This window comes from Olivibacter sp. 47 (assembly GCF_030372825.1).
In the GTDB taxonomy this organism is placed as follows: domain Bacteria; phylum Bacteroidota; class Bacteroidia; order Sphingobacteriales; family Sphingobacteriaceae; genus Olivibacter; species Olivibacter oleidegradans.
Window position 1 is genome coordinate 6,245,016 of sequence record NZ_JAUCNR010000001.1, and the last position, 57,671, is coordinate 6,302,686.

Here is a 57,671-nt window from a genome sequence, read left to right on the forward strand (position 1 = left end):
CAGGTATCAAGACGTAGGTATCAGGATAAGTAGAAAAGAGATTCATCACTCATAATTCCTGCCTACCGGCAGGCAGGCAACACTCATCACCACATAACTATTTCCCTACTCAACTAATCAACAACTTAACTAATCAACAACTTAACTGCTCAACAAATAAATCGCTAAGCTTCGCGGGCCATGGGCTCCCAGTACTAAAGACTGTTCAATATCCGCCGTTTTTGAGGGTCCCGCGATAAAAGCTCCGAAGGGATCGACGCCTAGCCCCATCTTCTCATAAGCCTGGTGCATATTATTTACGATCTGGTTTTTCGCGACAAGCAGCACCAAATGTTGACAAATAAAAGGCAGTACACGTATAAGTGTTTCCGGAACCCATAGTGCGCTATTTTCGGCGACACCCAACTGCGCAGCCATAATAGCTATATCAACATCTTCCAAGCTATGCGGATTGAGATCGGCGTCAACAATCTGTTCGGCCAGGTTTTCCATTTCAGGCAAGGTTGACACAATCCGTAAAGATTTCTCAATAGACCACCTTGCCTGCACTTCGGGAATATAGGTCTGCAAAAGATGATCTTTTACCGCTTCCAGGTTCGTCGCCTCCAGGACACTGGTTCCGACAGCTTTTGCAACATCCGAAAATTTCTGTACCGGATCGTCGTATACCGTTGGGTTTTCAACCGGAGCGGGTAATGCTACTTCATCCAACTGCGCTGCCTTAATGGCTTGTAATATTTTGTCTTTACTTGTCATTTCGTAAGGTTGTAAGTTTTAAGTAATAGGTTTTAAGTTCACCGTTTTTTCTCAATCGTGTTTAAAAAAACGTATTACCTATAACTTATAACATAAAACTCATCTATTTCGCTCTTTATACCATTCACTAAAAGATTGCTTAGGAGGCACCGGCATCTCACGTCCTTTATACCATGGGTTAAGACTGTTATTTACCGTAAATGGCGCGTACTTAAGCGTAAAACGCCCCATTTTTCCTGCTAACCTAAATTTAGTGGGCGACGCCAAAGTGGTTGCCATCAGTTTCATGGCCATTGTTTTTTTCTTATCGGTATATCCCGCTTTTACCAATTCTTGTCGCCACTTGTACAACTGGTTATGGATATCTATTTTTACAGGACAAACATTGCTGCATGAACCGCAAAGCGTTGACGCAAAGGGAAGGTCAGCAAATTTTTCCATATCCAAGTTAGGCGCCAAGATGGAGCCTATAGGGCCTGATATAGCGTGATGGTAGCTATGGCCCCCGCTGCGTCTATATACCGGACAAGTATTCATACAGGCGCCGCATCGAATGCATTTCAGCGAGTTTTTAAAGTCAGGTCTGCCGAGTTGCCGGCTTCTCCCATTGTCCACTAAAATAACATGCATTTCCTGTCCCTTCCTTGGCTTTCTGAAATGGCTTGAATAGGTGGTAATAGGTTGCCCTGTCGCACTTCTTGTCAACAAACGGAGGAACACGCCCAAATGAGCCCGCTTTGGAATCAACTTTTCTATGCCCATACTGGCAATGTGTATATCAGCAAGATGAGCGCCCATATCTGCATTACCTTCATTGGTACATACCACCATTTCTCCTGTCTCTGCAATCGCAAAATTCACTCCCGTCAATGCCGCCTTGCGTGTAACAAAAACGTCCCTTAAATGCTGTCGAGCCGTCTCCGTCAAAATCTGCGGATCTGATACACCTGCTGCCGTTCCAAGATGCTCGTGGAAAATATCGCCGATTTCTTCTTTTTTCTTATGAATGCAAGGTAGTACGATATGGCTGGGCATTTCTTTAGCAAGCTGAACAATCCGCTCACCTAAGTCTGAATCAATTACTTCAATCCCATTGTCTGCCAAGTAATCGTTCAAATGGCATTCTTCCGTCAGCATAGACTTACTTTTTACCATCCGATCGATGCCATGCTTCTTCAACAACTCGCAAACAATTTGATTATGTTCACGCGCATCTGCCGCCCAATGAACCTGCACGCCATTTGCCTGCGCGTTTTTTTCAAACGCTAGCAAATAATCCTGCAAACGGGATAGCACATGGTTTTTAATTTGAGAAGCGGTGTTCCGTAACTCCTCCCATTCCGGGATATCGTGCGTTAATCGATCACGTTTTGACCGAACGAACCAAAGCGTTTGATCGTGCCAATCGACTCGAGCTTCATCTTTATTAAAGATATCCGCTAATGCGGCGTGTTTCTTTTGTTGTGTTTCCATATGATTGCGCTACGCTATAAGCTTTATGTTATTTACAACGTATAACTTATTACTCCTGCCTACCGCAGGCAGGTAAAACTCCTTCGGTTTTAAACTCGCTATCATTACCTACTGACTATTCAATATCTCGGCAATATGTATCACTTTGGTAGCACTTTTATGTCTACGAAGAATACCTTCCATATGCATAAGGCAGGACATATCCGCTCCTGTTATAAACTCAGCTCCGTGCCGCAAATGATCGGCCACGCGATCTTTACCCATTTTTACCGATACGGCTTCTTCTGCTACACAGAAAGTTCCACCGAAACCGCAACACTCGTCCTTCCGATCCAGTTCAATTAGCTCGATATCTTTTACCATACTAAGCAGTTTACCGGGTTTTGAAAAGGGCTCGGCAGTTAGTTCGCTCATCTGCGAAAGCATCAAGCCCCGTTGCCCGTGACAACTTTGATGCACGCCTACACGGTGCGGAAAACGGGCGTCCAGCGCTGTTACTTTTAAAATATCAGTAAGGAACTCGGTTAATTCATAGACACGTTCGCGAACCTCGTTGCTTATTGTAGGAGACTGATCCGAGTGCAGGTGATCTTTTATGTGCAAGACACAGCTTCCTGAAGGTGAAACTATATAATCATATCCCTGAAAACGTTTGATAAAATTCTCATTACATCCTCCGGTAAGGTGCTCATAGCCTGAATTGGCCATTGGCTGTCCACAACAGGTTTGTCCCTCAGGATAAGAAACCTTCACCCCTAGCTTTTCTAAGAGTTCAAGTGTCGCTCGTGCTGCTCCCGGATAAAATTGGTCTACATAACATGGTACAAATAAGGCAACCTCCATGTGTTATTTTGTTTAGTTAAAAAGGATAGAAATACAAAGTAAAGAACTTTCAATATAGCTTCATTTTGCGATCTTTACTATTTATTAAGCTATCTTTACTAGGTTTTATCACCCCTCCATAAAATCAAAACAAAATAACGCATTCTTTTCCAAACAACTGTCATGGTCAGTCCGCTTTGCTTAGGTATTAAGACACCTGCCTGCCGGTAGGCAGGTAAGTATCAGGTAGCAAGACGCCCTATTCATCACTCATTTCAGCTATTAGCTATCAACATTAGGTGTTCGATATTTGACTTAAGTCTGGCAACGTAATTCATCACTCATAGTTCATAACTCAACACTCATCACTACTTAACTACTTTCCTACTCAACAACTTAACTACTCAACTATTCCACCATTCTTCCCATAAATGGATCGCTTTTTGAGTCGGCGCCCGTTTCCACCCTGCCCGCATAGCGTCGCTCAAATGTTGGCCGACCCTTAATAAACAAAGAAAAGTCGTACCAACCGTAGCTTTTTGATGTATCCATAACGATCTTGACAATTTCGTTATTTTTTATTTTTTTTCGAATTAGGCCTTTACCGTACGACCAATCCTTCAGTTCCACTTCCAACCCTCCTTGGGTCCCCATTAATTGCAGTTCGATATTGCCAGTCAGCTGTTTCGCATCTTTTTGTCTTTCATATAGGCATTGTACCGAAATCACATCATCCATTTCGGTGCCTTTCAGCTCGCGAAAAAAGCCGTTAGGCCCATAAATCTGTAAATGATACTGCTTATTTTCAAAACGGTCGAACGGCCATTGGTAGCTTAGTCTACCCCCCGCTTTCACAGCGAAGGCCCATGTTTTTACTGCTTCCCATATTGGTTGGCTCCTAGCGCTCTCTTTCAGGTATTTGTCGGGAGCATAAACATTAAAAGCTACACCAGCGGCCCCTTCACCGAAAATCTCATCCGCTGCAAGAAAAGTAAGTTCAACAGCCTTTGAATCTACCAGCCTCTCTTCAACATAAAGCTCATAGGGTAAAGCATTCGAGTTTTTTATACCTTTCTCTTGTTGGGGTAATAAAGGCGAATTAAAAGGATGTTTATTAATGAACGCAATCTCATCTTGCTTCAGTTCCTTAAAGCCCTTTGGCAAGTCCTTCACTTTTGCTTTATAGATCGATTGTACAAATTCATTGCGTTTCACAGCACCAGGTAAGGATAGCGTCTCCCCGTTGTAAGGGCGGAATGCGGAGGTCAGATCGCCTGTAATAGCGCGCCGCCAACTGCTAATATTCGTCTCCCTAATTGGCTTTCCTATTTTCTTCTCCAAGAACTTTTCCATGAAACGAATCGTAGAGGTAATATCACAAAGTTCGGAGTTAACCCAGCCCCCACGTGTCCACGGAGATGCAATGATCAATGGTACGCGATATCCCAAACCAACGGGACTTTCCCGAAGGTCATCTTTATCCATTCCATCTCGTTTGCGTTCCTCTTCCATACTCACATATTCATCACGCGTATCCAAGCCTTCTGAAACCGCACCACTGTCGATATCATTAGGGTTAGGAGCGACAAACGGCGGCACATGATCAAAATATCCATCGTTTTCGTCATAGGTAAGCATAAAGATCGTTTTCTTCCAGACTTCGGGATTTCTGGTGAGGATATCCAACACTTCGGACACATACCATGCACCAAACCAAGGTGAACTGGGGTGGTCCGAAAATGCCTGGGGTGCCACCAACCACGATACGGTTGGGAGCTTCCCGGAATTTACATCCGCTCTAAATTGATGTAGGATATCCCCTTTCTGCACTTGCATTTTCTTTTCCTCACCCCCATCAATATAGGAAACTTCCTCAATATTGTAATAGTTTGGATCGTTGATATTGGTGGTAAAGGCCCTTTGGTGTAACTGTTGTTCAAAGCTGCTGAGCTTTGCAAAATTCTCGGGATTATACTTGGCCAACTCCTCTTTATATTTGGACAGCTGTTCTCTTTTTTGGTTCAATTTCTTTTTGAGGCTTTGTACTTGATTCGGTTTCGTTTTCTTGATCTGTACCTCCAACTCCGTAATCTCTGCCGGCAATTGCTCCGACCGTTTTGTCAGGAATCGATGATGACCGGTGCTGAAACGTACGTGATATTGTTTAAACCACTCCAAATTGTTATCGGTAAAATTGGACAACCAATATTCCCTGTCGCCTTCCAACTCAGTCTGTATACTCAATTCATTCTGATATACCCGCCAGCTTACGCCATGTTCCTCCAATCGTTCAGGAAAAGTCTTCCAACTCACTTCCTTATTATAATAGACGTCTGAGTTTCTCACATTCGCCTGCTCGCCTGCCGCCCCTTTCAGCGTTCCACTCCAGAAGAAAAGGCGATTCGTTGTTGTACCCGTCAGGGACGAACAAAAATGTTGATCACAAACAGTGAAGGCATCTGCAAAGGCATAATAGAACGGGATATCTTCGCGGTTAAAATAACCCAGGGTAAGAGGCATATTCTTGTATGCTTTATTTCCCGATTGCTTTGCCTTCAACCATCCATCATACTTACCATTGTTCCGAGCATCCACTTGATTTTCCCATGAATGCGGAAGGCCTCCCATCCAGGTGGATTTTGTTTCCTTCATATTGAGCCGAAATGGCGCATAGGTATGCCCTGCCGGGTCCGACTGCAACCAAACTAGGTTTTTATTCGGCAATCTGATCGCTCGGGGATCGTTAAACCCACGTACGCCTTTTAATGTTCCGAAACAATGGTCAAATGATCGGTTTTCCTGCATGAGCAAGACGATGTGCTCAGCATCATAAAAAGTACTACCTGGTGCAGGATTAATATCCAAAGCTCTTTGTAATGACTTTGGCAATGCATTCCACAGACCTGTACTTCCCGCTAAAAATGCGGCTTTCTTTATAAAGTCTCTTCTATTTTCCATTTTATTAGCTATAAGTATCAAGTATTAAGACAGCCTTTTGAGTTATGAGTTGCCAGTTGTGAGTTGCGAGCACAGAATTTGGTATCAAGATGTAAGTAGCAAGACATAGGTATCAGGATAAGTAAAAAGTAAAAAATAAAAAGCGATTTATCACTCATTTTAGCTATTAGCTATCAACATTAGGTGTTCGATATTTGACTTAAGTCTGGCAACGTAATTCATCACTCATAGTTCATAACTCAACACTCATCACTACTTAACTATTTCCCAACTCCCTATTTACTACCTACCAAATGCCAGGCTTTGGGCTTGGTAAAGGCCCGTAGCCCCTGATGCGAAAGTGTCGAACCAATACCAGAATGCTTTCTACCACTCCAAGGAACTGCTGCACTTACGCGATCGCAACAATTCCAATAGGCAGAGCCGGCATCAATTTTTTTCAGTAAAGAAACGGCGCGCGCTTCTGAATCGGTATATATACCTGCTGTTAATCCATAATCAGTATCCTGCATCAGCGATAAGGCTTCCTCATCCGATCTTACGCTCATGATTCCTATGATAGGACCAAAACTCTCTTCTTTCATGATAAGCATGTCATGTGTCACATCAACCAATATTGTTGGCTCAAAGTAAAACCCTTTCCCATCAATGGCTTTACCCCCACAAAGCAATTTCGCGCCTTTTGCTAATGCATCGTTAACTTGCGCTTCCAATATGTTAATTTGTAGCTTTCTCGTTAACGGGCCGAAGTAAACATCATCATCTAATGGATTACCCACTGTCCATGCCTTTACCTGCTGTACGAAATAATCGAGGTATTCATCATAAATGTCTTGATGGACATAAATTCGTTCGACCGAACAACAACTCTGTCCATTATTATAAAAGGCACCGTCCGCTGTTGCTTCTGCTACTGCTTTTATGTTGCTGATATCATTGGCGATGTAAAGCGGATCTTTTCCGCCCAATTCGAGCTGACAAGGCACCATCTTTTGAGACACCTGTTCGTAGATATACTTACCGGTATGATATGAGCCCGTAAAGAAATAACCGGCGAACTCCATATCCAGCATCATTTTTCCCACTGGTCCATCGCCAATCGCCAATTGAAAGACGTGATCCGGTACGCCTGCTTTTTTTAACAGTCTATCGATTTCTAGTCCCGTCAGCGTCGCATATTCAGACGGTTTGTATAATACCCCATTACCGGCTATCAGGGCGGGCACAAACACATTTACCCCTACCAAATACGGATAGTTCCAAGCGGAAATATTTCCGATAACACCTAGAGGCTCATAGGATATGCATTCGCGCACCGTCCCATTTTCCTGCATGAGCTCATCGCTCAGATAGCGTTCTGCATTTGCAGTTAACCAATTAATTCGGCTTATCGCACCTTTAATCTCATTTTTTGCTTGTTGCAACGGTTTACCGGTTTCAGCTGTTAATATTTCAGCAAGAGAGGCCGACTCAGCCTCCAAAAGTGCCGCGAACCGGATAAGCGTATTTATCCGCTCTCCTAATGGCAGCTGGGCCCAAATCTGTTGAGCTGCAAGTAGCCGCCTATATTTCTCTTCTAACGTAGTAGGAGAATCTACCTGTACAGTAGCAATTACCTCCTCAGTTGCTGGATTAATGATATTCATTTTGTTAAGTAAAAAATTCAAAAGTAAAAAGTAAAAAAGCGATTCATCACACACTTTAGCTATCTACAATCAGCGGTCAGTTTTCAGTCGCACAAGCCTTTCTCACAACTTATCCAGCTTTCAGATATCAGCAGTCGGCTTTCGTTAGTGTAACCGTAACTGCTACTACACTAACCCCTCACAAAAAAAATTTCATACTGATGTCTCGACTCGCCTCCTATTATCCCAATCACACCACTCGACATGACGAAAAAAAACTCGCAACGGGTAATTCACAACCAGCAACCAGCAACTCACAACTCTAAATTCATCACCTGCAACTCACTTCAGTGAGCATCTCTTACGTCCTATGAAACCCCTAGACACTACTCACTATTAACTACTAACTATTAACTACTTAACTTTTACCAAAAAAGATTCCCTGATATTTTCCACAAAGGGATTTGAAGCATCTTCCATTCGTTCGGGATGCCATTGTACCAGCAGTAAGAAGGGCTTCCCTTTAGCATCTGTTCGTTCCAGCGCCTCTACCACACCGTCTCGGGTAACAGCGGAAGCTACCAGGCCTTTACCTATCCGATCTGCACTTTGATGATGCAAGCTGTTAACTACACCCTCGCGAGCCCCTGTTATTTTAAATAGCAAGGTGTAGGGATCCACATTGATCGAATGGTTGGGAAGTGAGCCGTTGGGTAATTTAGCATGACCAAATTTTCCCCAAGAAGCTAGATCCGGAATCAGCGTCCCTCCATAATACACATTAATTAGTTGCAAGCCACGGCATATCCCTAAAATTGGAAGTTCACGTTTCTCAGCCAATCGCAGCAATTGCCATTCAAAAGCATCACGCTTTTCATCGAAATCAACGGGCACACAATAGGAAAGATATTCTAATTTGTTGTAGTATTTAGGATGTACATCCTCTCCTCCCGTGAAAACTATCGCCTGACAGACTTCAACCTCCTTTAGATTATCCAAACTATATCCCAGACGAATAATCTCTATACTAGCATCGGCCCTCTTTATCCAATTGGCATAGAGATCGTACATTCTGCCATCCGTCATTCCTATGATTTTTTTGTTTTGCATCGCTTTGCTGTTCGTTGTTAGCTTTGGGTTAAGTAGTGCTTTCCAATAGTAGTTAAATAGTTTAGTCGTTGAATGGTTAAGTAGTTATGACGAATTATCGACCAATTGACTAATTATTAAGCTATAAGCTTTAGGCTAGCACCCATTTTGGTATCAAGACACTAACTTACCGGCAGGCCAACAAATGCCGAGACAGCTTTATTGTCTTATGTCTTGATGCCTACCTGCCTGCCGGCAGGCAGGTGTCTTTTGTCTAGCGCTATTTCCCTACTCAACATCTTAACTACTTAACAATAACTACTCAACCAAATTAAAATGCTTGCTGATATAATCGTTTAAAATCTTCTCTACTTACGGGCTTTGGGTTATTCGGGTGTGCAAAATCCGCTATTGCCAAATCAGCCAGTATTTCTATATGTTCGTCTTTTACACCTATATCCCGTAATTTTTTCGGAATCCCGATGTGCTCATTTAATTCAAAGAGGTACTTTATTACCCCTTCTCCTGTTTCTTCGCGAAGCTGTAAAGCTTGGGCAATACGTTTAAACTTATCCTCATTGCCGGCTACGTTGAAAGCCATTCCGTAAGGAATATTGACCGCATTAGCCAATCCATGGTGCGTATCCAATAACGAAGATAAGGGATGTGCTAATGAATGCACCACGCCTAAACCCTTTTGAAAAGCAATTGCCCCCATCATGGACGCTACTAACATATTACTCCGCACCTGTTCATTTGGCCTCAACACAGCCTGTTCAAGTGATTTAGCAATTAAATGCATCCCTTCAAGTGCAATACCATCACAGATTGGATTCGGATTTTTGGCCAAGAAAGCTTCCATGTTATGAGTAAGGGCATCCATACCCGTTGCAGCCGTAATATGAGGTGGCAAACCCATGGTTAACAAGGGATCTGCAAAAACGATTTTGGCCATCAATTTAGGCGAGAACAGGATCTTTTTTTGATGCGTCTCGTCATCAGCAATAATGGCGCTCCTTCCCACCTCACTACCGGTACCTGCGGTGGTCGGAACCGTAATAAAGTGAGGAACGCTGTTGGTCACATACACGTCGCCTCCAACCAAGTCATCGTATTTAAACAAATCGTCTCGGTGATTGACACGCAGTACGATTGAGCGAGCGATGTCCAAAGCAGCGCCACCACCAATACCAACAATACTGTCACGATCGGTTTGATCCCAAATATCAGTCCCTTTATATACATCCGATTTCACCGGGTTTTTATGAATATCGGAGAATACTTCCAGGTGAATTCCTTTTAAGTTAAGGTCCCTCACGATCTCAGCAAAAAAATCCAGCTGGGCAATGGTCGGGTCGGTCACGAGTAAAGGCCTTTTCAAGCCCTGCTCGATTAAGTAAGCCGGTAATTCCTTTATAGCCCCACAGCCAAAACGGATCGTTGTGGGAATGTTGAATTGGTAAATCATTTTCGTTGTTTGTTGCTGGTTATTAGTTGTTAGTTATTCATATGAGTTGTGAGGATCTCTCTTCCTTTACCTTATACCTATTAGCTTTCATCGTTTAACTTTACCGCTTTTTAATTTTTAATTTTCTTAAATAATCTCAAAATATCTTTTTAATTCCCAATCGGTTACTGCTTTGGCAAACTGTTGCCATTCCCATTCACGTGTACAGCAAAAATGCTCCACGAAATCCGATCCAAAAAGCTCGTGTGCAATCGGCGATTGTTTCATCTGAGCGGTTGCTTCCCATAGATTCGTTGGCAAATTTCCATTTGAATGATCTTGATAACCGTTTCCAAGCGTAGCAGCCTGGTTAAGCTGCAGTTGATGTTTTATTCCATATAAGCCTGCCGCCAGGCAAGCTGCAATAGCCAAATAAGGATTGGTATCAGAACCGACAACCCGCGTTTCAATTCGCGTTGCTTTCTTCCCTGACGCTAGGATTCGGAGTGCTACTGTCCTATTATCCAACCCCCAAGTTAGCGTTGTAGGCGCCCAAGCACCTTCTACCAAGCGTTTATAACTATTAATGGTCGGCGCTAACAATGGCAGCATATGGGGCAGACAGAACAATTGTCCCGCAACATATTGCTTCATCAATTCGCTCATTTTGTTTACTTCTGTTTTGTCGTAAAACAAATTTTCCTGTCCATCTTCATCCCACAGACTTTGATGTACATGGCCACTACAGCCAGGCAAATCCGCTTTCCATTTAGCCATAAAAGAAGCAATGATACCATGTCGATAAGCAATTTCTTTTACTGCCGTTTTGAACAATATAGCTCGATCAGCCGCTTCCAACGCATTTGCATAGGTGATTGCTGCCTCATAAACTCCTGGACCTGTCTCCGTATGCAAGCCTTCCAAGGGTACACCAAACTTAGTTAGCGATTCAAAAAGATCATGAAAAAAATCATTTTTTAACGAGCTTCTTAAAATAGAATAGCCGAACATTCCCGGTGTTAGCGGTATTGGGTTTTGAAAGGCTTTCTGCTCTAAACTTCGCGGTGTCTCTTCAAAATTAAACCATTCGAACTCCTGCGAAAAAAAAGGCTTGTATCCCAATTGCATGCATTCATTAATAATCCGCTTCAGCAATTGCCGCGGGCAAACGACCGCCCCCGTTCCCCGCTCGTCAAAAAAGTCGCCCAGGAAAAAGGGCACATTCGCTTCCCATGGCACCTTTCTAAAAGTATTCAAATCGATCTTTAACGGCATATCAGGATACCCCGAATGCCAACCGGTAAATTTACTGTTATCATAAGCGACATCATGCGCATCCCAACCAAATACTACATCACAAAAACCAAGCTCACCCTTTAAGACCGCAAGAAATTTATCTACTGAAATGTACTTCCCTCGGAGAATACCATCGATATCCGATGCGGCAATTTTGACCCGACCGCCGGGATGCTGTTTAACATATTCTTCTATTTCTTGTGTCGTCATTTTTTGAATACTTTAAATAGTGCATAAGATAATAACATAATGAGCAAGTACACCAATCCTATTTTCACATTGTACACAAACATGGCAAGCAAGGAAATACCACCAATGACTAAAACCATGAGGGGAAAAATCGGATACAAGGGGACTCTAAAGGGGCGGTACAATTCGGGTTGAACACGCCTTAACTTGATAAGCGCTATCATTGACACAACATATAGGGTTAATGCCCCAAAAACGGAGAGGGTAATGATTTCTGCTGTTTTTCCGGAAAGGAGCGCCAATATTCCCAGTATCATGTTTAAGATCAATGCATAGCTTGGTGTTCGGTATTTGCTTGAAATTTTACCAAGAAAAGGAGGAAAATTGTTTGCTTTTCCCATTTCATAGGTCGATCGCCCTGCGGCCAAGATTAATCCGTGAAAAGAGGCTACCAATCCGAATAGGCCTACCGTTATCAGTAAATGATATAAAATATGGTTATCTCCTGTAATGTGCGATAGCGCAAGAGGCAATGGCGAATCAGAAGTTTCCCCATTTACACCATTCCTAAAAACAATAGCTTCCCAACCTGCCACGCCTACAGAGGAAACGAATACGAGCACACAAAGCATCACAAGCGTCAAGATTGCCCAACCGAAACCCTTTTTAATATCCCGTTGCGGATTTTTAGTTTCTTCGGCTACATTTGCAATTCCCTCGATACCGAGAAAAAACCAGATAGCAAAAGGGATGGCAGCAAAGGCGCCCGACCAGTTATGCGGTAAGGGATTTTGTACAAAACCGGCTGCATTGAAATGAGGTGCAGCAATTCCAACGAAGATCAATAACTCACTGACAGCAAGAATAGTAATGACTAATTCAAAAGTGGCAGCGGCTTTAATCCCTATGATATTTAGTGTAGTAAAAAGTACGTAGGCAATAATAGCTGTTTGTAGAATAGGAGCTTCCGGAAAGAAGGCATTAAAATAGGCACCGATAGCAAAGGCAATGGCTGGCGGTGCAAACACAAATTCAACCGTTTGTGCGATACCGGCAAGAAAAGCAATATCCTTTCCCAACGCAGCTCCTGCATAATCAAAAACGCCACCGGCTTTTGGAATGGCACAGGCAAGTTCGCTATAACTAAAAGTAAAAGCGATATACATCAACATCACGATCAGCGTGGCCAGGGCCATTCCTAGGGTGCCGCCTTTTTCCAAACCTAAATTCCAGCCGAAATACATACCTGAAATAACATAGCCAACTCCCAAAGCCCATAGAGAGAAAGGTGTAAGTGTTTTTTTTAATGTATTAGTCATCCAATTTTGGCTTCAATGTAAAAAATGCGACCCCACGGCTTATTCCTTCAGTTATTATTGGTTTAGGACCGTCTAAAAAGTATTCCTTAATAATTGCATCACCATTTGCGCTAAAAAACTATTTAGACGGCCTTCTTTATTACAATTTCATTCCATCCACGAGCCTGATTTTGGTGGCCCTATACGAAACCCGTCTAAATACCGGATGGTTAAATATAGGATAAAAACATCAAAATCAGCACGTAACAATATAATAATGCGCTCTATAAGATATGTATTGGAGCTGGTCCTTTTTACACCGTTCCATATTTATTTCAGCACCCACATTTCTTGATTGACGTTATCATTGCCTCCAAATTGCCTTTGAATGGCGGCAGCAACATTTTCTCCGTTGTAATTTAGTTCGTCAGCAGGATATAGCCATCTTTTAGGAAAGGAAGTAGTCGGATCATTTAGATTAGTTGCGGGGTTCAAAATAAAAGTAGGGTACCCTGTTCTACGATTTTCGAACCAGGCAAAATAATCACAATCTTGAAGAAAGCCTGCTACATATTTTTGGGTGATGATTTGTTCCAGCTGCTGCTCCATTGCTCCCTTTAACGGGTTAGCATTTAGGTAGGTCTGAATATAGCCGTCTGTAATCTGCATATTATGGTGGTACTTCTCATTGTCGGGCGTGTGACTAGCCAAGAATTGCATGGAGGCTGTAATACCCTCATTGTAATAATTCACGGCCGAGTTACTAACCCAACCCCGTAAACTTGCTTCAGCGAGAATAAATTGTAAATCCCAATAAGTAAACTGTCCTACGGGTTCCGCATTAAATAGATCGGCGTATCGATCATTCAAATCGGTAAAATCCTTGGAAGCCCGTATTCCTTGTAAGCTATTGAAAGAAGCAGATGCTTCAACAGAGGGGTATGCACCCCAATCCGAAACCTCAAGTCCTGCAGCAAGCTTAACCGATGATGGCTTTGCATAGTAAAACAAGCGCCTATCCTGCATCGCCTTCAATGGTTCCAATAAATTAGCCGTAAGCATGGGGTATATTGTAAACGGATTGGAGCTATTGATATTTACCCAAGGATATTTTTGACCATCCTTATCCAAATAAGTTAAAGCGAAGTTATCATTATAATTGCGCATCAGTGGCCTGGAATTGACAATATCCTGAAAACGTGAAATTACCGACAAGTCGGGGTCATCCGTTTTCTTATATAAGTTTAGCAGTACGTATAATTCAAAGCTATTAACCAGACGCTGCCATTGGTCCTTACTCCCTTGGTAGATCGGATCTCCTTCAAAGTCGACCCCCTGTCCAAAAAGCTTATGTGCTTCATCCAACTCATTAAGAATACCTAGAAACACTTCTTTTTGCGTATCATATTTCGGTTTTATAATTCCTTCCGTTTCGCCTTTAGTCGCCTCAGAAAAGGGTATATCGCCCATTTGCATGGTTAAAATAAAGGACTGCCAAGCTCGGATAAAATGTCCGAGGGCGGTATATGAATTTTTCAGTTCCGGAGTTTGAGCATAAGCGATCATGGGTTCAATATTGCGCAATAGGCTGAGTCGGCCAAAGCTTCCCCGGGTAATTCGGTTATATTGAAAAGACTCCTGCCCTTCCTGCCAAGTCACATACTTAGCCAACATAAACGGCTGCATAAAAGATTTTTGTGTACTGATATCCGATCGGGTAATATCGAGGATCATATTGCTGGCTAGCATACCGGCCGTTACTTGATCAGTAGCGTTTGGATTGGTATTAATTTCTTCAAACTTGGAGCAGGAAAATAAGAAGGTAGCCAATATTCCTACCAAACCCATATATTTTATCATAGTTGTTTTCATTGCAATCGACTTTTATGGTACAACGAGTATATATTAGAAACCAAGACGTATATTCAAGCCCAACATTCGTTGTGAGGGAGAATTTAGATTCTCTGTAAAGACGTCAGGGTCTGAAAATTTAAACTTAGTGAATAACAGCACATTTTGACCGGTCAATGAGACCGAAGCACTCTTAATACGAGTCTTAGCTAAAAGTTTAGCAGGGAAGTTGTATCCTAACGATATTTCGCGGAGTTTTACAAAAGACTGATTTTGTACACCGTGTTCTTTATCGCCTCCACTTAACGACTGTGCATAGTCCTGATAATTCACCTGTACATCATTTGCAGTATAGACGCGGGTATCGCTGGTAATTCGTCCATACTTATCGTAGGTAGCCTCGCCTGAAACTACTTTCACCCCCTGCCCCACGTAATTTGATAAACCATTCACGACCGCATCGTAGCGATACTGGTTATCTGTCTCAGGGTTCGCTCCTGTATCAAACATTTTATCCCAGATATAGTTATACATAAGGCCACCAATACGTCCATCGATGGTAATACCTAGATTAAAATTTCCCAAACGGAAATTATTGATAAAGCCGAACATGAAATCCGGATCGCCATACCCCATTTTGCTCTGATAATCACTTTTTTTCGGAATACCATTTACGTGGATAATATTTCCTTCCGGGTCGCGTTCCCATTTGTTTTTAAGATAAACATCTTTTCTTGCGCCTTTTTTGGTCCACAAATCATCGGAGGAATAAACCGGATCTAGGTTCACATAGTATTGGTGGTTATTTGACCAGTTGATTGCGGTATTCCATTCAAAATTGCTATTTCTAATCGGTGTTCCGCTCAAAGTAATTTCGAGGCCCCTTCGCTCATACGTTTCATCGGTATTGATCAGTGTTTTGGTAAACCCCGAAGCAGAAGAAATGGTAACTTCCTCCTGTTGGTTATAGTAATATTTATTAAAATAAGTAATATCTAATCCGATTCTCTTCTGAAGCAACGCAATGTTTCCCCCAAATTCATACGTTCGATGCGCATTTGCCAGCAAGCTTTTTCCCAATAAATTACTTGGATAGCCGGCCGTGTTTTGGTTGTCCCAAGCGCCTGGTGTAACCGTATATGTACGGTTATTCGCATAAACATCTAATGGCGACTTATCCACTGCCCAAGATCCTCTTAATTTAATCATATCAAATGCCTGTGGCAATTTCAGGTATTCAGAAAGAATAAAGCTTGCTGCTATGGACGGATAGAAATAGGATCGCTGATTTTTTGATTGCGTGGAACTCCAGTCATTACGTCCGGTTACGTCAATAAAAACGGCATCATCCCAAGAGAAGCTGGCCTTACCAAAGACACTGTTGATTTGTCTTCGATATTCAGTCTCGGCCACCAGCGCTTTATCCACAGATGCGGCCAGCGAATACCATCCAGGGACGCTTAACCCGTTCTGTGTGGCTGCATCTAAACTACGGTCATTATAGTAATAGATTGTCCCACCCCCAAGCGCATTAAAGCCAAATTTACCCCAACTGTTATTATACGTTACGATAAAATCGTTATTGGTGCTAAAGCCCCAATCTTTGTTGATACCATAAGTCCCAAGTGAATTGAATGAGATGTAATTACTTCCGACATAAAAATTACTTCTTGTTGAATTGATACCAATCGGATTCCGGATTGTCTCTTGATTGCTATAGAAATCATAACCGGTACGAAATAAAATGTTCAGATTTTTGTTGACCTGATAATTGGCATTAAAACTGGCATACAGTTTATTCTGTGTGATACCGTTTAACTTTTCATAAGCAATGAGATAAGGATTATCATACCAGGCATCGTAAAGCCAGTTCTGTTGCTGATGAGGGGTAATCCAATAATCTCGATATTGACGGATTTCATAGTCGGGGCCGGTCCACATCAGGATCTGATAGAGATAGCCCTGGTTGCCATAACCCGTACCCCATATTTGTGGGGCGTTTTGCCGCGTATAACCCGTTTGTGCACCGATGGTAACTTTATCTCCCAACTTCATTTCACCGCTGTTTGTAAAGTTGATAATATTCAACTTGGTGTTAGGGTATTGTCCTTTATTGAGAATATGATTCAAACTGGTTCTGAAAAAACCATGCTCTCCGGTTTGCGTAATACTTACGTTATTATTAGTGATAATACCTCTTTCCAGAAAGTTTTTTAGATTATCTTTTCCGCTGGATACTAAAGGCATATCCTCGTATTGTTTCGTCAATGGATTCCATTGTTCAGCAGTTTGCCCTATATCCAACTTCGGTCCCCACACATAGTCGTCCGCAATAGCACCGTTGATACCATGACCGTAAGAAGTTTGCACTTTCGGAATGGCCAGAAATCCCATTTGAGTCATCGTATTGCTGTTTACATCGATGGAGAATCCTTTAGCCTTACCTTTTTTGGTAGTAATAATAATCGCACCGCTTCCTCCCCTGGAACCATATAAAGCAGAGGCTGTTGCTCCTTTTAAGATATTCATATCGGCAATATCATCGGTGGGGATATCGCGTAAGGTCATATTCCCATAAGGCACCCCATCAATTACGATAATTGGCGTTTCGCCACGGAGCTCAATCGTTGGACGTGCATTGAATTCGGTTGAATTTTTTACTACTAGCCCTGAAACCTTGCCACTTAAAGAAGTTCCTACATCGACGCCCTTCACAGTTTGTAGCTCCTCACCTGATACTTTCTGTACCGCATAACCCAACGACTTCTCTTCTCTTTTTATTCCTAATGCTGTTACCACCACCTCTTCTAGTTGACTTTCACTTCGACGTAAACTAACATGGATGAGCTGTCGCTTTCCAATTGGTTCTTCTATGGTTTGATAGCCCATATAAGAAAAGACAATAATAGCATCATCCGGAACATCCCTCAATACAAACCTTCCGGAAGCATCCGTTATCGTCCCCCTGTCCATCCCTTTCACAAGCACACTAACCCCTGGAAGCAAGGAATCGTCCGTCGCATCCTTTACCGTGCCGGCAACCTCTTCTTGAACTGTTTTCATATGATGATTGCTGATCACTGTATGTTCAGTGTTCTCTTTATTTTCAATTTTTACCGGCTTTACCACATATAACATTTCGTCAATTTTTTCAATATTGACTTTACCTGCCGCCAGATTCTCTAGAAATGTAATTAGATTGGCTTTCTTTACTTTACTCATATCCGGGCGTTCAACCATCGTCGGACCTATTAAATCGGCGCTGTAATTGAACCGTACATTAAATTTTTGCTCTAAAGAGCTTAATAAATCCCGAAAGGGAATCCGTTGCTCTTCAGTATTTGCCATGGATAATTTTCCAAAAATCAGGGCAATAAGGAGCACTGTAGGCATTTTTATGCCTAGTAAAAATTGTTTCATACCTCTCCGTTTTAGTTAATTAATCTTTTGGTTGATATTATTATTTTGTCGTTTTCTTTATTGATTGTACAATCAAGTGCAGCTGCCAACGTCTTTATTGCCTTATTAATATCGTTGGTAGGTAAGGCCCCCGTAAAATGCATGTTTTTTAAGGTCTCTTCGGTAAAATCAATACGGTAACCATAAATATCCTGCATACTGGCAGCGACATTTCTCAACTGCTCATTCTTGAAAGATTGAAGATTATATTGCCAGGCAGAAAAATACATCGTATCCGTGACACTTTTGACCACTCTTGCTTCCTCTGCATGAAAATGCGCGATCTCACCTGGCACTAATAGTTGAGCTTTATCCTGCTGTGCCTCCGGAAATACCTTTACACTCCCCCTATTGAGTACGAGATGTGTTTCGGTTGATCTTGCCTTTAAATTGAAAGTTGTTCCCAATACATAAACATCCATCCCGGTATTTGTATGCACAACAAAGGGCTTATTTTTATTTTTAGCAACGTCAAAATAAGCTTCGCCCGAGATCCACACCTCACGTTCCTTATCGGTCAAAAAGGTCTCATTAATTTCAATAGTTGTATTAGCGTTGAGCAATAGTTTGGTACCATCCGGTAATTGGTACTTCTCTTTTTTTGCAAAATCTGTTTGGTATATGATTTTACTAGGTTTTGAAAGGTAGAATACAAAATTGGCTAAAATAAGGAGCGAAATGATAGCTGCAGCGATCAACCAATTCGTTTGACGCTTTTTTGTTCTTTCAACATCAGTAACTAGACTGTTCTGGAAGAGGACCGCATTAAAAATACGATCACTGGACGCATCTGCTAATGATTCCTGTTGTGGTAGCGTCTGTTCCACCTCTTCTAAGCTTGGCAAACCTTCCACATCATCAACCGATTGCAAAAGTTCTATCAACAACTCTATCTCAGCGGGTGTACACTCGCCTTTCATAAATTTTAAATAGAGACTCTTGACCTGCTGATTGCTCATATACTTCTTTTATCATCTCATACAAAGAAGTGAAGGAGAAGGACGATTCAAGGTGAAAATTTTTTAGTTTATTTTAGAAATCATGTATTCATCAGAAACAAGGCACCAATAAGCCCCATTGTGAACTCCGTATGGGCTAGCATATATTGTTTAATAAACTTAAGCGCTTTCACGATCTGATCTTTTACCGTATTTTTAGATATAGCCAGTTGATCCGCTATTTCTTCGTGAGAAAGAAATTCAATACGACTCATTCGAAAAATTAGTTGGCGCTGCGGCGGTAATTTACTAATCGCTTCCTCATATAGTTGTTGAAGCTCCTTATAGTCCAAAGAGTCTTCTACCGCCTCGTGACTTGCTGCATGACTATAAAAAACATGGTTGATGTACTCTTCATGGCGTACGATTTCCTTCAATTTATTATAGATCAAGTTTCTCGCAATGCGATAGGTATACGCTTTTGCACTTTGTGTTGGATCGAGTGTGGCCCGGTGTTTCCATATTTGCATGAATACTTCTTGCACGATTTCTTCAGCAAGTATAGCAGATCGAAAGAAACGGAAAGCGTAATTATATATAGGATGCTTTAAGTCGTCATAAAACAACCGAAAAGCTTTTTGATTCCCTGCGCGTATCGCTATTATTCGAGTATCCATTGTATCAAATTAGTTGGCAAACCTAACACGGGTATGTTTAATCTGGTTTAAGTTCCTATCAACTTAATAAGAATTTTCTCACTTCCATATTAAAAACATTGCTTCAAAGGAACAGGTTATCTCCCTTTCAGTTTATATGATATTTATTGGTTAGTACGATAATATAGACAATATTAAAATTCGATTAGCGCTTTTCAAAATACCAAATAAACGCAATCGATTGCGTAGAATAAACATGTTAACTTATGTAACAAGTTGAACCAATCAATCACCTTTAAAACAGTCGTTCATCGCTTTTATTGAAGATGAGGTTGATAAGCAATAACACATTAGCTTCTCCTCCTAACGCATTTTTCACTAATTTTTCATCAATTGCTTCCAGCTTTTCACGCTTTCTTTTTGTGGTCCACAACTGCATCAACCGAGCCGCTTCTGTTTTTCTTCCCAATTTTACAAGGGCAGCAACCTGTAACAATGAGACGGGATATGACAGCACACCCTTGCTCGCCGCCATCTTTTCCAAGATACGTCTACAGGAATCTGGTTTTTGCTTTTTCCTGTAAACCTCTACAGCGATCCAATCCGCGATACGTTCGTCTTTCTCCTCTAAGTAAGGTTCACCGGCACCTAAATTAACAGGCCATAACTTAGCCTCCTGTACCTTTTTCAGTGTTAGATCAAATTTCCTATTATTGAATGCTTCTAATGCCAGTAATAGTTTAGTTTGCTCATATAACTTCCGCCCATCGGTAGCTCCTTCAAAAGGCAAAATGCGAATTTCTTGCAAGACTTTTTCGGCCTCTTTCAGTCTTTTGTTCAATAAAAGCGCACGTACATAATCTAAACCTATGACATAGTTTTCGGGATTTTTTTCATAATAGTTTCGCAACACTTTTTCCGAGGCGATATACTGTCGATCCGCCAGTAAATACTTTGCCATTAATTGTCCATAACGCCATTCGTTTTTGTCAATTTCAATTGCTTTTCTTATGTTAACCAAGACATCACTAGACTGCGTGGAGTCGGAAAGCAGCGCCTTTAAAACATAAAAGGGCGCAAAATCAACCGGCTCATTTACCTCCTGGACTAAACGCCGCGCTACCGAAGGATTATTTCTAAATTGTTGGAGCAAAGCCATCAAATAGAACCCTTGCCAAGAAGGATGTTCTTTTATTACCCAATCAAATATAGCTGCACTTTCTTCCCTAAAGGGAAAGTTACGCATTAAATCAGCTTGACCTACTTGCTTCAACCAGGCCTCACTTTCTGTAGGATTGTTCCTATTCAACCAGGCCAGCCAGTATAATATTTCCGCATTTTTCGGAGCTAACTCCAGCACTTCGCATGCCTCTTCTTTTAATTGGAGATTAGCATACCATATAGCGAGCTCCAAATAAGTCTCTACGGGCAGTTCATTACGTATTAAAGACACAAAAGCCTCGCGAGTGGTATCTGACCTTTCGGCAAAATATTGTTCGAAACGCAAAAAGTGATTGAGGGGATCTAAGTCAGCTAACCGTCGCTTTACCGTATCGCACAATGCCTTTCGTTGGCATAATCTTGCGCCTATATATTGCAGTTGAAGCGCAAACACATTATCTTGATTGCACTTCAATGCTTTTCCCGCGTATTCCAAGGATTTTGAAAATTCTTTCCTTCTTATATATAGCGCACTGAGCTGCGTATAAGCTGCATTTTTCCATGCTGGATCAAGCGAGGCCACTTCGAAAGCATCTAGCGCATCGTACACTTTGTCCAAATGCGCTGCGGCTAAGCCATAATAATAATTGGCTTCTCCATGATAAGTATCCACACTTAATGCCTTCTGTGCGTATATATAGGCGGAGTCATACTCTAGATGGAAAATTTTTAACTTTGCCATTTCAACCAACGCGGGTAACAAGAAGGGTTCACGCATTAAAGATTCCCTAATCTTTGGGAAAGCCTCACGATAGCTTCTAAAACGCATTAAGTCCCTTCCCTGCAAGTATAATCCATAAGCTGAACTGCTATCCAACGCAACCGGTTTTCTCGATGGTCTGTTGAGTACATTTTGCTTTTCCTGCTCCGCCAAATCAAATATTTCTCCTTGCAACTTTACTTTCGCGACAGAGGTTAAAGAGGGACAGGGGATATCCCGCTCGAGCGTTTCTCCGGTGTTCAGCTCAACAAAGCAAGAAGTGATCGTTTCATCCGCTTCATTGTATACAATCAAACTATCACGAATTGGACTATTTGCCAGCAGCCGCAGTCGTATACTATTATTTTTACTACTTATATTCAGCGTAGCTAAAGGACGACTGGTGGACGGTTTTCCTATTCCTTGATAAGGGTACCAGTATTCTAGCCACTGGTCAGCCTGATAAGGAGCAAATCCTAATTGTTTAAAAGGTGTAAAGCTACTTTTAAACATATTTTGATTGAAGAGACGTCCACTTTGAATCTCAACATATTGCCCACTCTTGTCTGTTAATAGCTGCTCCCACATTTTACCCTCCCCCGATTGCGCCCACAGAAAAATTTTCTTTCCTAATTTTTCTTCTCGATTAGCATAATGAATCATGCCATAATCGCTATTTTTCCAGTAGGCACTAAAATAATTGCTATGGACGCCTAACACGTGATACGACTTAGAACCCCCGAAATCGTTTTCTTTGTAAAATGACAGGTCCCTACCGGCTGTATCAATAGGCCAAGGATGACTTTCCCCATCGTGCCCAATATAGTGTGATCCCGGGTAGAGAAACTGTAGGTCCGTACCCGCCGGTATCCCCAAATTCATCCACGTGTAATAAGCTTGCTCCAGCGGTGTTGAATTTGTCCAAAAAGATCGCGTGGAGAAATAAGCCTTGTCCTTTTCCAATTTTATTTCAATAGTCCATCTCGTTCTCGTTAACAAATCCAAGGTGCTGATGAAGCAGCTGACACTACCGTCTTTATTCTCCCGCGTAAGGTAGTCTACGGGGGTAGAGGTGTTGGGTGTATGTCCGATAATTCCGTAATTGGCTTCAATTCCCCCGCTTGTCCAAGGGCCACGCATGGCAATGTCCCGAAATTTTACAACGCCATTATTATACAGGAAATCCCGCTTGTTCTTTTTATCATAGGCAGTCCAAATTTTTCCTCCTATCTCTGGCATAATCTGTATTTTCAGAAACTCATTTTCCAGCTCTACCACCTTCCATTCTTTGGATACAGCTTGATCAGTAAAACCGTCAAATCGGAAATATGGATAGATCTTTTCAGAAGGAATAGGGTCAGGGTCCGAAAAAGGGTAGGTTATGTAAATCTTTTTGAGTTCTCTTATGCTTGCTTCTCCTTGTGCTCTTGTTAGCAATGGAAGCAAACCGAATAATACGATATAGATACGCTTCATGAGTTCGTCAATAATAGATTCATTATTCGATGATCAACAGCCAACCTTGATTCTGATTGACCGGGATTTTGTCGCCTATCTTGAAAATTCGCATCGGTTGAAAACCATCAATCTGAGGTGCCCGAATTAATGCCTTGGCAGGATCAATTCCTAAACTTTCCCAATTAATCACCAAGTCAACCAGAACGTTTTTATTTTCCCAACTGGCTAAGGCAATCATTGCCTTTTTCTCCTTTTTGTAAACGGTAGCTAAAACTTGCGGACTACTCGTTTTTACCGGATTAGTTTCAACCCAGTAACCAATCATTCGAGACCCCTTAATTCCAAAATCATCCCAAGCTTTCCAAAGTGCCTGCGGGCCACTTTTTTGATAGGGTAACCGATTAGTCATGCCATAAATCATACCGCGCCAGGGATTGCCCCCATCTTGCAACATCTCCCCCATTAACCCGAAAGGAATGCCACTCACTTCTGTTAGAAAAAAATCCGGCTTGTTATTTTCATAATCAAAATACTCGCCGAACCAAAGCCTATTGATATAGGGAAAATGTTCAAGATAGAGATTCGCACTATTGTTAAAGCCATCACGCTCGTTATACTGATTCGCTGAATGCAGATCAATTAAACCGGGATGGCCATTTTTAGTCATAACCCGCTTAATGCGCTTCATGGTTACGCGATCGAAAGCCACATCATCCAAGTAAATACCATCTATACCGATCCGATCAACCAACCAATTCATCCCCTCCACATAATAGTTATGCCAGCGATTCATACCACTATTAATAATAGCCGCATCTTTATAAAAAGGTACAAACCAAGCCGCAATATAATCGTCATGTAAATGCTCTTGTAGCCAGGAGTAGCCTTTCCCCGGGCCAGGAGAAAACACTTCGTGTCCCAAACTACGGAAGGGGTAGAGCTCATACATCCGATTGGACACTTCTCGCACCGTATTGTAAATTTTCACTTTAAGTCCTACGCGATGAGCCGAATCAATATAAGCCTTCATTGCTTTCGTGGCAATAAAGGGATAGTTAATGTAGGGGTTCAAGGCATTGCCATGATGAATATTGATCACATTCGCCCCACTTTGCTTCACCGTATCAACCGGTTTATAAGCATGGAAATAACGTTCATTCCATTGCGCCTCCGTATTGAGTGGATGAAAAGGTGTAAGTAATAAGGTAAAATTATAGTAAAGCGTATCGCCGGCACGCATAGTTCGCTCTCCGCTATAGTTATTCACTAACGCGGAAGGTCCCTTCATACTTATATCAATACCTCCCTTGTCGTTATTACCCCACGACTTTGGGAGTAATAGAGGCTTTTGCAAATAAAAATTTGTATTCAGCGGCCTTGTATAGTTCTCATCCCGTAGCGAAAACTGCATCCCCGCGTTTACATTACCAATCCAGGCGCCATCTTGGTTCTTTTTAGTGACATCCCACTTCCAAACAACCTGTTCCGGTCTATATCCGCCTTTCATCCCAAGTCCCATCATATAGGAAGCCATTTCCGGTTTATAAGGTATGTGCATTGCAATGTCCTGCAAGGTTATATTTTTCCTCGCAATAAGCCCGACTGTATAACTGACAAAACCATCAAACTCTAAGGAACCTTGTACCTCCATTCGCAGTTCGTTCGAAACGTGATGGCTTTCCCAGCTTACAATTCCAGCCTGCTTTTCTTTAAAAGAAAGTCCCTGAGTCTTGAATGCTATATCTTTGCCGTCTACCTTACGTTTCACATGAAAATGAATGGGCTCGGTTAACAAGCTTGTCGAGGTTTTACCGACACTCGTCATCTCCGGTGTAAAATAGCTTATCAATTGTTTCGGGAACCCGGTTCGATCGAGAATAAGCTTCCTTCCTAAAAGGGAGATAGCAGTGTCACCCGATACCACAAGGGGGATATAGGGCTTTATCACCGTGTTTTCCTGTGCTAAAGTGGAGTTCAGCCAAGGCAGTCGTGTCATTTTCCAGGGTTCATCTATCCCTTTGTTACGAGCCACGGTCGGCCCAACCTTAAGGCTGAGGGCTACCCTTTTCTCCGGTGCGTTGGCAGGACGAACGTATACAAAGCCTTGATAAGTCCCGGGTTTAATATCTTCAGGAATGTGAACCCCACACCAGAGCGCCTGAACTTTTGACAAGGGAACGTTAACTGTAGCAGAGAAGGGCTTCCCTTTATAACTCGTTCCTTCTGTATTGATGCAATCAAATGCTTCTGCCGGCAATGTTGTTCCCATTTCGCTTTCTAAGGATGAAAACCGGACCGTCACGTTTTTCAAATCGGTTTTTGCCGACCATATACCTAGCTGAAAAGCGTAATAGCATCCTCGCTCCGTTTCGCCCTTTAGAGCCGCCACCGGGTTCGTCTCCATCCACTTCTTCGGCACATGTGATCGCATCTTAATCGGATGCGTGTACAGTTCGGGAAAGATAAAATAGTTTTCATTTGTGTATTTTTTCAAGTAAGCTTGGATTTCCGCTTTCGTAGCGATGAGTTCCATGGGATCGTTCCGATTAAATTCATCTACTGATTCGAATCGAAGAAATTTCGCTTCATTATTGGTTTTGATCTTTGCCCATGCCTGATCGTCAGGAGGCTGGCTGAGATATATCGCGTCGGGATAATATCGGCTTCTACCACCTAGTTGATAAGGTAAATAATAGACATAGTAAATCCCCGAACCTGATGTCGCTTCAAAAGCAAAGTCGCCTCCCTCCTCAGACATCGGGCCATAAACTATAGGTTTCACCAGTTGGTTGTTTGTGCTATCAACGATTATCAGGCCTTGATTTGCCTTCACCTGTCGGTTTCTCCATGCTATGGAGGCTTTCACGAGTTTATCCCCTCCGTCAACCCGCAGTACCGCTCGTTGATTACCCAATGAATCTGCGTTCCATTTAGCTTTCTCCGGTGGATAGGGATGCTGGCCCCAAGCTATTAAACTGCTGATTAATAAGCAAACAGTAATTGTCAGTCGCATTGTTTTAGTATCCATTTTAGGCTTTTTTAATCCGGCTTCATTTTTACATAATCCTGCCAAAATTTGGCCGGCACATACTCCGCGCGATAAGGTATAAAATAGGTATTCAACTCCCATAGCACGTTCCCTTGTTTATCGGATATTAAAACGCTCCCTGTCTTTGAACTGGTTTGCAGCACGTTCCCGTTAGGCAGTAAATAAGCACTTCCCATTCTTGCTGTATATTGCTTGCCAGGCAGCGGAACATCCAATTTTTTTGATGCTGTTTTCCTTTTCTCATCCAGGGAAAAAGATAAAGCTCTGGATTTCTTATTTGCGGTAGAAGAGTCCCGAGGAGAAAAATCGCCGTTATCGAAAAGCATTAAATCACCGTCTTTATTGATATGCGGCGCGTGTTGAAAATAGAAAAAGTCGGAAGCATCTAATTGAAAGTCTCCGCCCTGTCCCAATCGCCACATGGTTTTTCCTGTTTGAGCGTTGATTTTCCATACTTGATTCTCGATAGGAGACGACACCAGGTAATTACTGTCTTTGTCGAAAGAGATGGTATTAATATGAAATCGATCATGTTTTAAGCTGTCTAACCGCCTATCTTTTGCCAAATCCCAGTGATCCCATGTCGACCATTTTTTTAATACCTTCCCGGTCGTATCCATTACGACGATACCATCACCCCATAAGGTATCGATAGGTTTTCCCGTCTGTTTTTCCGGCAAGATATAATCCCGAACAACCGCCACAATGTGATTGGCCTTATCCATACGTAAATCGTGGTGCACAATTAATCCAAGCTTATCTACATTCAATCGCCAACGCACCCGCCCGGTGAGATCAATTTCAGCGAGCTCCGTTCCGCCCATATAACCCATTTTACCAGTCCGTAAGCTGTATCCCATACCACTTTTTACAAAAGCTTTGTTAGGTTCCGGCTTATAGAATTCGTCCTTCCCTACCGGCGCTAAGAGCGCCAATATAGTACCACGGGGAGTAAGCGAAGCGATCCGTACCCCCATCTTTTCGTCTTGCCAGTACCACTTGATTGCTCCCTTTCCATCAACCATGGCAATGTATCCCGGAAACTCCCGATAGCAAAGCATCGTTAACCCATCGCCCATTGCCCGAGGATCATGGGGATGTTCCTCTTTAATCCAGTCATGCACCATCCAAGGCGATTGCTTTCGCGTTTTAAAACGCATGACTTTCGATTTTACCGGAATCAACCGATCGAGCACAATACGGTAGTGATAGTCGGTATCGGCATCCAACATCAAGAGATTGAAGATATGGTCTTTTTTCTCGCCTTTTACGGGGGTATAATAGTGCTCGCCATTCGCGCTCCAATATTCTACATAGGCCGCCGCTGGTCTATTCAATTTTACATGAATATCCTCCTTGATGGCAGAGTTATCCGGCGAAGACAACTGAATGTTAACTAGCTGAACATATTGACTATAAAAATAGTAGCAGGCATACAAGACGGCTATTACAAGGGCTCCGATAACAATTTTGAGTATACGCATACTAAAAAAGTGCTAGGGTAAACGTTGGGCGTTGGCTGCTGCCATTTCAGGATGCAGGTTCGCTTCATCTAAGGGATATGGAAAATAGCGAAGCTTTTCGGTAACCTTCGGCGTCATGCCACGGGCTTTTAGATAAGCATTGCATACTTCTTCATATTTACCTAATCGCACCAAATCTGCTTTACGCTTGTACTCAAAAACGAGCTCGAAACCACGCTCGTCAACCAGTGCGTTAACAAACTCCTCCTTCGTTGCAGGAGCTGGAAAATCGGCACTTTCGCCTAAAAGTGGAGCCCCTGCTCTTTTTCTGATTTCATTGATGTAGGGTAGACCCGCTGATGGGCCTGATAATGCATTCTCGATTTCAGCTTTGCACAAGATTACATCGGCTATACGAAATACCTGGATGGTTCGTCCGTCCAAGTACGAACTGTTCACCATTTCATAAGAGTACTTCTTAGTCGCTACGTTCTGCAATAATTTTGTGGTATCATTGGGCGCGGTGGTTTGTCCAGGGTTTGGAATCGTATAGTAAAACCCGTGTGTAGTAGACCCGTCTCTTGCCGCTTTTCCTTCATAATTATAGTAGAAGAACTGCTTTCGTGGGTCGCGGTCATCAAACTTACGCCAGAATTGTAAAGAAACCCCGTAATACTGCCAACGGTCAGTCACCTCTTGGTGATCAGTAGGACCGAAATGGTTGGCAATTTCACCACCATTGAGTGATGATTCATGTAAAATACCGAATATCATACCTTTATCCATTTTGTTTGATTCGGACCATTCGTTTTTAAAATCGGGATTTAAGGTATAAACGCCCTTATCACGTAGCGAAAGCACTTGATCGATGTATACTTTTGCCTGCTCATAGTTATGGGCGCGCATATAGTTTTTACCTAAAAGTGTTAGCGCTGCACCTTTAGTTGCGCGTGCTAAGCCTAGCTCACTCGTCCAGCTTTCCGGGAGCACCTCCGCTGCGAAAAGGCAGTCCGCATGAATTAAAGAATCTACCTGTTCAACGGCAGATAAAGGTGTATTATAACTTTCCGCTGGATTTTTTGTGGAAGTGATCAAAGGTACCGGCCCCCAAGCATCCGTTAGGTCATTATAGGCCAATGCCCTTAGAAAACGAGCTTGTCCTATCACAAGGTTTTTATTTTCATCGCTCATCCCTGATACAGCGGTAATATTATCAATCAACAGATTGGCATTCGCTATAACCTGATACATATTTTGCCAGTTATTCTTAAAATAGCGATTGTTTTCGTCGTAAGAAAAATTGCTCAAATGGGTCGGATTACCAGCCGCAGTAGAGAAACCCATATCGGTTGCGTAATCGGTAATCATCACCAAATAGCCCGCGTAGTAAAGATAGGCATCACCCGGGTAAGGCCCTAGACTCGCATAAGTACCAGTTAATGCCGCGTTTATATCACTCTCCGAGGAATACGCATTTTCGGTAGTCAAATCGCTGTATAGCTCAGGTTCCAATTTTGTACAAGCACTAATCGTAGCCCATATTGTTGCGAGGCATAAAAAACGGTGGCTTAATTTTATGAAGTTCATTTTTTTTTCTTTAAAAGTTAACATTAACACCAAAAGTAAAGGCACGCATGCTAGGATAAGAGTTAAAGTCCAAACCAGCACCCGCGTTAGCCGTTTGCGCATTGGAACTATATTTAATCAGCGCATCATTTTCATAGCCTTTCGTGTCGACCTCTGGATCCCAGCCTGAATAACCACTGATTGTAAACAGATTTTCAGCCATTACATATATGCGTAATGATTGCATCGCTTTGGTTTTTAGGGGTACTGTGTAGCCTAATGTTAAATTTTTTAACCGCAAAAAGGAGGCGTCTTCCACAAAATGATCATTCACATACCCCCCATATTCTGTATAATAGAATCCATTTCGAGGCAAGTCGGTGTTGGTATTTTCGGGTGTCCAGCGATTCAATGCATCTGTAGAACGATTCCATTCCAAATTCATGCGCGTCATATTTAGCAGGTCGTTACCCAAATTCCCATAAATGAAAACAGATAAGTCGAAATTTTTGTAAGCGAAGGTATTGGTGATTCCATAGGTAAGCTTTGGATAAGCAGATCCGATGATTGTTCTATCCGCAGCGGTAATAATACCATCTCCATTGACATCGGCAAATTTCGGATCGCCGGCTTTCGAATTAGGTTGTGCCGCGTAGGCTTCTCCCTGCTGAATAACGCCAATATATTTGTATCCAAAAAGCGAACCGAGCGGCTCTCCTTCGCGAATAATGGCATAAGCCTCTTCAGAAACGGTTCCCATTGGCTTGGAAGAAGTAATAAAGATATCGTTATCGCCACCAAGATCAAGCACTTTATTGCGGTTCATGGCAAAATTCAATTTCGTGTCCCAGGTGAAAGCTCCGGTTAAATTTTTTGTAGCGATAGCGAACTCAAATCCCTTATTGGAAACAGAACCAACATTACTTTGACCAGAGGAATATCCGGAGTACAGAGGTAAATTCAATTTAATCAAGAGGTCGCTTGTCTTTTTATAGTAAGCGTCCATGGTAACGGCAATACGATCATTCAACAAAGCGAAGTCTATTCCGGCATCGTACTGGCTGGTCGTCTCCCATTTAAGTCTTGTATTAGCAGGTGATGAGCTATTTAAATAGGTACCACTGGTATTATTGATTCCATCAAAGGTATAATTGGCATTGCTCATTAATCCGTAAGAAGCATAATTCCCAATCCGTTCATTCCCGGTTTTACCATAACCCAGACGCAACTTAAGATCGGAGAACAATTGTTGGTTTCGCATAAAAGATTCGTTGATCAACTTCCAGGCGAAAGATCCGGAAGGAAAGGTGCCCCATTTGTTGTCGGAGCCAAAGCGCGAAGAACCATCGTGCCTTACGGTGAAAGTAAACAGGTATTTATCATCAAAAGAATAATTTGCCCGACCGAAAAATGAAATCAGCATATTTTCCGATTTATAAGAATTGACACCCGAGATGGTAGATGCCGCACCCAGGTTGTTATAACCATACAAGTCTGTTGAGAATCCATACACATTGATTCCCTTATTACTATTTGTAAATTTTTCATAAGAGTAACCGCCCATTAGATTTAGGTGATGCTTGCCGAAACCTTTATCGTAGGTAATAAACATGTCCGCTAAATTGTGGGTCAGGTTATAATCCGACTGGGAGGCTACTCCCTTATCGATACTACCTTGATAAGAGTCTTGCGACAAGTAAGTACCCAATTGATCATGCAGAATTTCGGTGCCCGCGTCAAACCGTGCAGTTAGGCCTTCAAATGGTTTTATCTCCAAATAAACGTTCCCATTAAGCTTATCCTTTTGTACATCGTTCTGACGAGCCATTAAATTTGCAAGTGGGTTGTCTCCTCTTCCTCCGGGAGGACGGCCAAAGGCACCATTCGCATCATATACCGGAACGGTGGGATCATAAGTCAGCACACTGTAGAGCACATTGGAATTCAAGATATTTCCATCATATATTTGGTAGTTGGAATTTTCTCTTTGACCAAAGATGGAAGCACCTGCACGTACATAATCATTAATAGTTTGATCGATGTTGACTCTTCCGGATACACGTTTGAAGTCGGTAGTTTTTAGAATCCCCTTTTGATCGAAGTAACCCACACTGCTTAATACCTTCGTCTTCTCACTCCCACCTGTAAATTGTAGATTATGATTTTGTACGGTAGCGGTTCGAGTAGCTTCTTTCACCCAATCTGTGTTGATGGTTGAATTCAATTGCGATTGCGTATAAACACCATTCTCAATTCCTTCCTGTCCGTTGATTTCTTTATACAACTCATTAGCAAGCAACATATAGGATTTACCGTCCAGCAAATGATAAGGATTGATTGCCTTTTGCGTTCCGATATATCCGTTGTAAGCGACATTGCTTTGCCCAGCTTTACCCCGTTTTGTGGTAATCATCACCACACCGTTAGCACCCCGTGAGCCATAAATAGCCGTAGCGGATGCATCTTTTAAAATTTCCATAGACGCAATGTCGTCTGGATTAATGTTGACCCCATTATTGCTGGGGAAACCGTCAATGACATAAAGCGGTTCATTACTGCTACTTACTGAGTTGGAGCCACGTATGCGAATAGACATACTTCCACCTGGGGCTTTTGAGTTTTGTGTGACTACTACACCGGATGCACGTCCCTGAATAGCCTGCGCGACATTACTGATCGCGCCTCCTTTTGTTAAGTCATCGGCACTTAGCGAAGCGATTGAGCCCGTCAAATCTCCTTTCTTTTGTGTACCATAACCAACAACTACCACTTCATCTAGTCGCGATTCGATATTGCTCAAAACAACATCAATAGTTCCGGCGTTTGTTACGGGAACCTCCTTTTCGGCATAACCGATAAATCGGAAGACTAGGGTAGCCCCCTCAGGCACTTTTAACTGATACTGCCCATTCGCATTAGTCGTGGTACCGTTAGATGCCCTGCCCTTCACAAATACCGAAACACCCGTCAATGCCGCTACCGAATCTCGGACCGTACCGCGTATATCCAGGTCCTGTTGCTGCATCATTTCGCGGCTTGAGCTTAGAGCTGAAACAGGAGCAATCGTGATGGTGGTGTTATGTCTCTTATATTGCAATTTTTTGCTATTTAAAGCCTTTTGCAAAACTTCCTCCACCGGCACGTTATGTAGCTTTAAGGAAACAGTACCTGCCGCCTTCAGCTGTTCCTCGTTGTAAAGGAAACGATAGTGTGTCTGTCTTTTCAGTGCTTGCAATACCTCTTTCAGTGGCGCATTCTCTAGCGATATGCTGACCTGTTGCGCCTTCCCTGCTGCATAGACACCCCACGAAAAGACAAAGACCATCAGCCATGTTAATTTCATAATCCTTACAATTTGTAAGTAAAGCGTCTTCCTTCCCGACGCTTTCTCTCGAGATAAACGATTCATATCTGTTTTGCTGCTACGTCCATATGGAATATTCGGTCTAATTTATTCACATTTGTAGTGCTTATACTACCTGGATATTTCATACTTTCGTATAGTTAGGGTTTGGTTATTATATCCTTCAATCATAATACGAGTGCCTTAACTTTTACCGGGAGTGTTGGCCCACTCCCGGTATTCGTTTGACGTTTTTACTAACTATTAGGTTGGTTTTGATTTCAAGTTCATTTCAACTAGGATTTGCTATAATTTGGAGCTTTCGTCCGTTCACATTAAAATTCAATCCGCTTACTTCTTTCAGCATTTCGAGTACTTCGCTTAACCTCTCTTTTCGACTGATACTGCCACCAATATGGATATCGGGAAGTTTTCCTTTGTATGATAGTTCGAGATCATACCAGCGAGCAACTTCCTCTAAAATAGGTTTGATGGCATCTTCATTGAATAAAAAGTGTCCTTCTTTCCACGCAAGAGCTTTTTCAATATCAGCAGTTCCTATGTTAAGATCATTACCATCAGCGACGGCACATTGCCCCGGTTTTAGATCATATAGGCTGCTGCCGTAATGAACTTTTACCGCGCCACTAACGAGGGTTGTCATGCTTTCCTTTTCATAGGATCGTGCGTTAAAGCTTGTCCCTAAAACAGTAATTTTTGTATCATTCATTGTGACTTTAAAAGGGCGCTTTTTGTCCCTTGCCACTTCAAAATAGGCCTCACCTTCCAAGGTAACTAGCCTTTCATTATTAGCAAAACTGACCGGAAAAACAAGTTTTGATGCGGCATTAAGCCAAACCTTTGTTCCGTCAGGTAAGGTAAGACGGTAGTTACCCCCGGGAGGAACAAAAAGTGTATTATAGATTAACCGGGCCGCGCTTGCCTTTTCTCCTCGATAGATCAGTTCTTCTTTAGTTCCCTGCATATTCGTCCCATCATGTTCATTAAGCGCCACCGATTTGCTACCAAGGTGAATGGCACTACCGTCGGAAAGCACTAATTTCGCCTTACTTTCACCAGGTAACACATCATTCGCATAGCGATGGGAACTGTCAGGAATTACCTTATTGTCTCGGTGATTAAAGTGCTTGAGCGTAAAGGTTAAGAATAAAGCGATGCCCGCAGCGATACTTATCCAAAAGGAATTTATTCGGCGCCTGGATCCCTTATTTGCTTTTTCTTTAAAGCGATTCCAAGCCTTTTCGGTATCCCTTTCTTTTAAAGTCTTTATACGACTTGCTATCGTTGGTGTGTCCTTATACATTTCCAACAGATCTTGCAGGTTTTTGTCTCGCTCCAGTAAATCTAAAAATTGAGACTCCTCCTGCTCAGAAAGTGTACCTTGAATGTACCCGGCTATCAATCGAGCCTTTTCCAGTGGGTCGTCGTACATACCTCTTCGTTATATACTGCTAAAGCACCTTCGGATAAAAAAAGTATGGAAGAAAATGAAAAAAATTATGAAGAAAATACAGGTTGCTCAGGAAAAGCAACTGCCTAATGAAATCAAAGGTTTATTTTATACATCCCACTTGGACGCACCCAAGTGGGGCAAGGTGCTTCGGCTTGTCTATTCCGTTGCAACCCGTGGTCAAGATGCCCATCCGTGAATCGGAGCCACCCTCTTACACAATGGCATGTCCTTCGTTCGTCGATTCACTGATTACCGTCTGCTTCGCATAATAATGGTGAAGGGGCATCTTTGACTGCCGGTTGCTGCCTCCACAGACTAGGCCATTGACGTCCTTCGGAACGGCTATGCGTCTGGGTGATGGCGCAGGGTAAAACGGCCTTCCAGGGTGAGCGTAAAGAAAATTCGGTTAGCAGGGCGGGCTAAAGTGCTATGCGAAAAAGCGAAGGGAAGGAATTGTGAATAGGGGCGGCTCCGCAGAACAGAGGGATAGGAACCGAATTTTTAGCGAGAACTGGACAGCCTTGATGTTTGCCTCACTTTGCATCGAAGGTAAAGTGAGATGAAATTAAAGAGAATAAAAATATGACTAAAATAATCCTTCTTTTAATCTAAGCGCTATTACGAAGTATATGCGATTGAATACTCGTGGTACTGCAAGCTTATTTTAACAAGGTGACAAGAAGCACCGTAAAAAGCTCGGGCTTCAATTGCTCTTTGAGTAGATGAAGGGCTCGCTGTTTTTGACTTTTTACAGTATGGATACTTATACCTAAAAGCTCAGCAATTTGCGGGTTCTTTAGTCCTTCCAAGTATCCCATCCTGCATATCATGGCACAGCCTCCCGGAAGCTTATCTAAGGCGGCCATTAATTCCCCGAGAACTTCTGCATGAATTAAAAAGTTATCGATCTGAAAATCTTCTAATAATTGGTCCGGATGCTGTTTTTGATATTTTTCGACCACCTTATGGTGTCTAAATCGATTGAACGCATCATGTTTAATGGTTGTATACAAATATGATTTAATGGCATGTTCGCTCCAAAGCGTACCATTTGTCTGTTCACAGAAGACAACGAAAGCGTCCTGCACCAAATCTTCCGCTTCCTCCTCATTGCCCGAAAGCTTATACGCGAATTCAAACAAACGCAGATAATACTTTTTGAATAAGTCTTCAACTGACAAACGATTCGGTTGGTCCATGTAATTGGGTTCATTCATCATAAAGCACCTATGTATTAGATAATCAATATCTAGTAAATACCCTGCTTAGTATTGGTTAATATAATTGAACTAGCGATTCTTATCAGAAAGATTGATTGTATCGATCAAGTGTAGAAACTTTTTAGATGAAATGCAAATCCTTTGCAAACGCAACCGATTGCGTGTTTTGATATCAGCTGTCGGTCGGTACCGACCAAGCTGTAGGTATAAGGTTTAGGTATTAGCTTTCAGCTATCGGATCGGATGTCGGCTTTCGACTGTAACTATGGACAATAAGCGTTGAACTCATGACAAGGCACTCATTACTCCTCACTCAATGCGCATATACTCTATTACTTCTCATCGTCCCAATAACTTAATTTCAAATAGTTTATCCCAGTTTTTGCCTGTTACGTAGAGATGTTTACCCTGCTGATCATAAGCGATCCCATTGAGTACATTGGTATCTTCGGTCACATCTTTCTGAGGCAACAAGCCAATAAGATTAATCTCAGCCTCCACTTGTCCTGAATGTGGATCGATTACCACGACGACATCAGAGTAATAAACGTTGGCATAGATTTTTCCATCAATGTACTCCAATTCGTTCAACTTATCAACAGGACCTTTGTGGTTATATACTTCGATAAAGCCTTCCTCTTTAAAATTATCTTTATTTAGGAAATAAAGACGGTTGCTACCATCTGATTTGATCAGACGCTGTCCGTCAAAGCATAATCCCCAACCCTCTTTGCTTGCTTGGTAAGGAAATTCTCCCACCTTTTCGAAAGAGTTTCTATCATACACAAATCCAACGCCTTCTTCCCAGGTTAACTGAACAATTTTATCACCGACAAAGGTCATTCCTTCTCCAAAATATTTGGAGGGGAGATCGATTTTCTTTACAACCTTACCGGTTTTTAACTCCACTTTCCGCAGGGTTGATTGTCCGCGCTGTCCAGTGCTTTCATACAGAAAGCCATCATGATATTCTAGACCCTGCGTATAAGCGTGAGCATCGTGCGGATACGTATTAACCACCGTAAAACTGTATTGTTCAGGAAGTTTGGATGCTACAACAACAATATTCGTACTAGCGCTTTCTGACTGCCCTGCCTTAAAGACATTAGCAGTGATAAGCTGACTTCCCATACCCAAACTATCTGTCTTTAACCAAACGGCGCCACTGTCTTTTACCGTTACATAAGGCTTATCATTTAATGAATAAGCAATTGAATCAAAAGAAAGGTCTGCCGGTAAACTGAGTTGCAGAGAAACACTGTCGCCTTTGTTGATCAAAGATCCTGGTTCAACAGCGCTAAAGCTCAACGATTTATTGGATGAATTATTCGATTTTTCTCGATCACAAGCCGCCACACTACATAAGGCAGTCAATGCCAGAAGCAAAAATTTGTTCATACACAAATATAGAAGATGTAGTGTATATGACATAATTTATTCCTATGATACAAACTTAGAGAATAGTAATATTTTAGGTATAGTTAATTGTTGAGTAGTTGAGACGTTAAGTAGTGATGAGTGTTGCCTGCCTGCCGGTAGGCAGGAATCATGAGTGATGAATCTCTTTTCTACTTATCCTGATACCTACGTCTTGATACCTGATACTTACCTGCCTGCCGGCAGGCAGGTGTCCTGATACTAAACCTGTCCTCACAAAAGTACGTCATAACCAGACACCAATAACTAATAACTAATAACAACTAACCAATAACTAATAACAAATAACCAATAACGAATAACCAATAACCAATAACCAATAACTAAGAATACCTAGGCCAAAAGGCGTCTTTGATATGTCGGATATTATATTTTTTATCTTTATTTGCAAAAATAGAAACGATATCGAAACGGATCTCACCCGCATAGTGATGTTGACGAATATAAATGGTTGCCGCTTGTGATAGCTTACGTTGTTTTTGCCAATTAACGGCTTCGTAAGGAAGTCCAAAACCGCTACTAGACCGGGTTTTTACTTCAACAAAGACCAATTGAGTCCCATCTTTCATGATCAAGTCGACCTCTAGATGCTTATAGCGCCAATTCTGCTTCACCAAATAATAGCCCTGATGCAATAAATACTGCAGTGCGGCCCGTTCTCCATCCGAACCGGTTATCTGATGCGTAGCCATTCATTGAATTATTTAACAATCACAGTTCCCAAGTAACCTGTCAACTCCTTTTCCATCATCTTTAGCTTTTGATATTTGTCGATAAGGATTTCCAAATTCGCTTCATTATGCTCTATTTTCAAGGCCTCTCTAACTTCCTGCATATTTTGTTCTACCTTCCGTTTCTTTATACGATAAAGCGCTCCCAATACTGCATTTTTTAAATTATCTGTTTCTTGAGATACATAAATCTTTCGTTTCTCATCGTTCCAATTAGGGCTTAGGCTATACGGCGATGAAAGCAGGGAAATAGCCAAATCTGCAATTTCGCGATCTGCATGACTAATAAAATAGCGTTCGTCCGGTAATTCCTCGCGTTCAATAAATTCCAAGTAAATGGTTATGATCTTTTGACACAAAGGATCTGCAAACTCAATGTCTTGCAAACCTGCAAATAACACGAAGGCAATGGGGTAGTCCTGTTCCCATTTCGCGGGTATTTGTCCATAATTAATGAGCAAGCGGATAATCTCACGCTCCTGTAAAGCGATAGATTGCGATAGTGCGGGCTGCAGTTCCTCCTGCGAGCGTGTTTCCGCCATATCCCGCGGGTCCATAAACAGGTCAGGAGGTGGCTCATCTCCACCAAAGGGAGCGTTTGCAGCAGCAGATGAATCCGAAGACTTTTGATTTTTCTTGATTGCTTGCAGCTTTTGTTTGTTTAATTCTGCGATCAACAAACGTTCTTCAATATCCAACAATCGGCTACATTCTCGTATAAATACAGAAGCCTTAATATCATCGGGAATAAGCGCGATACTGTCTACCACATCATGAATAACACCCGCACGTTTTACGGGGTCATTCCCGGCATCTTTGAGTAGAATGTCGGTCTTGTAAAAAATAAAATCCTTACTGTTTTCCGCTATATATTGTTTGAATTGCATTGCGCCATGTTTCATGGCAAAAGAATCCGGATCGTCTCCGTCGGGAAAAAGGAGCACTTTAACGTTCATCCCTTCTTCTAACAACATATCCATTCCCCTTAACGATGCTTTGATACCCGCAGCATCGCCATCGTATAAAATGGTTACATTTCGCGTAAATCTTGAAATCAGTCGGATTTGACCAGTGGTCAATGAAGTTCCTGAGGAGGCAACCACGTTTTCGACGCCCGCCTGGTGCATGGAAATCACATCCGCATAACCTTCCACGAGAAAACAATTATCCTGGTCCGTTATTGCCTTCTTGGCAAAGTATAAACCGTAAAGAACATCGGATTTATGATAAATTAAGCTCTCAGGTGAGTTAACATATTTCGGCGTCTTCTTATCTGTTTTGAGCGTTCTTCCTCCAAAACCCAAGACACGTCCTGTCAGGTTATGTATAGGAAACATCACCCGCCCTCGGAACCGATCATAACGTTTCCCGTCATCTCTACGAATTATCAAGCCTGTTTCGTCCAAGAATTCTTCGCTGAAGCCACCCTTTACGGCTTCTTCATATAAAGCTGCCCATGCTTCGGGGGAATAACCCAGTTCGAACTTTTTAATGATATCATCCCGATAACCCCGTTCGCGAAAATAACTCAGACCGATAGCCTGACCGTCCTCTGTATCCCAGAGGCTTTCACGGAAAAATTTAGCCGCCCAATTGGTAATGATCAATAGGCTTTCGCGCTTGTCGCTTGCCGCCGCCTGCTCCGGAGATAGTTCAACCTCCTCAACTTCTATATTATATTTCTGCGCCAAGTAGCGTAACGCTTCCGGGTAGGAATATTTCTCAAGCTCCATAACAAAGCGTACTGAATCCCCTCCAGCGCCACAACCAAAACACTTATAAATACCCTTGCTTACAGAAACATGAAAAGAAGGTGTCTTTTCATTATGGAATGGGCAAACACCAATTAAGCTCGTTCCCCGTTTCTTTAAGTCCACAAAGTCACCCACCACTTCTTCGATACGAGCGGCATCCAAAATTTTCCCGATTGTTTCCTGCTTAATCATTCTTGGTAAAGATAGTAATTTTCGTTATTGGTTAGTGGTTGTTGGTTGCTAGTTATTAGTTGTTGGTTGCTAGTTATTAGTTGCGAGTGCAGAATTTGGTAGCAAGACACCTGCCTGCCGGCAGGCAGGTAGGTATCAGGATAAGTAACAAGCCCGAAGGGCTCATATACTAACTAAACTAACAAAGCATCAATAACCCCGAAGGGCTCATTGACACCTTAAAAAAACTAACAAAGCATCAATAACCCCGAAGGGCTCATTGATACCTTAAAAAAACTAACAAAGCATCAATAACCCCGAAGGGCTCATTGATACCTTAAAGAACTAACAAAGCATCAATAATTCAAAAGCCTACCGGAGGGATGGCCTGCCTCATGGAGGGACAGTAAAAAAGCCTATTCGCATATCACTTGTTTCCGCTTTCGCTACTGCTACTCCTCATTCATCACTCCTCACTCATCACTCCTCACTCATCACTACTTAATACCTAGCTTTTCATTCTTTACTTCTGGTCCATTGGCAAATTTGATTCCGAAGGCATCGTTCCCGGAAGTTCGCTCGAAAATTTGCAATCCGAAATATGGTACTGCTGCTATTAAATGATCAAAAATATCAGCCATTATATATTCATATTCGGCCCACTTGGTTGTATTGGTAAAAGCATATAACTCCAAAGGCAAGCCATTTTCAGTTGGCGCCAATTGCCTAACCATCAACGTCATGCCCTTATGAAGCCCTGGATGATTATTCAGATACCAATCAATATATTTTCTGTAAAGTCCGAAGTTCGTAAAGTTTCGCCCATTCAATGCAACGGTCCTGTCTGCTCCTATTTTTTCGTTGTGCTTTTTAATCACTTCTCCGCGCTCGTCAATATAATCACGAATTCCTTGTATTTTTTGGAAACGAGGAAGCTCTTCGTCACCCACAAAGCGAATGCTGCCCTGTTTAATAATGATTGCCCTTTTAATGCGACGCCCACCGGATTCTTGCATTCCGCGCCAATTCTGAAATGAATCGGATATAAGGGTATAGGTAGGAATAGTGGTAATCGTTTTATCGAAATTACGCACTTTTACGGTTGTTAGGTTAATTTCTTCCACGTCGCCATCTGCGCCGTATTTAGGCATGGTGATCCAGTCGCCGATACGAACCATATCATTGGTTGTTACCTGAATGCTGGCCACAAACCCCATGATGGTATCTTTAAACATGAGTAATAGAATCGCCGAAGCAGCGCCCATAGCGGCAAAGAAAGCCGTCGGGGATTGACCGGTTATACTGGAAAAAATAGCTACGGCACCAAATAGAAAGAAAACCATCCGAATAACCTGTAGATAACTCTCCATTGGTTTAGCTGAAAATTCGGGTTTTTCTCGTAATACGTCGGCACCCGACCTTATAATGGCCATCACAATGGATATGATCATAAAAACCATGTAAACTTCCATGGCGATGTCCAAGGGATTTATTAAATGCGGGAAGTCATTAAATACAACCGGTATCGAATTTTTCACCAGGCTGAATGGTGCTATCAGTGCAAGAAAATGAGGAAAGCGGTTTTTTAACAGATAATCGAAAAACCGAAGTTGCGTACTATTGTAAATTTTAGTAAAAGCGATTTTCAGTGCTTTTCTCACAACATGTTGTACGGCATAAACTAGAAATACCAAAATTGCGAGCAGAACAAAGACATTCACATAAGTAGCCACTTCTTTGTTTATGCCGAGATCAATGAGTTTGTGATAGGTGAATTCACTAATAAAATTGGAGGATTTCTCTAAGCTGCTTTCTAAATTGTCCATTGTGGAATAGGTTTTAAATATCATCCAAACCCGTAGGCCGGATAAGTTAAAATAAAAACACGATGTTAAAGCTCGGAAAAACAGAAGATATCTGTTAGAGCCAATAGATTCATAAGCCAAAGGCCTTATTAGCAAAGATACGATTTTTCAGCTAGTTTCCTAGACGTTTGAGAGCAATATAGGCCATTAAGCCCGTACTTATGGATAATGCTTTTTCATCGACATCAAAATCAGGGGTGTGTACCGATGCCGTGATTCCTTTTTCTTCATTACGCGTACCTAAGCGATAAAAACAAGCATCCGTTACCTGCGAATAGAAAGCGAAATCTTCTCCCGCCATCCAAAGATCTAGATCCAGTACATTTTCCTGTCCAAGGTATTCAACGGCATAGCCACGAGCTTCCTTGGTTAGCGCTTCATTATTCACAAGATAGGGGTAACCGTGGCGTACTTCAAAATCACAGGATCCGCCCATGCTTTCTGCGATGCCTTCGGCCATTTTTTTCATTTTTTTATGCGCCTCTTTGCGCCATTCTTCATCAAATGTGCGAAATGTTCCCTCCAGCTTAACCTCATTCGGAATTACATTCGTAGCGCCTTCCGCATTAATTTTACCGAACGACAAGACGGTAGGCATCTTGGGGTCGGCTACACGACTTACGATCTGCTGCAAAGCCGTAATAATATGTGCGGTAATAACAATAGGGTCTATATTTTGTTGTGGTTGTGCCCCGTGGCCCCCCTTTCCTTTCACCGTTACATAGAGTTCATCAGTAGATGCCATGTACTTCCCCGCCCTAAATCCAACTTTACCTGCATCGATCAGCGGCATGACATGTTGACCGATAATAGCTTGTGGTTTGGGGTTTTCAAGCGCTCCCTCTTTTATCATAATACTTGCCCCTCCAGGAAGCTTTTCTTCTCCAGGTTGAAAGATTAACTTAACAGTTCCTGCAAATTGATTTTTCAAGGAAGCTAGTATTTTAGCTGTTCCCAATAAGGAAGAAGTATGCACATCATGACCACAAGCATGCATAACACCTATATTTTTAGATCCATAAGTTCTTCCTTCTACTTCTTTAATTGGTAAAGCATCCATATCCGCCCTTAAAGCTATCACCCCATCCCCGACTTGTTCTCCCTTAATGAGGGCAACGATTCCAGTATTCGCCATTTCTTCCCAAGCGATACCCAAAGCATCCAATTTCTCTTTGACAAATACCGAGGTATTGTATTCTTGAAAAGACAATTCCGGGTTGGCGTGAAGATGACGGCGCGTATCTACTATCTCAGAGAAAATGGTTTGAGCTAATGCTTGGATAGATTCTTTTAACATGTTAGTTTTCTATGTTAATCGTTTCGGTAAATATAAAGACAGAACTGAAATCCCGCTTAAGCTGATTCATAAGTGCTTGTGCCTGGCTCCGACTCGTAAAATCACCTACCTTCACCCGATAGTTAGGCTGCTGATAGCCGACATAGGTATTAAGATCTTTATAAATTTGCTTAAACCTTGCCTGCGCGCTGTAAGCTTCGTTACGATTGCTTCCAGAGTAAATCTGTACCCGATAACCGCGTGCCGTAACTTTTCTACCGGTCTTCAGCGGCACACCGGGTTTGCTGGATTCATCTGCTGGAGACAAAACCGTGTTACTACCCAGTAACATACGCTCTTTCTGTAGACGTTCAATTAAGATACTTTTATGTTCTTCTACTATCCCCTTCTCATCCTGAGCAATTGCCTTTCCTATAAAACAGAAAAGCAATAGACCTAGAGCGATAAAAATTTGTTTAAGGCAAGATGTTATTAACATATTCAAACGGTTATTCGTTGTTTGTTATTGTTCTTAGTAAATGAGTAAATGACAACAACTAAGAACGAACAGCTAAGAACTAAACTTGTCCTATACCGTGACAATTTTTATATTTTTTCCCACTACCACAAGGGCAAGGATCATTTCTTCCTATTTTATTATCATTTCTGACAGGTTGCGTCTTTTGCACTTCCCTGGTATCCTCCACGGGCAGACCACCTCCTGACGTTGCTGCGGCCAATTCCGGCTTAGATACTTGCATTTTGGGTTCCTGAACAGGCCGGCGTGCTTCCCGCACTTCTTGTGGCTGCTGATGCGGAATTTCTCCTTTAAACAAGAAAGCCACAATATCTTTATTCATGGTTACCAACATCTCCTTGAAAAGGTTAAAGGCTTCCATTTTATAAATAATGATAGGATCCTTTTGTTCGTAAACTGCATTTTGCACCGATTGTTTCAAATCGTCCATCTCACGCAAATGCTCTTTCCAAGCCTCATCTATTAAGGATAAAACAACCCCTTTTTCGAAGGCCTTAAATACTTCCTTTCCATTTGTTTCAACCGCTTTCTTTAGGTTAGCTGCGACCTGCAATCCACGAAGACCATCAGTAAATGGCACGACAATATTTTCAATCTGTTCACCACGTGTTGCATACACGTCTTTCAAAACCGGTAAGGTCTGATTTGCAATATGCTCCGCTTTGCGGTGGTAGAAATCGATTACCCGGCTAAATAAGGTATCTGTTAAGCCGGCAATGTTGCCACTTAAAAAAGCATCTTGATTCAACTCAGGATCAACGGAAAAAACACGGATAAATTCCAATTGAAAATCCTCATAGGTTCCCGTTTCCTTATATTCAGTAACCAAGTCTTCAACCACATCATAAATGGTATTATTCAGATCAACATCCAAACGTTCCCCAAATAGTGCATTTCTACGTTTCGCATAGATCACGGTACGCTGTGAGTTCATCACATCATCGTATTCCAGCAAACGCTTACGGATACCGAAGTTGTTCTCTTCCACTTTCTTCTGTGCTCGTTCGATCGATTTGGTGATCATCGAATGCTGAATAACCTCTCCTTCTTCAATGCCCATACGTACCATGATGTTGGAAATACGTTCGGAACCGAATAAGCGCATTAAATTGTCTTCCAAGGAAACGAAAAACTGCGAAGAACCGGGGTCACCTTGGCGACCGGCACGACCGCGCAACTGACGGTCAACGCGGCGAGATTCATGTCGTTCTGTACCAACAATAGCTAAACCACCAGCCTCTTTAACACCAGGTCCTAACTTGATGTCGGTACCACGACCCGCCATGTTCGTCGCGATGGTCACGGTACCCGCCTGCCCTGCTTCCGCCACTATGTCGGCTTCCCTTTGGTGAAGTTTAGCATTCAATACATTGTGTTTGATACCGCGTAACTTCAACATACGGCTCAACAATTCTGATATTTCCACCGAGGTCGTACCTACCAATACCGGGCGACCAGCCTCGGTTAACTTTTGGATTTCCTCAGCAACTGCATTATATTTTTCACGAGCCGTACGATAAACCAAGTCCTCCCGATCATCACGTTGTATTGGGATATTGGTTGGTATTTCTACCACATCCAACTTATAGATTTGCCACAGCTCACCCGCCTCCGTCACCGCCGTACCCGTCATACCTGCTAGCTTGTGGTACATTCTAAAATAATTCTGTAAAGTTATCGTCGCGTAGGTTTGTGTAGCATCTTCTACCTTTACATTTTCTTTCGCCTCAATTGCTTGATGTAACCCATCCGAGTAACGGCGACCTTCCATGATACGCCCCGTCTGCTCATCGACAATCTTAACCTTACCCTCATCTATGATATATTCTACATCCTTTTCAAACAAGGTATAAGCTTTTAATAGCTGGTTAACGGAGTGAATACGTTCAGATTTAATAGAAAAATCACGCATCAGTTCATCTTTCTTCTGCGCCTTTTCTTCGGCAGAGATCGCTAACTTTTCAATCTCAGCAATTTCAGTCCCTACATCAGGCATGACAAAAAAGTGAGGATCTTCGCCTGAGCTTGTGATTAGCTCAATTCCTTTTTCTGTCAACTCTACTTGATTATTTTTCTCATCTATTACAAAGAACAATTCGGCATCCACTTTTGGCATATTTTTGCTTTGTTCCTGCAGGTAATAGTTCTCTGTTTTCGTAAGCACCTGGCGATTACTCCCTTCGCTCAGAAATTTAATGAGCGCCTTATTCTTAGGTAAGCCTCTATGTGCACGTAATAAGGCCATACCAGCACCTTCTACATCGGTATTACCACTTGAAATTCCTTTCTTCGCTTCGTTCAACACCGTATTGATATACGCTTTTTGTGCATTTACCAGACGCTCGATTCGCGGTTTCAAATCATAGAATTCATGTTCATCGCCACGGGGAATTGGGCCGGATATAATTAAAGGTGTACGTGCATCATCAATGAGTACAGAGTCAACCTCATCCACCATAGCAAAATGTAATTTACGTTGCACCAAGCCTTCCGGTGCTTGCGCCATATTATCTCGTAGATAATCGAAACCAAATTCATTGTTTGTACCGAAAACAATATCAGCGGCATAAGCGTTGCGGCGAGCCGCAGAGTTTGGCTGATGTTTGTCGATACAATCTACGCGAAGACCATGGAATTCAAATAAAGGCCCATTCCATTCGGAGTCACGTCGTGCCAAATAATCGTTCACCGTCACGATATGAACACCTTGTCCGGATAAAGCGTTTAAATAAGCGGGTAAAGTACCTACCAATGTTTTACCTTCACCCGTTGCCATTTCAGCAATTTTACCTTCGTGCAGAACAATACCACCGATTAACTGTACATCATAATGCACCATATTCCAGGTAACCTGATTCCCGGCAGCAATCCATGTGTTATGCCAAATAGCTTTATCGCCCTTGATTTCGACATTTGGCTTTTTCGCTGCCAGATCACGATCGAACTCACTAGCTGTCACTTCTAACGTCGTGTTTTCAGTAAATCGGCGTGCCGTTTCTTTCACAACAGCGAATGCCTCCGGAAGTATTTCCATTAATACTTCCTCTAATTTTTTATCGCGATCTTTAATCAGTTTATCTACTTTGTCATAAATGGCATTTTTTTCTGCCATTTCTACCTGTGGTTCCTCAGCATCTGTTTTCAACTGGTTGATTTCACCATCAATATCCGCTAAATAGTCGGAAATCCGTCGCTTAAAATCAAGCGTCTTTGCACGAAGTTCATCATGACTTAATCCCTCCAGTTTGGCAAATTCTTCCTTGATTTTATCTACTAACGGACGAATATGTTTTATATCACGATCAGATTTACTGCCAAAAATTTTACTTAAGAATCCTAACATGTTCAATAATAATCTAAAATATATGCTATTGGTGTCAACAAATGCGCCAAATCCCATGTTGCGTCATATTGACATCAATACAATTGTCAAAGTTAGTGATTTTTTGTTAATAGTAATCAGCTTTCGGAGATTGGCATTCAGCCGTTTGTTAATTGTTCGCTGTTGGTTATTAGTTATTAGTTATTAGTTATTGGTTATTGGTTATTGGTTATTAGTTATTGGTTATTAGTTATTGGTTATTGGGTGTTGGTTATTGGTTATTGGTTATTAGTTATTGGTTATTGGTTGGCGAGCGCACATTCATTGGCTAGGAAAGGCTTAGGCTGTAGTTAAGCAATAAGCAGATGGCATTAGGCAGTAAGCTTTAAAGTACCTCCCTATCGGAAGGCAGGCAGGTCCCAAACCATTATCACATCGGCTAATTATCACATCGGCTAATTGGCTCATCGGCTAATTATTTCAGCTATCAGCAGTCGGCCTTCAGTCGCACGAATCCTTCTCACTATTCCCTACTCAATAACTTAACTACTCAACTACTTAACTATTTCCCTACTCAACTACTTAACCATTTCCCTACTTAACTATTGTGGAAGCACGGCCCAAATGGTATTTCCTGCGTCATCGGCGACCAGCATATATCCTTGTTTGGCAAATGCGATGCCTACCGGTCGGCCGTATACTTCAGCCTCCGCGTCATTTGCTATAAAGCCCGTCAAAAAATCTTTATATTCACCTATAGGCGTTCCATTTTCAAAAGGAATAAAGAGCACTTTGTATCCGACCAATTTCGAGCGATTCCAAGATCCGTGTTGCCCTACATAAGCGCCACCTGCGAACTTACCTGAAGCTCCGAAAGCTAAGCCTAGTGAAGCCGTATGTGACCCCACTGCAAAATCGGGAACGATGGATTCAGCCACCAAATCCTCTCTTTTTCCCTTCAACCGAGGGTCTGGGTTTTTGCCCCAATAAGCATATGGCCAGCCATAGAAGCCATTTTCTTCCACAGATGTTATATAATCGGGAACGATTTGGTCTCCCAACTCATCACGCTCATTCACTGCGGTCCATAATTTACCGGTATGAGGCTCCCATGCCATGCCGACCGGATTTCGAAGTCCTGCTGCAAAAATGCGTTCTCCACTTCCATCGGGGTTAATCTCCAAAATGTTTGCTCTCCGTCTTTCATTCTCCATCCCATGTTCACCAACGTTACTTCCCGACCCGACGCTAATATATATTTTTGAGCTATCCGGTTTCATCAATAAATTTCGAGTCCAATGATTGTTGTATCCGCCTGCGGGCAACGACAAAATTTTCTCGCCCTTTCCACTAACTTTAGCTTCTCCTATCTTATACGGATACTTTAAAATACCATCGGTATTAGCGACATAGAAACTGTTATCCATGATCAACATGCCAAAGGGTTTATTAAGCCCTTCCAAGAAAGGGGATTTGCTATCGGCTACGCCATCTCCGTTGGTATCCTTGAACATAGTAATTCTATTCGCACCTGCTCCTTGTGTCTGCGATTCGGCCACGAAAATGTCTCCATTCGGGGCGACATAGATCCAACGGGGATTTTGCAAACCATCGGCAAATTTGACAACCTTGTAGCCCGCGGCCACAATCGGTGTTTTCCCTGTTGGCCATCCGATTACCTTTGAGTTTTTAGTACTGGATGGCGTTGCCAATGGCTCAGCTAAGGTAATGTTTAGTCCGTACTCACCTACCGAATCCGTTGGGGCTTCCGGCGTCTCTTCTTGGTTTTGCCCATTTCCTTTGCAGGCATTGATCAAAACCAAAAAAGAAAAAAAAAGACAATAAGTATATCGATTCATTTTGGATGACGTTTTATTCATGTTAAAGGAACACCAAGCCATCCAAAATGTTTGTTTTAGCGCCAAGCTTTATATTGGTTGATTAAGCCGTTGGTGGAGCTATCATGTGAGGTAATGTCTCCCTCGTTTCTGAGCTCAGGCAATATCTTTCCAGCGAGCTGCTTACCCAGTTCAACTCCCCATTGATCGAAACTAAAAATATTCCAGATAATACCTTGTGTAAATATTTTATGCTCATAAAACGCAATCAAGCTTCCCAAACTCCGGGGCGTTATTTTTTTCAAAAGAAAAGAATTGCTTGGCCGGTTTCCCTCAAAAACTTTGAATGGCGTAATAGCCGCTACTTCCTCGTCAGATTTCCCTGCTTTTTTCAACTCAGCTTCCACTTCCTCTTCCATTTTACCATTCATTAACGCTTCTGTTTGGGCAAAGAAATTAGATAACAGGAGCGTATGGTGTTCCCCAATTGGATTGTGTGTTTGAGCAGGTGCAATAAAATCGCAAGGGATCATCTTCGTGCCTTGGTGAATCAATTGATAAAAGGCGTGTTGGCCATTTGTTCCGGGTTCGCCCCAGATAACGGGCCCTGTCTGATATTCAACCGGCACTCCATTTCTATCCACATACTTACCATTACTTTCCATATCGCCTTGCTGAAAGTATGCCGCAAAACGATGTAGGTATTGATCATAAGGTAGAATCGCATGCGTTTCCGAATCAAAGAAATTATTATACCAAATACCTAACACCCCCATAATAACTGGAATATTTTCCTCTAAGGGAGTATTTTTGAAGTGATTATCAGCCGCGTGGGCTCCCGCTAAAAGTTCTTTGAAATTATCAAAACCAATGCTCAACACGATCGACAAGCCAATGGCGCTCCATAAAGAATAGCGACCACCAACCCAGTCCCAGAATTCAAACATATTCTTCGTATCTATACCGAAGTCTTGCACCGCTTTAGCATTGGTGCTCAACGCGACGAAATGCTTAGCGATATCCTTTTCGGCGCCTCCTTGGGTTAAAAACCAGTCACGCGCACTGTGAGCGTTGGCCATCGTTTCTTGCGTGGTAAAGGTTTTGGAAGCAATCAAAAAGAGCGTGGTTTCTGCATTCACCTTTCGTAACGTCTCAGCGATATGCGTTCCATCAACATTTGATACAAAATGTAAGGTTAAATGATTTTTATATGGTTTCAATGCTTCCGTTACCATAACCGGACCTAAGTCTGAACCGCCGATTCCTATATTAACAATATCCGTTATTGCTTTACCACTGTATCCTTTCCAAGAACCGTCAATCACTGCTTCACTAAATTCTTTCATATGTGCCAGTACTTCATTGACTGAAGGCATCACATCTTGGCCATCAACAAGTACGGGTGTGTTGCTTATATTTCGCAATGCCGTATGCAATACCGCTCTGTTTTCTGTTTTATTAATCGGCAGTCCTTTGAACATGGCGTCAATGGCCTCTTCCAGGTGGCATTCGCGAGCAAGCTGCACTAAAAGAGCAACGGTCTGTTCATCTATCCTATTTTTTGAATAATCAAATAAAATGTCTTCAAATAGTAATGAGAACTTTTCGAATCTATCCGGATCGTAGGCGAACAGATCACGTAAATGTTTCGGCGCGATGTTGATATAATGGTTGCTCAAGTAGTTGTAAGCATCGGTTTCGGTAAAATTTACAGTTGGTAACATAAGCAAATCAAAATTTTCACGAAACTACAATTTTAGTCGCAGAAAAGCGAAAAGCATTTGATGGCGCAGCCTAGATTTACTTTCCTAAGACAGAATAGCTACTTAAAATCTCCGATTTTAACATCAAGATTTCACTTTTACATACGGAATATTAGAAGACCATCTTCTTTAGTCACTTTCTTCCGCAAACCACGAAGTAGCTTGAATGCTATTGAAAACGAACAAGTGATGAAAAAAGTTGATTAAGGAAACCTCTTTTTTTAAAGCTAAATTCCTAAACAGCGTAGCCGCTATTTTCAAAAAAGTTTCCTGACTTTTAACACATTTTGTTATACAATATGTAAAAATTTTCGATATCTTTATCCAAACAAATCCTATATTAGTCAGTTAATTTATAAAGGATTAACATAGGCAGCTTTTAGCCAAAAAATATTAATTCATTAAAGCGGATTAAGGTATCAACCATCTTAAAAACGTATCGAGATGACTGATGTAAATTATGACAATATTGAGCGTTATCTATCTGGAAGTATGACAGATAAGGAGCGTCATCATTTCGAGGCCGAGCTTGACGAAAACGAAGACTTGGCTCAGGAACTTCATTTTTACATGTACGTAAATCAAAGCATCTCGGAATGTCTTTATCATACCCCTATTGAAGAACTATCCTTCGGCAAGGCCAAAAACAAACGATACCAAGATATGAACAGACTTAAATGGATGGCATTAACAGCTATTGGCGTCATTTTCGTAACAATCCTTTTATGGTCACCGTGGAAAATATATCGAGAGATTGATGCATCATCTGTTCAAATGGGCACCGTTAACGCAGAGGGCTTACCTGTTGGTAATAAATATGCCGATATTATCGAGCTTTTTAATGCAGGCAAATACGAAGAAGCCTTGCCTCTTTTAAACGGGGCATTAACGGAACAACCCAATGATTTGTATATTCGGTATTATAGAGGCCTTACTTTCTTAAATTTAAAATACCTCGGATCTGCCCGTCGAGATTTACTGAAGATTTACACCGAAAACGCACCGCAAATGTATGACGCGGCTTACTATATCGCCTTATCCTATCTAGAAGAAGAGGACGATTATAAAGAAAGTGCTCGTAATTGGCTGGATAAAATCCCTCAAGAAGCCCCCATTCATTCGAAAGCCGAAGCACTTAGGAAATTACTGTAAAATAACCGTTTAGTTGAGCAGTTGTATTGTTAAATTGTTGAGTAGGGAAATGGTTAAGTAGTTGAGTAGTTAAGTAGTTGAGTAGTTGAGTAGTTAAGTAGGGAATAGTGAGAAGGATTCGTGCGACTGAAGGCCGACTGCTGATAGCTGAAATAATTAGCTGATGAGCCAATGTGATGATTAGCCAATGTGATAATGTTTTGGGACTTGCCTGCCTTCCGATAGGGAAGTACTTTAAAGCTTATTGCCCAATGCCTACAGCCTAAAGCTTATTACTTAAAACTTATAACTTAAAATCCTACCTTTGTTCTATGACGAAAGAAAACATTCAAGAATTAAGGGATAGAGCAGCTTCCCTGAGGAGGCATCTTTGACATTGATGCAAAACAAAAAGAAATAAACCAAGAGCAAGAAATAACCCTAAAACCAGACTTTTGGGATCATCCAAAAGAAGCGGAAAAAGTATTGCAGTCGATCAAGAGCAAAAAAGTTTGGACAGATAGCTTTGACGAGCTACTGCAAGCCATTGACGATGCTTCTGTCATGTTCGACTTTTATCAGAGTGGCGACGCCAGTGAGCAGGAAGCCGATGAACTTTTTCAAGAAGCGCTGAAACGGGTTGAAGAGCTCGAATTTAAAAATATGCTTAGTGCCGAAGAAGATCAGTTAACGGCTATTTTACAAATTACTGCCGGCGCTGGAGGCACTGAGAGTTGTGATTGGGCGGCTATGTTGATGCGTATGTATATTATGTGGGGAGAAAAGAATGGCTATAAGGTAACGGAGCAAGACTTCCTCGAAGGCGATGTTGCAGGTGTAAAATCAGTGACACTTCAATTTGACGGCAATTTCGCTTATGGATATTTAAAGGGAGAAAACGGCGTGCATCGCTTAGTGCGAATTTCTCCGTTCGACTCCAATGCGAAACGGCATACTTCGTTCGCCTCCGTATACGTCTATCCACTGGTGGACGATACAATTGAGATTGAGGTAAAAGATTCGGATATTGAATGGGACACGTTCCGTTCAGGAGGCGCTGGTGGACAGAACGTCAATAAGGTAGAAACAGCCGTTAGGCTGCACCACAAGCCCTCAGGAATTGTTATCAAGAACCAGGAGTCGCGTTCACAACTCCAAAATAAGGATAACGCTATGCGTCTCTTAAAATCGCAGCTTTATGAAATTGAGATGCGTAAGCGTATGGAAACGACAGCGGCTATTGAAGGCAGCAAGAAAAAAATAGAATGGGGTTCGCAAATACGTAATTATGTTTTACATCCTTATAAGCTGGTAAAAGATTTAAGGACAGGTCACGAAACATCCAATACCCAAGCGGTATTAGACGGTGAATTGGATGAATTTCTAAAATCTTATCTGATGGAATTTGGTGGAAACTAAAATTCATTTTTCCACATCATGGATTCAACGGGTCGCGTTGTCTTTCTATTGTATTTCGCATTCCCTTTTGTGTTGTACATGGTGTGGATATCTCCCTCTACCGTAAAATAAATCAACTGCCCAATGGGCATGCCAGCATATACACGTACCGGTTGAGCCACGGATATTTCAAGTGTCCAGGTATTACAAAATCCGACATCTCCCTTTCCGGCAGTGGCATGAATATCAATACCTAAACGTCCTGTGCTGCTTTTACCTTCCAGGAAAGGTACATGGTTATGGGTTTCTGTATATTCTAATGTCACTCCCAAATACAAGGTGTTTGGTTCAAGCACATAACCAGCTTTCGGAATTTCAAAGTGAACAATTTCATTATGAACCTTAGCATCTAATACCCGATCTTTATAAGTAGCCAAGTATTTCCCTAAATGAACGTCATATGAGTTCGTCCCCAAACATTCACGCTTAAATGGTTCAATAATAATAGAGCCTTTATCGATTTCCTCTAAAATCCTTTTGTCTGAAAGTATCATAGTGTTTTTAGTGCAGGATACAAACATAAGGAATAATTAATCAATTTGTGAATGAGTTGAGTTGTTGAGTAGGGAAATAGTTAAGTAGTTGAATCGTTAAGTAGTTAAGTAGTTGATGAACCAATGTGATGATAGCCGACATGATTAGAACGGCCAGCGCGTCCGAAGCTGATAGCTGAAATAATTAGCCGATGAGCCAATTAGCCAATGTGATGATGAGCCGATGCGATAATTAGCCGATGTGATAATGGTTTGGGCTGTCTTCCGATAGGGAGGTACTTTAAAGCTTACGGCCTAATGCCATCTGCTTATTGCTTAACGCCTACAGCTTTTCATAGCCAATGAATGTGCGCTCGCTAACCAATAACTAATAACCAATAACTAATAACAAACAACTAACCAAACAGCCGAAAGCCGATCGCTGAAAGCTGATGGCTATTGATAAAAATTTACTACTTTTATTCATGGGTTTAGTATATCTTAAGGAAGTTAATCCGCACACACGTTTTGCCATTTGGAAAATTGAAGAAACAGCTGAAGAGCTATTGGCTAAATTACAGCTAAACAGAAGTGAAAAGGCTTTTTTGGAGCGACTTAACAAGGGTAAAAGGACATTAAATTGGTTGGGAACACGTGTTTTGCTCCGCACCATGTTAGATACCCCGGGTTATATTGATTGCCCTTCTGACGAGAATGGCAAACCTTATTTAGTTAATTTTCCGCATAAAATATCACTCAGTCATTCCTTTGATTATGCTGCTTGCATGCTTAGTACACGATACGAGGTAGGAATCGACATGGAGTTGGTCAAACCTAAAATAGAAGTCATTGCCAGTAAATTCATGAAACCCGAAGAGCTGGCACAGCTTCAGCCTGAACACCGCTATGTAGAACAGCTTTTAACTTGCTGGACAGCTAAAGAAGCGGTCTATAAGTTACAAGGAAAAAAAGGAGTTTCTTTTAAAGACAATATTTATATCGAACCCTTTACGTATCAAGAACAGGGGAGCAGTATTGTTGCCCATCTTCAAGGCCCGCATCAACATGCGATCTATACCGTTTACTACGAGCGTTTTCGGGAGTTTATGTTAGGATATGTGATGGGATAGGTGCTTTTCTTCCTATTTCCGTAACTTTGCATTCCTTATTAGGATTACACATGAATAAAAACGTTTATTTCCAAGACTGGGGCAGGGTTGACTATCAAGAAGCGTGGGATCGGCAAGAACTTATTTTCGCGCAGGTAGTTCAACAGAAAACGGGCAACCGGGTTAATGGCACCAATCATCCTACAGACAACTATTTAATTTTCGTAGAACATCCGCATGTTTATACACTGGGTAAGAGCGGTAAGCCCGAAAACTTATTATTAGATGAACAGGGGCTACACGATAAGCAAGCAACCTATTACAAGATAAACCGTGGAGGAGATATTACTTATCATGGCCCTGGCCAACTAGTTGGTTATCCTATATTGGATCTTGATAATTTTTTTACTGACATCCATCTATACATGCGTACGATTGAAGAGGCCGTGATTCGTACATTAGCCGATTATGAGATTGAGGCTGGCAGGTACCCGGGTTATACCGGCGTATGGTTGGATCCGGACAATGAAAAAGCCCGGAAAATTTGCGCTATCGGTGTTCGAGCCAGTAGGTGGGTTACCATGCATGGTTTTGCATTTAACGTCAACACGGACCTAAATTATTTCAACCATATTGTGCCCTGTGGTATAGACGATAAAGCCGTAGCTTCTTTACAAGGTGAACTAGGACGGGAAGTAGACATGGAAGAAGTAAAAGAACACTTAAAAAAACATTTTGCTGATTTGTTCAAAATGAATTTAATAAGCGCTGCATTGACTGCGTTCTAAATCACTCCACAGTACACACTATCGGAAAGCGTATCATGATAGGTATCCCGGAAGGAGGCATATACATGTATTGGCTTCTCAGCAAAGGCTAAGGTGCTATTCTCCCAGCTGTCCGTCTGTGCGACCCTTTCTGCGCCGATTTCTCTAAAATGACGAAATAAGTCGCCATCATATAGCAAAACCACTAAACGATCCCCTTTCCATCCACCTAATGATTCCCATGACAACGTAATACGAGTCCCATTTCGTTCAACGGAGCAGTTATGCGGCGGAATTATTGGGCCTTTACTTATCAAAACCTTTTCCGGGTTGATATAGGGTTCACCATTTTCGTCGATCTCTACGGCGTATTTACGGGTGTATGACTGTACCATCTGAAAAGGTCCCACCCTACTCCCAGGCGGAACTGCATTCCTAAAACCGAATAGGACAAAAGGCTTTATCGGTGTCAAAAATTTAGATACAGCTTTCATTTTAGCCTGATTCAATAATTCCTTGGGAGAGAAAGGTTTGGTACGGCGCCCAATCGTACGAACAATCAGTTGACCATTTAATTCATACGTCGTTAAATCCCCCGTCCTTCCATTAATAGGGCCATGAAGACCATTCTTTGCAATTGCCATGTTAAAAGCCTTTGGTTTATATATCTGCTAGTCGAAGCTGGTTTACTGCTGCTTCCACTCAAATATATCATAAAAAAAGAATTTATAAAGTTTTAAAGAAGAATTTATAAAGGGTTAATAAGGGTGATACCCTTATTAACCCTTTATAAACCCCTTACTAACACTTTGTTAACACCCTATTAATGGTAAAGGAAACGCGAATGAAATTCAACTTAATCCCGAACGATTAGCGACGGACAACCCGTTAACATTCGGGCAAACTCAACGGAATGTTGGTTGCTAAACCACCATCAGAAGTTTCTTTATACTTAACATTCATATCCAAGGCTGTTTCCCACATGGTGTGCACTACGGCATCTAAACTTACTTTTGCCTTTTCGGGATTGGATTGTAAAGCGAGTTGCGATGCTGTAATGGCCTTAATAGCTCCCATGGTATTTCTTTCGATACAGGGTACCTGTACTAATCCGCCGATGGGATCGCATGTTAGTCCAAGGTGATGTTCCATGGCAATTTCAGCTGCCATCAGTACTTGGCGCTGGGATCCGCCCAAACACTCGGTTAATGCCGCCGCTGCCATCGCCGAAGACACACCAATCTCAGCCTGGCATCCACCCATTGCAGCCGATATCGTCGATCCTTTCTTGAAGATACTTCCTATCTCCGATGCCGTCGCTATAAATTGAATGATTTTTTCTTCATTGTAGCCATTGCAGAATATTAAAAAGTATTGAAGGACGGCTGGGATTACACCGGCAGCACCGTTTGTCGGAGCGGTAACGACCCGTCCGAATGAAGCATTCTCCTCGTTCACGGCCAAGGCAAAACAACTTACCCAATCTAACGTATACTGGAAACCACTCCCTCCTTCACGGATAGCGTACATCCAGGTTTCAAAATCGGCATAATGACGGCCGTTCAATAATTTTTTATTTAATTTAGCGGCTCTTCTTTCCACATTTAAGCCTCCCGGCAAGGTACCCGTAGTGTGACAGCCTCGATAAATACAATCACGAATCGTATGAAAAATCTTTAAGATCCCCTTATTAGTTTCTTCTTCACTTCGCCATGCATGCTCATTTTCGAGCACCACCTCTGAAACTTTAAGGCCGGTACGCATACACCACATCAATAAATCCTTCGCATTTTGAACGGGGAAGGGTAGATCCACCTCTTCTGTATCACCTGCCCGTTGATTTTCCTGGACTACAAAACCTCCACCAATAGAGAAGTAAGTTTCAGATAACGCCGTTCCATCTCTGAAAAAAGCTTGAAAGGTAACCGCATTTGGGTGATAGGGCAAACTTTCCGTCATCAGGAAAAGCAAGTCCTCTCCATAATTAAAAGGAATTACATACTGCCCGGCAAGACACAATTGGCAATCACCCTTAATCTGGTCAACTGTTGGTTGAATCCGACTAACCTCGAAAGTCACGGGGTCACCACCACTCAACCCTAAAAGGATTGCTATATCGGTTCCATGCCCCTTACCCGTCTTGGCCAAGGATCCGTAGAGTAAGATTTTAACTGCTTCTGTATCAGCAAGCCTCTTTTCTTGATCAAGCTTTTGGATAAATCGTTGTGCTGCACGCCATGGCCCAAGGGTATGCGAGCTAGAAGGCCCGACACCGATTTTGAAAATATCAAAAATGGAAATCTGTTCTTTATTCATAAAATAACGCATACGAAGTTAAGCCTAATAATTGTGATTTCCTTATCGGCTCATTTACCCGATATTGACATCATTTTAAAAATTTTAACCATCGGAAAACATTTTTGTACGTTTTATCAGTTCCATATTTTATATTTGTTTATTATAAGCCGAAAAAATTGATAATAAACTAATTTTCAATGCAGTTATTTACCTAAAAAAGTTAAAAGTCTTATAAAAACAACACCCCTGTTTTTCACTTAAATAAGAATCATATGAACAACTACGATTACAACGATTCAATGAGCTCCGGTTTATTTGCCGCCATGGGCATTGGCACAACACTTGTTTCGCTTGCTCTTAGTATTTTAGCGATCGCCGGTTTGTGGAAA

The 57,671-nt window shown here is 42.0% G+C and carries 37 protein-coding genes and 1 pseudogene (1 of these 38 only partly in view); 6 read left to right on the plus strand and 32 right to left on the minus strand.

Annotation, left to right across the window (positions count from 1 at the left end; all coding sequences use genetic code 11):
- Positions 1 to 141: 141 nt before the first annotated feature.
- The 19 genes and pseudogenes from QT327_RS27000 to QT327_RS27090 form a co-directional block, all read right to left on the minus strand.
- Complete coding sequence (locus tag QT327_RS27000) at positions 142 to 756, minus strand: LutC/YkgG family protein (RefSeq protein WP_013663965.1); 615 nt, start codon at positions 754 to 756, stop codon at positions 142 to 144.
- Between the two features lie 99 nt (positions 757 to 855).
- A complete protein-coding gene (locus tag QT327_RS27005; RefSeq protein WP_013663966.1) occupies positions 856 to 2,229 on the minus strand; it encodes a lactate utilization protein B in 1,374 nt (457 codons plus the stop codon).
- A gap of 108 nt (positions 2,230 to 2,337) precedes the next feature.
- Positions 2,338 to 3,072 (minus strand): (Fe-S)-binding protein, encoded by a 735-nt coding sequence (locus tag QT327_RS27010; RefSeq protein ID WP_130858110.1) that lies wholly within the window; start codon positions 3,070 to 3,072, stop codon positions 2,338 to 2,340.
- Between the two features lie 387 nt (positions 3,073 to 3,459).
- Positions 3,460 to 6,009, minus strand: coding sequence for a phosphocholine-specific phospholipase C (locus tag QT327_RS27015; protein ID WP_130858111.1), 2,550 nt, complete (start codon positions 6,007 to 6,009; stop codon positions 3,460 to 3,462).
- Positions 6,010 to 6,284: 275 nt separating this feature from the next.
- A complete protein-coding gene (locus tag QT327_RS27020; RefSeq protein WP_289554348.1) occupies positions 6,285 to 7,655 on the minus strand; it encodes an aldehyde dehydrogenase family protein in 1,371 nt (456 codons plus the stop codon).
- 393 nt (positions 7,656 to 8,048) lie between these two features.
- Positions 8,049 to 8,750: pseudogene (locus QT327_RS27025) on the minus strand (gamma-glutamyl-gamma-aminobutyrate hydrolase family protein); the annotation flags it as partial.
- A 304-nt stretch (positions 8,751 to 9,054) separates the two neighbouring features.
- Positions 9,055 to 10,191, minus strand: coding sequence for an iron-containing alcohol dehydrogenase (locus QT327_RS27030; protein ID WP_289554349.1), 1,137 nt, complete (start codon positions 10,189 to 10,191; stop codon positions 9,055 to 9,057).
- 126 nt (positions 10,192 to 10,317) lie between these two features.
- Positions 10,318 to 11,676 (minus strand): glutamine synthetase family protein, encoded by a 1,359-nt coding sequence (locus tag QT327_RS27035; RefSeq protein WP_289554350.1) that lies wholly within the window; start codon positions 11,674 to 11,676, stop codon positions 10,318 to 10,320.
- Positions 11,673 to 12,974 carry an ethanolamine permease gene (gene eat / locus QT327_RS27040; protein WP_013663974.1) on the minus strand — a complete coding sequence of 434 codons (1,302 nt, stop codon included), beginning with the start codon at positions 12,972 to 12,974 and terminating at the stop codon, positions 11,673 to 11,675. The genes QT327_RS27035 and eat overlap by 4 nt, the downstream gene beginning before the upstream one ends.
- Positions 12,975 to 13,283: 309 nt before the next feature.
- On the minus strand, positions 13,284 to 14,825 hold the full coding sequence (locus tag QT327_RS27045; RefSeq protein ID WP_289554351.1) for a SusD/RagB family nutrient-binding outer membrane lipoprotein: 1,542 nt from the start codon (positions 14,823 to 14,825) through the stop codon (positions 13,284 to 13,286).
- Between the two features lie 33 nt (positions 14,826 to 14,858).
- Positions 14,859 to 18,224, minus strand: a complete 3,366-nt coding sequence (locus tag QT327_RS27050; protein WP_289554352.1) for a SusC/RagA family TonB-linked outer membrane protein — start codon at positions 18,222 to 18,224, stop codon at positions 14,859 to 14,861.
- A gap of 11 nt (positions 18,225 to 18,235) precedes the next feature.
- Entirely contained in the window at positions 18,236 to 19,222 is a 987-nt protein-coding gene (locus tag QT327_RS27055; RefSeq protein WP_289554353.1) for a FecR family protein, read from the minus strand.
- An 80-nt stretch (positions 19,223 to 19,302) separates the two neighbouring features.
- Positions 19,303 to 19,878: an RNA polymerase sigma-70 factor gene (locus tag QT327_RS27060; RefSeq protein ID WP_289554354.1), complete on the minus strand. Its 576-nt coding sequence runs from the start codon at positions 19,876 to 19,878 to the stop codon at positions 19,303 to 19,305.
- Between the two features lie 274 nt (positions 19,879 to 20,152).
- Entirely contained in the window at positions 20,153 to 23,254 is a 3,102-nt protein-coding gene (locus QT327_RS27065; RefSeq protein WP_289554355.1) for a DUF5107 domain-containing protein, read from the minus strand.
- Between the two features lie 22 nt (positions 23,255 to 23,276).
- Positions 23,277 to 26,264: a glycoside hydrolase domain-containing protein gene (locus QT327_RS27070; RefSeq protein ID WP_289554356.1), complete on the minus strand. Its 2,988-nt coding sequence runs from the start codon at positions 26,262 to 26,264 to the stop codon at positions 23,277 to 23,279.
- A gap of 11 nt (positions 26,265 to 26,275) precedes the next feature.
- Positions 26,276 to 27,769, minus strand: a complete 1,494-nt coding sequence (locus QT327_RS27075; protein WP_289554357.1) for an aryl-sulfate sulfotransferase — start codon at positions 27,767 to 27,769, stop codon at positions 26,276 to 26,278.
- Between the two features lie 12 nt (positions 27,770 to 27,781).
- Complete coding sequence (locus QT327_RS27080; RefSeq protein ID WP_289554358.1) at positions 27,782 to 29,335, minus strand: RagB/SusD family nutrient uptake outer membrane protein; 1,554 nt, start codon at positions 29,333 to 29,335, stop codon at positions 27,782 to 27,784.
- 10 nt (positions 29,336 to 29,345) lie between these two features.
- On the minus strand, positions 29,346 to 32,657 hold the full coding sequence (locus QT327_RS27085; protein WP_207303806.1) for a SusC/RagA family TonB-linked outer membrane protein: 3,312 nt from the start codon (positions 32,655 to 32,657) through the stop codon (positions 29,346 to 29,348).
- Between the two features lie 292 nt (positions 32,658 to 32,949).
- Positions 32,950 to 34,110 (minus strand): FecR family protein, encoded by a 1,161-nt coding sequence (locus QT327_RS27090; RefSeq protein ID WP_130858123.1) that lies wholly within the window; start codon positions 34,108 to 34,110, stop codon positions 32,950 to 32,952.
- A 67-nt stretch (positions 34,111 to 34,177) separates the two neighbouring features.
- Between QT327_RS27090 and QT327_RS27095 the strand changes: the two genes are divergently transcribed.
- The gene (locus tag QT327_RS27095; protein ID WP_165447063.1) at positions 34,178 to 34,327 is read left to right on the plus strand and encodes a hypothetical protein; all 150 of its coding nucleotides are present in this window, start codon (positions 34,178 to 34,180) and stop codon (positions 34,325 to 34,327) included.
- 463 nt (positions 34,328 to 34,790) lie between these two features.
- Here QT327_RS27095 and QT327_RS27100 read toward each other — a convergent pair whose 3' ends face one another.
- From QT327_RS27100 to pgi, 10 genes are all read right to left on the minus strand, one after another.
- Positions 34,791 to 35,351, minus strand: coding sequence for an RNA polymerase sigma-70 factor (locus tag QT327_RS27100; RefSeq protein WP_130858124.1), 561 nt, complete (start codon positions 35,349 to 35,351; stop codon positions 34,791 to 34,793).
- Positions 35,352 to 35,690: 339 nt separating this feature from the next.
- Positions 35,691 to 36,749 carry a glutaminyl-peptide cyclotransferase gene (locus tag QT327_RS27105; protein WP_157622175.1) on the minus strand — a complete coding sequence of 353 codons (1,059 nt, stop codon included), beginning with the start codon at positions 36,747 to 36,749 and terminating at the stop codon, positions 35,691 to 35,693.
- A 362-nt stretch (positions 36,750 to 37,111) separates the two neighbouring features.
- Positions 37,112 to 37,480, minus strand: coding sequence for a YraN family protein (locus QT327_RS27110; RefSeq protein ID WP_013663976.1), 369 nt, complete (start codon positions 37,478 to 37,480; stop codon positions 37,112 to 37,114).
- 8 nt (positions 37,481 to 37,488) lie between these two features.
- Positions 37,489 to 39,465: a DNA primase gene (gene dnaG / locus QT327_RS27115; RefSeq protein WP_130858125.1), complete on the minus strand. Its 1,977-nt coding sequence runs from the start codon at positions 39,463 to 39,465 to the stop codon at positions 37,489 to 37,491.
- 476 nt (positions 39,466 to 39,941) lie between these two features.
- On the minus strand, positions 39,942 to 41,270 hold the full coding sequence (locus QT327_RS27120) for a mechanosensitive ion channel family protein (protein WP_049795130.1): 1,329 nt from the start codon (positions 41,268 to 41,270) through the stop codon (positions 39,942 to 39,944).
- Between the two features lie 151 nt (positions 41,271 to 41,421).
- Positions 41,422 to 42,606: a M20 metallopeptidase family protein gene (locus QT327_RS27125; protein ID WP_130858126.1), complete on the minus strand. Its 1,185-nt coding sequence runs from the start codon at positions 42,604 to 42,606 to the stop codon at positions 41,422 to 41,424.
- 1 nt (position 42,607) lies between these two features.
- Positions 42,608 to 43,084, minus strand: coding sequence for an SPOR domain-containing protein (locus tag QT327_RS27130; protein WP_013663980.1), 477 nt, complete (start codon positions 43,082 to 43,084; stop codon positions 42,608 to 42,610).
- A 79-nt stretch (positions 43,085 to 43,163) separates the two neighbouring features.
- Complete coding sequence (gene secA / locus QT327_RS27135) at positions 43,164 to 46,466, minus strand: preprotein translocase subunit SecA (RefSeq protein ID WP_130858150.1); 3,303 nt, start codon at positions 46,464 to 46,466, stop codon at positions 43,164 to 43,166.
- A gap of 581 nt (positions 46,467 to 47,047) precedes the next feature.
- Positions 47,048 to 48,304, minus strand: coding sequence for a PQQ-dependent sugar dehydrogenase (locus QT327_RS27140; RefSeq protein WP_289554359.1), 1,257 nt, complete (start codon positions 48,302 to 48,304; stop codon positions 47,048 to 47,050).
- A 56-nt stretch (positions 48,305 to 48,360) separates the two neighbouring features.
- Positions 48,361 to 50,007: a glucose-6-phosphate isomerase gene (pgi, locus tag QT327_RS27145; RefSeq protein ID WP_130858128.1), complete on the minus strand. Its 1,647-nt coding sequence runs from the start codon at positions 50,005 to 50,007 to the stop codon at positions 48,361 to 48,363.
- 483 nt (positions 50,008 to 50,490) lie between these two features.
- Here pgi and QT327_RS27150 point away from each other — a divergent pair, with 483 nt between their 5' ends.
- Both QT327_RS27150 and prfB read left to right on the plus strand, forming a co-directional pair.
- Positions 50,491 to 51,198 (plus strand): tetratricopeptide repeat protein, encoded by a 708-nt coding sequence (locus QT327_RS27150; protein ID WP_013663984.1) that lies wholly within the window; start codon positions 50,491 to 50,493, stop codon positions 51,196 to 51,198.
- Between the two features lie 311 nt (positions 51,199 to 51,509).
- Positions 51,510 to 52,596 (plus strand): peptide chain release factor 2 gene (gene prfB / locus QT327_RS27155; RefSeq protein WP_013663985.1). Its coding sequence is split into 2 segments (ribosomal slippage): positions 51,510 to 51,569 and positions 51,571 to 52,596, totalling 1,086 coding nucleotides; the frame shifts between segments, so codons are not numbered across the junction.
- Here prfB and dcd read toward each other — a convergent pair.
- On the minus strand, positions 52,593 to 53,129 hold the full coding sequence (dcd, locus tag QT327_RS27160) for a dCTP deaminase (RefSeq protein ID WP_013663986.1): 537 nt from the start codon (positions 53,127 to 53,129) through the stop codon (positions 52,593 to 52,595). The genes prfB and dcd overlap by 4 nt on opposite strands.
- A 464-nt stretch (positions 53,130 to 53,593) precedes the next feature.
- Between dcd and QT327_RS27165 the strand changes: the two genes are divergently transcribed.
- Both QT327_RS27165 and lipB read left to right on the plus strand, forming a co-directional pair.
- Entirely contained in the window at positions 53,594 to 54,238 is a 645-nt protein-coding gene (locus QT327_RS27165; RefSeq protein WP_242627386.1) for a 4'-phosphopantetheinyl transferase family protein, read from the plus strand.
- 50 nt (positions 54,239 to 54,288) lie between these two features.
- On the plus strand, positions 54,289 to 55,005 hold the full coding sequence (gene lipB / locus QT327_RS27170) for a lipoyl(octanoyl) transferase LipB (RefSeq protein ID WP_130858130.1): 717 nt from the start codon (positions 54,289 to 54,291) through the stop codon (positions 55,003 to 55,005).
- Here the strand turns inward: lipB and QT327_RS27175 are convergent.
- Complete coding sequence (locus QT327_RS27175) at positions 55,002 to 55,628, minus strand: hypothetical protein (protein WP_013664008.1); 627 nt, start codon at positions 55,626 to 55,628, stop codon at positions 55,002 to 55,004. The genes lipB and QT327_RS27175 overlap by 4 nt on opposite strands.
- Before the next feature lie 244 nt (positions 55,629 to 55,872).
- Positions 55,873 to 57,300, minus strand: coding sequence for an L-serine ammonia-lyase (locus QT327_RS27180; protein ID WP_013664009.1), 1,428 nt, complete (start codon positions 57,298 to 57,300; stop codon positions 55,873 to 55,875).
- A 254-nt stretch (positions 57,301 to 57,554) separates the two neighbouring features.
- Between QT327_RS27180 and QT327_RS27185 the strand changes: the two genes are divergently transcribed.
- On the plus strand, positions 57,555 to 57,671 hold the 5' portion of the coding sequence (locus QT327_RS27185) for a DUF5684 domain-containing protein (RefSeq protein ID WP_013664010.1). 363 nt of this gene lie beyond the right edge of the window; the window shows 117 of its 480 coding nt (coding positions 1-117); its start codon is at positions 57,555 to 57,557; its stop codon lies off the right edge, out of view.

Coding starts and splice junctions, on each gene's coding strand:
- QT327_RS27100 (WP_130858124.1), bottom strand. CDS start 35,351: ATGATGAATGAACCCAATTACATGGACCAACCGAATCGTTTGTCAGTT.
- QT327_RS27010 (WP_130858110.1), bottom strand. CDS start 3,072: ATGGAGGTTGCCTTATTTGTACCATGTTATGTAGACCAATTTTATCCG.
- QT327_RS27035 (WP_289554350.1), bottom strand. CDS start 11,676: ATGACGACACAAGAAATAGAAGAATATGTTAAACAGCATCCCGGCGGT.
- QT327_RS27095 (WP_165447063.1), top strand. CDS start 34,178: ATGAAGAAAATACAGGTTGCTCAGGAAAAGCAACTGCCTAATGAAATC.
- eat (WP_013663974.1), bottom strand. CDS start 12,974: ATGACTAATACATTAAAAAAAACACTTACACCTTTCTCTCTATGGGCT.
- QT327_RS27120 (WP_049795130.1), bottom strand. CDS start 41,270: ATGGACAATTTAGAAAGCAGCTTAGAGAAATCCTCCAATTTTATTAGT.
- QT327_RS27015 (WP_130858111.1), bottom strand. CDS start 6,009: ATGGAAAATAGAAGAGACTTTATAAAGAAAGCCGCATTTTTAGCGGGA.
- QT327_RS27180 (WP_013664009.1), bottom strand. CDS start 57,300: ATGAATAAAGAACAGATTTCCATTTTTGATATTTTCAAAATCGGTGTC.
- QT327_RS27030 (WP_289554349.1), bottom strand. CDS start 10,191: ATGATTTACCAATTCAACATTCCCACAACGATCCGTTTTGGCTGTGGG.
- QT327_RS27075 (WP_289554357.1), bottom strand. CDS start 27,769: ATGCGTATACTCAAAATTGTTATCGGAGCCCTTGTAATAGCCGTCTTG.
- dcd (WP_013663986.1), bottom strand. CDS start 53,129: ATGATACTTTCAGACAAAAGGATTTTAGAGGAAATCGATAAAGGCTCT.
- secA (WP_130858150.1), bottom strand. CDS start 46,466: ATGTTAGGATTCTTAAGTAAAATTTTTGGCAGTAAATCTGATCGTGAT.
- QT327_RS27045 (WP_289554351.1), bottom strand. CDS start 14,825: ATGAAAACAACTATGATAAAATATATGGGTTTGGTAGGAATATTGGCT.
- QT327_RS27105 (WP_157622175.1), bottom strand. CDS start 36,749: ATGAACAAATTTTTGCTTCTGGCATTGACTGCCTTATGTAGTGTGGCG.
- QT327_RS27165 (WP_242627386.1), top strand. CDS start 53,594: ATGGGTTTAGTATATCTTAAGGAAGTTAATCCGCACACACGTTTTGCC.
- QT327_RS27080 (WP_289554358.1), bottom strand. CDS start 29,335: ATGAACTTCATAAAATTAAGCCACCGTTTTTTATGCCTCGCAACAATA.
- QT327_RS27065 (WP_289554355.1), bottom strand. CDS start 23,254: ATGAAGCGTATCTATATCGTATTATTCGGTTTGCTTCCATTGCTAACA.
- QT327_RS27060 (WP_289554354.1), bottom strand. CDS start 19,878: ATGGATACTCGAATAATAGCGATACGCGCAGGGAATCAAAAAGCTTTT.
- QT327_RS27090 (WP_130858123.1), bottom strand. CDS start 34,110: ATGTACGACGACCCACTGGAAAAGGCTCGATTGATAGCCGGGTACATT.
- pgi (WP_130858128.1), bottom strand. CDS start 50,007: ATGTTACCAACTGTAAATTTTACCGAAACCGATGCTTACAACTACTTG.
- QT327_RS27000 (WP_013663965.1), bottom strand. CDS start 756: ATGACAAGTAAAGACAAAATATTACAAGCCATTAAGGCAGCGCAGTTG.
- QT327_RS27070 (WP_289554356.1), bottom strand. CDS start 26,264: ATGGATACTAAAACAATGCGACTGACAATTACTGTTTGCTTATTAATC.
- QT327_RS27110 (WP_013663976.1), bottom strand. CDS start 37,480: ATGGCTACGCATCAGATAACCGGTTCGGATGGAGAACGGGCCGCACTG.
- QT327_RS27085 (WP_207303806.1), bottom strand. CDS start 32,657: ATGAAATTAACATGGCTGATGGTCTTTGTCTTTTCGTGGGGTGTCTAT.
- QT327_RS27175 (WP_013664008.1), bottom strand. CDS start 55,628: ATGGCAATTGCAAAGAATGGTCTTCATGGCCCTATTAATGGAAGGACG.
- QT327_RS27055 (WP_289554353.1), bottom strand. CDS start 19,222: ATGAGCAATCAGCAGGTCAAGAGTCTCTATTTAAAATTTATGAAAGGC.
- QT327_RS27130 (WP_013663980.1), bottom strand. CDS start 43,084: ATGTTAATAACATCTTGCCTTAAACAAATTTTTATCGCTCTAGGTCTA.
- QT327_RS27020 (WP_289554348.1), bottom strand. CDS start 7,655: ATGAATATCATTAATCCAGCAACTGAGGAGGTAATTGCTACTGTACAG.
- QT327_RS27150 (WP_013663984.1), top strand. CDS start 50,491: ATGACTGATGTAAATTATGACAATATTGAGCGTTATCTATCTGGAAGT.
- QT327_RS27050 (WP_289554352.1), bottom strand. CDS start 18,224: ATGAAACAATTTTTACTAGGCATAAAAATGCCTACAGTGCTCCTTATT.
- QT327_RS27005 (WP_013663966.1), bottom strand. CDS start 2,229: ATGGAAACACAACAAAAGAAACACGCCGCATTAGCGGATATCTTTAAT.
- dnaG (WP_130858125.1), bottom strand. CDS start 39,465: ATGATTAAGCAGGAAACAATCGGGAAAATTTTGGATGCCGCTCGTATC.
- lipB (WP_130858130.1), top strand. CDS start 54,289: ATGAATAAAAACGTTTATTTCCAAGACTGGGGCAGGGTTGACTATCAA.
- QT327_RS27125 (WP_130858126.1), bottom strand. CDS start 42,606: ATGTTAAAAGAATCTATCCAAGCATTAGCTCAAACCATTTTCTCTGAG.
- QT327_RS27140 (WP_289554359.1), bottom strand. CDS start 48,304: ATGAATCGATATACTTATTGTCTTTTTTTTTCTTTTTTGGTTTTGATC.